48 protein-coding genes, 1 tRNA gene and 1 riboswitch (1 of these 50 cut by a window edge) are annotated in these 57,671 nt (G+C 42.2%); of the genes, 33 read left to right on the top strand and 16 right to left on the bottom strand.

The features are described 5' to 3' along the window. Positions 1-102: 102 nt before the first annotated feature. From HMPREF9010_RS05745 to alaS, 6 genes are all read right to left on the bottom strand, one after another. Complete coding sequence (locus HMPREF9010_RS05745; RefSeq protein ID WP_008650583.1) at positions 103-2,373, bottom strand: GH92 family glycosyl hydrolase; 2,271 nt, start codon at positions 2,371-2,373, stop codon at positions 103-105. A 106-nt stretch (positions 2,374-2,479) separates the two neighbouring features. Then, the gene (locus tag HMPREF9010_RS05740) at positions 2,480-4,786 is read right to left on the bottom strand and encodes a GH92 family glycosyl hydrolase (protein WP_008650584.1); all 2,307 of its coding nucleotides are present in this window, start codon (positions 4,784-4,786) and stop codon (positions 2,480-2,482) included. Between the two features lie 44 nt (positions 4,787-4,830). Further along, positions 4,831-5,838, bottom strand: coding sequence for a FecR family protein (locus tag HMPREF9010_RS05735; protein WP_008650585.1), 1,008 nt, complete (start codon positions 5,836-5,838; stop codon positions 4,831-4,833). 34 nt (positions 5,839-5,872) lie between these two features. Further along, positions 5,873-6,433: an RNA polymerase sigma-70 factor gene (locus tag HMPREF9010_RS05730; protein WP_008650586.1), complete on the bottom strand. Its 561-nt coding sequence runs from the start codon at positions 6,431-6,433 to the stop codon at positions 5,873-5,875. A 29-nt stretch (positions 6,434-6,462) separates the two neighbouring features. Further along, a complete protein-coding gene (locus HMPREF9010_RS05725) occupies positions 6,463-8,700 on the bottom strand; it encodes a GH92 family glycosyl hydrolase (RefSeq protein WP_032852933.1) in 2,238 nt (745 codons plus the stop codon). A gap of 338 nt (positions 8,701-9,038) precedes the next feature. Then, the gene (gene alaS / locus HMPREF9010_RS05720) at positions 9,039-11,657 is read right to left on the bottom strand and encodes an alanine--tRNA ligase (RefSeq protein ID WP_008650588.1); all 2,619 of its coding nucleotides are present in this window, start codon (positions 11,655-11,657) and stop codon (positions 9,039-9,041) included. 255 nt (positions 11,658-11,912) lie between these two features. Between alaS and HMPREF9010_RS05715 the strand changes: the two genes are divergently transcribed. The 13 genes from HMPREF9010_RS05715 to HMPREF9010_RS05655 all read left to right on the top strand — a co-directional run bounded on the left by HMPREF9010_RS05715 (position 11,913) and on the right by HMPREF9010_RS05655 (position 25,083). Then, the gene (locus HMPREF9010_RS05715) at positions 11,913-13,769 is read left to right on the top strand and encodes a tyrosine-type recombinase/integrase (RefSeq protein WP_032852877.1); all 1,857 of its coding nucleotides are present in this window, start codon (positions 11,913-11,915) and stop codon (positions 13,767-13,769) included. Between the two features lie 238 nt (positions 13,770-14,007). Further along, on the top strand, positions 14,008-14,187 hold the full coding sequence (locus tag HMPREF9010_RS05710; protein WP_008650590.1) for a hypothetical protein: 180 nt from the start codon (positions 14,008-14,010) through the stop codon (positions 14,185-14,187). Positions 14,188-14,623: 436 nt separating this feature from the next. Next, complete coding sequence (locus tag HMPREF9010_RS05705) at positions 14,624-15,436, top strand: hypothetical protein (RefSeq protein WP_008650591.1); 813 nt, start codon at positions 14,624-14,626, stop codon at positions 15,434-15,436. Between the two features lie 570 nt (positions 15,437-16,006). Then, entirely contained in the window at positions 16,007-16,672 is a 666-nt protein-coding gene (locus tag HMPREF9010_RS05700) for a hypothetical protein (protein ID WP_008650593.1), read from the top strand. 625 nt (positions 16,673-17,297) lie between these two features. Continuing rightward, positions 17,298-18,314 carry a DUF3871 family protein gene (locus tag HMPREF9010_RS05695; RefSeq protein ID WP_004323047.1) on the top strand — a complete coding sequence of 339 codons (1,017 nt, stop codon included), beginning with the start codon at positions 17,298-17,300 and terminating at the stop codon, positions 18,312-18,314. 288 nt (positions 18,315-18,602) lie between these two features. Next, positions 18,603-18,875, top strand: coding sequence for a hypothetical protein (locus tag HMPREF9010_RS05690; protein WP_008650595.1), 273 nt, complete (start codon positions 18,603-18,605; stop codon positions 18,873-18,875). 154 nt (positions 18,876-19,029) lie between these two features. After that, positions 19,030-19,617: a tyrosine-type recombinase/integrase gene (locus HMPREF9010_RS05685; protein ID WP_008650597.1), complete on the top strand. Its 588-nt coding sequence runs from the start codon at positions 19,030-19,032 to the stop codon at positions 19,615-19,617. 588 nt (positions 19,618-20,205) lie between these two features. Further along, positions 20,206-20,556: a DUF5640 domain-containing protein gene (locus HMPREF9010_RS05680; protein ID WP_008650600.1), complete on the top strand. Its 351-nt coding sequence runs from the start codon at positions 20,206-20,208 to the stop codon at positions 20,554-20,556. A 20-nt stretch (positions 20,557-20,576) separates the two neighbouring features. Beyond that, positions 20,577-21,038: a lipocalin family protein gene (locus tag HMPREF9010_RS05675; protein ID WP_008650602.1), complete on the top strand. Its 462-nt coding sequence runs from the start codon at positions 20,577-20,579 to the stop codon at positions 21,036-21,038. 578 nt (positions 21,039-21,616) lie between these two features. After that, on the top strand, positions 21,617-22,495 hold the full coding sequence (locus HMPREF9010_RS05670; RefSeq protein WP_118036688.1) for a hypothetical protein: 879 nt from the start codon (positions 21,617-21,619) through the stop codon (positions 22,493-22,495). 98 nt (positions 22,496-22,593) lie between these two features. Further along, positions 22,594-23,412 (top strand): hypothetical protein, encoded by an 819-nt coding sequence (locus tag HMPREF9010_RS05665; RefSeq protein ID WP_008650606.1) that lies wholly within the window; start codon positions 22,594-22,596, stop codon positions 23,410-23,412. Positions 23,413-23,749: 337 nt separating this feature from the next. After that, the gene (locus HMPREF9010_RS05660; protein WP_008650607.1) at positions 23,750-24,718 is read left to right on the top strand and encodes a M23 family metallopeptidase; all 969 of its coding nucleotides are present in this window, start codon (positions 23,750-23,752) and stop codon (positions 24,716-24,718) included. 20 nt (positions 24,719-24,738) lie between these two features. Beyond that, positions 24,739-25,083 (top strand): MerR family transcriptional regulator, encoded by a 345-nt coding sequence (locus tag HMPREF9010_RS05655; RefSeq protein ID WP_004301384.1) that lies wholly within the window; start codon positions 24,739-24,741, stop codon positions 25,081-25,083. Between the two features lie 123 nt (positions 25,084-25,206). Here HMPREF9010_RS05655 and HMPREF9010_RS05650 read toward each other — a convergent pair whose 3' ends face one another. The 5 genes from HMPREF9010_RS05650 to HMPREF9010_RS05630 all read right to left on the bottom strand — a co-directional run bounded on the left by HMPREF9010_RS05650 (position 25,207) and on the right by HMPREF9010_RS05630 (position 31,408). Beyond that, positions 25,207-27,447, bottom strand: a complete 2,241-nt coding sequence (locus HMPREF9010_RS05650) for a RelA/SpoT family protein (protein ID WP_008650608.1) — start codon at positions 27,445-27,447, stop codon at positions 25,207-25,209. A gap of 72 nt (positions 27,448-27,519) precedes the next feature. Continuing rightward, the gene (locus HMPREF9010_RS05645; RefSeq protein ID WP_004324792.1) at positions 27,520-28,815 is read right to left on the bottom strand and encodes a lytic transglycosylase domain-containing protein; all 1,296 of its coding nucleotides are present in this window, start codon (positions 28,813-28,815) and stop codon (positions 27,520-27,522) included. A gap of 34 nt (positions 28,816-28,849) precedes the next feature. Then, positions 28,850-29,737: a DUF5683 domain-containing protein gene (locus HMPREF9010_RS05640; protein ID WP_004301390.1), complete on the bottom strand. Its 888-nt coding sequence runs from the start codon at positions 29,735-29,737 to the stop codon at positions 28,850-28,852. After that, on the bottom strand, positions 29,738-30,628 hold the full coding sequence (locus tag HMPREF9010_RS05635) for a ParB/RepB/Spo0J family partition protein (RefSeq protein WP_004301392.1): 891 nt from the start codon (positions 30,626-30,628) through the stop codon (positions 29,738-29,740). 15 nt (positions 30,629-30,643) lie between these two features. Next, positions 30,644-31,408: a ParA family protein gene (locus HMPREF9010_RS05630; protein WP_004301394.1), complete on the bottom strand. Its 765-nt coding sequence runs from the start codon at positions 31,406-31,408 to the stop codon at positions 30,644-30,646. A 356-nt stretch (positions 31,409-31,764) separates the two neighbouring features. Here HMPREF9010_RS05630 and surE point away from each other — a divergent pair, with 356 nt between their 5' ends. The 3 genes from surE (at position 31,765) to HMPREF9010_RS05615 (ending at position 34,556) form a co-directional block, all read left to right on the top strand. Then, complete coding sequence (gene surE / locus HMPREF9010_RS05625) at positions 31,765-32,532, top strand: 5'/3'-nucleotidase SurE (RefSeq protein WP_004305393.1); 768 nt, start codon at positions 31,765-31,767, stop codon at positions 32,530-32,532. Between the two features lie 12 nt (positions 32,533-32,544). After that, the gene (gene lpxB / locus HMPREF9010_RS05620; protein ID WP_008650609.1) at positions 32,545-33,681 is read left to right on the top strand and encodes a lipid-A-disaccharide synthase; all 1,137 of its coding nucleotides are present in this window, start codon (positions 32,545-32,547) and stop codon (positions 33,679-33,681) included. A 92-nt stretch (positions 33,682-33,773) separates the two neighbouring features. Beyond that, positions 33,774-34,556 (top strand): NigD-like protein, encoded by a 783-nt coding sequence (locus HMPREF9010_RS05615; protein WP_004301399.1) that lies wholly within the window; start codon positions 33,774-33,776, stop codon positions 34,554-34,556. Between the two features lie 102 nt (positions 34,557-34,658). Here the strand turns inward: HMPREF9010_RS05615 and HMPREF9010_RS05610 are convergent, their stop codons facing one another. Genes HMPREF9010_RS05610 through rsfS form a run of 3 tightly spaced genes read right to left on the bottom strand, consistent with a single transcriptional unit; the run spans position 34,659 to position 38,037 of the window. Next, entirely contained in the window at positions 34,659-35,507 is an 849-nt protein-coding gene (locus HMPREF9010_RS05610; RefSeq protein WP_008650610.1) for a phosphatidate cytidylyltransferase, read from the bottom strand. 16 nt (positions 35,508-35,523) lie between these two features. After that, positions 35,524-37,668 carry an ATP-dependent zinc metalloprotease FtsH gene (ftsH, locus tag HMPREF9010_RS05605; RefSeq protein WP_008650613.1) on the bottom strand — a complete coding sequence of 715 codons (2,145 nt, stop codon included), beginning with the start codon at positions 37,666-37,668 and terminating at the stop codon, positions 35,524-35,526. A gap of 9 nt (positions 37,669-37,677) precedes the next feature. Then, the gene (gene rsfS / locus HMPREF9010_RS05600; RefSeq protein WP_008650615.1) at positions 37,678-38,037 is read right to left on the bottom strand and encodes a ribosome silencing factor; all 360 of its coding nucleotides are present in this window, start codon (positions 38,035-38,037) and stop codon (positions 37,678-37,680) included. 264 nt (positions 38,038-38,301) lie between these two features. Between rsfS and HMPREF9010_RS05595 the strand changes: the two genes are divergently transcribed. From HMPREF9010_RS05595 to HMPREF9010_RS05535, 13 genes are all read left to right on the top strand, one after another. Next, positions 38,302-38,372: transfer RNA gene (locus HMPREF9010_RS05595), tRNA-Gln, on the top strand. A 174-nt stretch (positions 38,373-38,546) separates the two neighbouring features. After that, positions 38,547-39,623, top strand: a complete 1,077-nt coding sequence (locus HMPREF9010_RS05590) for a site-specific integrase (protein WP_032852934.1) — start codon at positions 38,547-38,549, stop codon at positions 39,621-39,623. A 429-nt stretch (positions 39,624-40,052) separates the two neighbouring features. Next, complete coding sequence (locus tag HMPREF9010_RS05585; protein WP_008650617.1) at positions 40,053-40,946, top strand: phage integrase SAM-like domain-containing protein; 894 nt, start codon at positions 40,053-40,055, stop codon at positions 40,944-40,946. 46 nt (positions 40,947-40,992) lie between these two features. After that, entirely contained in the window at positions 40,993-41,322 is a 330-nt protein-coding gene (locus tag HMPREF9010_RS26795) for a hypothetical protein (RefSeq protein ID WP_004289226.1), read from the top strand. Positions 41,323-41,708: 386 nt separating this feature from the next. Continuing rightward, a riboswitch (cobalamin riboswitch) is annotated at positions 41,709-41,901 on the top strand. A 154-nt stretch (positions 41,902-42,055) separates the two neighbouring features. After that, the gene (locus tag HMPREF9010_RS05575) at positions 42,056-42,973 is read left to right on the top strand and encodes a DUF4465 domain-containing protein (RefSeq protein WP_004289228.1); all 918 of its coding nucleotides are present in this window, start codon (positions 42,056-42,058) and stop codon (positions 42,971-42,973) included. Positions 42,974-43,037: 64 nt separating this feature from the next. Beyond that, the gene (locus HMPREF9010_RS05570) at positions 43,038-44,819 is read left to right on the top strand and encodes a PKD-like domain-containing protein (RefSeq protein WP_008650622.1); all 1,782 of its coding nucleotides are present in this window, start codon (positions 43,038-43,040) and stop codon (positions 44,817-44,819) included. 14 nt (positions 44,820-44,833) lie between these two features. Beyond that, positions 44,834-46,924, top strand: coding sequence for a lipoprotein (locus tag HMPREF9010_RS05565; RefSeq protein WP_004311297.1), 2,091 nt, complete (start codon positions 44,834-44,836; stop codon positions 46,922-46,924). Positions 46,925-46,952: 28 nt separating this feature from the next. After that, entirely contained in the window at positions 46,953-48,053 is a 1,101-nt protein-coding gene (locus HMPREF9010_RS05560; RefSeq protein WP_004293828.1) for a YncE family protein, read from the top strand. Positions 48,054-48,071: 18 nt separating this feature from the next. Next, positions 48,072-50,150 carry a TonB-dependent receptor plug domain-containing protein gene (locus tag HMPREF9010_RS05555; protein WP_004311295.1) on the top strand — a complete coding sequence of 693 codons (2,079 nt, stop codon included), beginning with the start codon at positions 48,072-48,074 and terminating at the stop codon, positions 50,148-50,150. A gap of 11 nt (positions 50,151-50,161) precedes the next feature. Beyond that, positions 50,162-51,301, top strand: a complete 1,140-nt coding sequence (locus HMPREF9010_RS05550) for an ABC transporter substrate-binding protein (protein WP_004289233.1) — start codon at positions 50,162-50,164, stop codon at positions 51,299-51,301. Beyond that, on the top strand, positions 51,302-52,282 hold the full coding sequence (locus HMPREF9010_RS05545) for a FecCD family ABC transporter permease (protein WP_004311292.1): 981 nt from the start codon (positions 51,302-51,304) through the stop codon (positions 52,280-52,282). Next, complete coding sequence (locus HMPREF9010_RS05540; protein ID WP_004289235.1) at positions 52,279-53,037, top strand: ABC transporter ATP-binding protein; 759 nt, start codon at positions 52,279-52,281, stop codon at positions 53,035-53,037. Before HMPREF9010_RS05545 ends, HMPREF9010_RS05540 begins: the two co-directional genes overlap by 4 nt. Continuing rightward, a complete protein-coding gene (locus HMPREF9010_RS05535) occupies positions 53,034-53,600 on the top strand; it encodes a DUF2284 domain-containing protein (RefSeq protein ID WP_004289236.1) in 567 nt (188 codons plus the stop codon). Before HMPREF9010_RS05540 ends, HMPREF9010_RS05535 begins: the two co-directional genes overlap by 4 nt. 583 nt (positions 53,601-54,183) lie before the next feature. Here HMPREF9010_RS05535 and HMPREF9010_RS05530 read toward each other — a convergent pair. After that, positions 54,184-54,393, bottom strand: a complete 210-nt coding sequence (locus HMPREF9010_RS05530; RefSeq protein ID WP_005829337.1) for a hypothetical protein — start codon at positions 54,391-54,393, stop codon at positions 54,184-54,186. Positions 54,394-54,514: 121 nt separating this feature from the next. On the opposite strand from HMPREF9010_RS05530, the gene HMPREF9010_RS05525 reads away from it, so the two are divergent. The 3 genes from HMPREF9010_RS05525 (at position 54,515) to HMPREF9010_RS05515 (ending at position 56,229) form a co-directional block, all read left to right on the top strand. After that, on the top strand, positions 54,515-54,931 hold the full coding sequence (locus tag HMPREF9010_RS05525; protein WP_008650626.1) for a DUF3408 domain-containing protein: 417 nt from the start codon (positions 54,515-54,517) through the stop codon (positions 54,929-54,931). Positions 54,932-54,960: 29 nt separating this feature from the next. Further along, positions 54,961-55,365 carry a DUF3408 domain-containing protein gene (locus HMPREF9010_RS05520; RefSeq protein ID WP_004315818.1) on the top strand — a complete coding sequence of 135 codons (405 nt, stop codon included), beginning with the start codon at positions 54,961-54,963 and terminating at the stop codon, positions 55,363-55,365. 75 nt (positions 55,366-55,440) lie between these two features. Then, complete coding sequence (locus HMPREF9010_RS05515) at positions 55,441-56,229, top strand: ParA family protein (RefSeq protein WP_004311277.1); 789 nt, start codon at positions 55,441-55,443, stop codon at positions 56,227-56,229. A gap of 108 nt (positions 56,230-56,337) precedes the next feature. Here the strand turns inward: HMPREF9010_RS05515 and HMPREF9010_RS26200 are convergent, their stop codons facing one another. Further along, positions 56,338-56,499 carry a hypothetical protein gene (locus HMPREF9010_RS26200; protein ID WP_153862836.1) on the bottom strand — a complete coding sequence of 54 codons (162 nt, stop codon included), beginning with the start codon at positions 56,497-56,499 and terminating at the stop codon, positions 56,338-56,340. 987 nt (positions 56,500-57,486) lie between these two features. Between HMPREF9010_RS26200 and HMPREF9010_RS05510 the strand changes: the two genes are divergently transcribed. After that, positions 57,487-57,671: the 5' portion of a carboxypeptidase-like regulatory domain-containing protein gene (locus HMPREF9010_RS05510; protein WP_032852935.1), read on the top strand. It continues 1,696 nt past the right edge of the window; 185 of the gene's 1,881 nt are visible here — the first part of the coding sequence; the start codon lies at positions 57,487-57,489; its stop codon lies off the right edge, out of view.

A 57,671-nucleotide genomic window follows, 5' to 3' on the forward strand; every position in this document is an offset into this window, starting at 1 on the left:
AAATCTGCGTTAATCTGCGTTTCAATAAATGTTCATTTGGCTCATTTCGGTGCAATACAGAAAGACTCAAACCAAGATTAGGGCTAAATTATCCCGCAAGGATTATTGTTGCTTAGAGAAAGAATAGGGCATATCTTCTTCTTTAGTTCCTCTATTCTGATTAGGTTGATTACTCATTTCAACATTGATCGTACCTCCCTTGAGCAAATTTTCGTGTCGGAGATAATTTTTAGTGTAATCAGCACCATTGACATTCATCGAATTGACATAAAATTTTTTCTTACTATTATTCGGAGCATCAATAACCAAACTATTGCCATTTTCAAAATGGAGTGTAGCTTTCTTGAATAACGGAGCACCTATAATATATTCATCCGTTCCCGGACAAACAGGATAGAAACCTAATGCCGAGAATACATACCAGGCAGAAGTTTGTCCGTTGTCCTCGTCGCCACAATAGCCGTCCGGAGTAGGAGAGTACATACGATCCATTACTTGACGCAACCAGTATTGGGCTTTCCAAGGTTGTCCTGCATAGTCATATAAATAAATCATGTGCTGAATCGGTTGATTGCCATGTGCATAGTTACCCATATTCATCACAGTCATTTCACGGATTTCATGAATCACTTGGCCGTAGTAGCTATCATCAAAAATAGGAGGTACGGCAAAAACAGAATCCATCATGGTGATAAACATCTCTTTTCCACCCATCAAGTCAATCAATCCTTGAGGATCGTGGAATACAGACCAAGTATAGTGCCAGCTATTTCCTTCCGTAAAGGCGTCCCCCCATTTCAGCGGAGAGAAAGGAGATTGGAATGTACCATCTTCGTTGCGTCCACGCATTAACTTAAATTCCTTATCGAAAAGATTCTTGTAGTTCATGGCACGTTTTGCGAAAAGATTAATCTCTTTTTTCGGACGTTTAAGTTCCTTTGCCAGTTGGTAGATACACCAGTCATTGTATGCATATTCCAACGTGCGTGCGGCGTTCTCATTGATTTTTACATCATAAGGCACGTAACCCAGTTTATTGTAATATTCATATCCCAGACGTCCTGTTGATGATACTTGTGGATGTACATTCTCCGTTCCGTGAATCAGCCCTTCATACAATGTTTTTATATCGTCCACTTTCACTCCTTTCATGTAAGCATCCACTAAGACAGAAGCAGAGTTGTTACCAACCATACAGCCTCTGTGCCCCGGACTTGCCCATTCCGGGAAGAAACCGCTCTCTTTATATGTATTGATCAGACCTTCCTGCATTTCCTTGTTGACTGACGGGTACATTAGGTTCAATAACGGGAATAGGCAACGGAAAGTATCCCAAAAGCCTGTGTCGGTATACATATACCCCGGTAATACTTGCCCATTATAAGGACTGTAATGAACCGGTTGGCCGGCAGCATCCAGTTCGTAGAATTTGCGTGGGAAGAGCAATGAACGATATAAACAAGAATAGAATGTGCGATATTGATCGAGATTGCCTCCTTCTACTTCTATCTTGCCTAACACTTGGTTCCACGCTTCTTTTCCTTTTTTGGCTAGCTGTTCGATATTATCTTTGCCCAACTCTTTCATATTCAAAGCTGCCTGTTCAAAACTGATGAAAGAAGAAGCAATCCTTGCATGTACTTGTTCGCCTTTATGTGTTTGGAAACCAATAATGGCTCCGGCATGATCCGTTGTCTGTTCGGTAACATTTTCCTGCAGATTGTCATTGGCTACCGTAGCTTTATAAGTGAAAGGCTTGTCGAATTCAATAATAAAGTAATTTTTAAAGTTTTCGGGAACTCCACCGCTGTTGCGAGTCGTGTAACCGATAATCTTGTTTTCTTCCGGAATAACCTTAATATACGATCCCTTATCAAAGGCATCCACTACAACATACGAATGATCGTTTTCCGGAAAAGTGAAACGGAAAAGAACGGCACGCTCGGTTGGAGCCATTTCTGTCACTACATCATGCTCTGCAAGATATACTTTATAATAATAAGGAGTGGCGGTTTCTCCTTTGTGGGCAAACCAACTGGCACGCTTCTCTTCATTGAATTCCGGTTTGCCTACTACGGGCATAATAGAGAATTGTCCGTAATCATTAATCCACGGACTGGGTTGATGTGTTTGTTTAAATCCACGAATCTTATTAGCCGTATAAGTGTATTGCCAGCCGTCTCCCATCTTTCCTGTCTGTGGAGTCCAGAAATTCATCCCCCATGGACGGGCAATGGCCGGATAAGTATTACCTGTTGATAACTCGAAACTAGATTGAGAACCCATAAGCGGATTGACATACTGCGTCCAGTCTTTAGCTTTTGCAAAGACGATACAACTTAATGCACATACTAATAGGAGATACTTTTTCATGGTCTTATTTATTATTTATGGCTCAATCGAATCAGAAATCAATTGAGCCAATTTCTTTTTCAAGGTTTTGTTTTTTTATTCAATTTGAACAGCCAGTAGTACCAACTCATTCCTCTTTTTTGGAGGAGAGAGCCGGAGAGAGGACTCCCCATTTCGTAGGATGATCGGTCATCTTGATTTCCATCGTTCCTCCATTCGCAATATCCTGATGGTTAAAGAATGGAATGTTTAGAGCCTTACCGTTCAGCGATACACTTTCAATGTATTTATTCTTTTTCCCATTATTCTTTACTACAATACTGAAAGTCTTTCCTTCAGGCAGATTGATAACTGCTTTGTCGAAGGCAGGACGTCCGATGGAATATACCGGCTTGCCGGGACATACCTGATAGAATCCCATAGAGTTGAGTATATACCAGGCAGACATTTGACCACAGTCCTCATTGCCCGAAAGACCATCTATACTGTTGGCATACTGGCTCCGGTAAACACTATCTACCAACTCTTGAGTTCTCCAAGGGTGGTTAACGTAGTTATATAGATGGATCACATGGTGACTTGGTTCGTTTCCATGTGCATATTGCCCGATCAGTCCGCTGATATCTGATGAGGTTGTCTCACCTTCAAGTGATGAATCGGCCGAGAATAAGGAATCGAGTTTTTGGACAAAAGCATCTTCTTCACCCATCAGATTGACTAACCCTTCTACATCATGCGGCACAAACCAAGTCCATTGCCAAGCTGTTCCTTCACAATAATCATCGCTGCGGTGAGTAGATGCGCGTGGATTGAATGGAGTACGCCATTCACCTTTTGAGTCCAGTCCACGCATGAAGCGGATTGATTTGTCGAAATAAAATTCGTACGCCTTGGCGAAGCGTTCATACTTTGCTTTGGATTCAAAATCACTCATCGCTTCTGCAAAGATAGAGATACACCAGTCATCATACACATATTCTAACGCTTTGGCCACTGATTCGTTTTCGCGGTCACAAGGGATATATCCGATGGCATTCTTATAATATTTTGCTTTAGGCATGAGATGAGGCAATACCAAATCCGGACATTTGATGCCGGTAGTGTCATATTCGGCGGCACGCAGGCAGGCTTTATAAGCCTCTTTGGCATCAAAATTGCGATACCCTTTCATGTAGGCATCCACGATGACCGGAACAGCATGATAACCAATCATAGTGCCGGTGTAATTGGAAGCCAAGTCCCACATGGGGTATATCCCACCTTCCTGATGTTTCTTAATTAGCGAATTGATAAAGTGATTATTCAGATCGGGATCAATGATAGTCATTAGCGGATGTAGCGCACGGAAAGTATCCCATAAAGAAAATACAGTGTATATCGGATTAAGGGTGTCTCCTTGATGCACTTCAAGATCCATTCCTAAATAACGTCCGTCTGCATCAGTGAACAGATTTGGACTGATTCCCGTATGATAGAGGGCCGTGTAGAAGATGGCTTTATCTTCTTTATCGAAAGTTGTAATATCAATTTTGGAAAGATATTCATTCCATGCCGTACGTGCGTCTTTACGTACTTTTTCGAAATCCCATCCGGGAATTTCTGATTCAACGTTCTTCCGTGCACCGGCAATATCGACAGCGGACACACCTACTTTAACAAGAACCTGCTCGTCTTTATTGGTGTTGAAATGCAATAATGCTTTGCAGACAGGAAGTCGTTTACCATTATCCATGGTGATAGAGTCCGTAACGAGCGTATAAGAGAATGGTTTGGAAAATTTAGCGTAGAAGTTGATATATTGGTCGAAAGCCCAATAAGTTGTTTTCTTGTGTCCACAGATTTCCGTATCGCTTATTACTTCTATTTCCATCTCGGAGTTAGTCTGTCGTTGCAGGCTGTAATCCAGGTCGATGATAAATCCGGATTCGGTGTTTTCGGGAAAAGTATAGCGATGGATTGCTCCTCGTTTGGTGGATGAAATTTCAGCTTTCACCTGATAAGTATCAAGAAAGACAGAATAATATCCTGGTTCTGCGATTTCATTCTTATGTGAGAAAGAGGAAGCGTATGCCAGTCGTTGGCTTTGGGGATCGGTTGTACGATATTGTTGCTTACCCACAGTTGGCATGAGCAAGACATCTCCATAGTCGCAACAACCTGTACCGCTGACGTGTGTGTGTGAGAAGCCATTGATGGTAGAGTCGGCATAATAATAACCGGAACAGGCATCCCAACCATCGATCCGGGTGTCCGGGCTGGGCTGAATCATTCCGTGGGGAACTACCGCTCCGGGGAAGGTATGACCATGTCCACCGGTACCGATGAAAGGGTTGACGTAAGCACTATAGTCTTTTACATTAGTGGGGGCTGTGCAGGAGCTAAGTGTGAATAAACCTCCTAAACATCCTACTATTAGGAATGTTTTTAATTTCATGGTATTAATAGCTTTTAAGTTTTAGCCGGTTCATCTTTTACTTCTTATTTGGGAGAAATGAAGATATTGTTTCCGACAATTTTATAATCAATAGGTATAGAGTTTTGCAATGATTTTAACACTGACTCGATATTCGATTTCCTTTTCAGTACACCGGAGTAAGTTTTACCCGTCTGAATGTCAGGAGATAGAATGATTTTCACATCATAGAAACGCTCCAGCGCTTTGGTGATGGTGAAGATATCAGCTTTTTGGAATGGAATCAGATTATCGTGCCAAACAGCATCCAATTTGGCATCCACTTGTTTCACGGTCAATCGTCCATTATTTTTGTTCAGTTCCGCACGTTGTCCCGGAGTGAGGATAATCTGCCCCTCTTCCTTATTGCCTTTTACTTCAATCTCACCTTCAATAAGTGTCGCCTCCGCTATCCGGCAACGCTTATCGGATTTTAAATTGAACGTAGTTCCCAGTACGCGTACGCGTATTGCATCACTTTGAACGGTGAATGGCTTATGGCGGTTTTTGGTGACCTCAAAATAAGCTTCTCCTTCCAGGTAGACATTGCGTTCCTTTTCGGAGAACTCACGTGGATATTTCAAGGTTGCTGCATTGTTCAGCCAAACCTTGCTACCATCCGGCAAGACTACCTCCTTAACAATGCCTTCGCTGGCTACTGCGACCATCATTTGTTGATTGTTTCCGCTTTGATAGAACCAATATCCGATTCCACCACCCATGACCAACATTGCAGCAATCACTGCGGCATATTTCATCCAGCGATGCATGCTTAGTATTTTGCTCTGTTTACCTTTCTCTTCGTCCAGCTTTTTATAGAGTTGTTTTTCCGCACGAAGTATCCGTTGTTCATCAGTGTACTGGTCGAATTTACCCAAATGATAAATTTCTTCCATACGAAAGAGCTGGCGGGCGTTTTCTTCCGATTCCTTCATCCAGGCATTGACCTCGATAAGCTCTTCTTCAGAACACTGTCCTGTCAGATATCTGTTTATTATTTCTTCACTCAGATTACTCATTTTCTTTTCCTTCATATTAGTAATACAATTCAAAACGCAAAAACACTTATTATAATCGCCATAAAAATAAGAAAAGAATCGCCCAAAGAGGATCGAGTCGGCCACGCAAGTATTTTAAAGCCTTATACATATGGGCTTCCACCGTGCGGAGTGAAATTCCGAGAATATCGGCTATTTCCTTGTTTTTCATATCATGCAGATAGCTAAGTTTGAAAACCTCTTTGCATTTGTCAGGGAGCTCATTAATTGCATCATGAATTTCCTTGCGGAGTTCCTTGTCTTCGATCCTCCGAATCACTTCGTTGTTGTCCGGTTGATAGAATTCTGCGCGTCTTTGGTTGATTTCTTCCATGGCAACACAATAACCGTCTTCCACACTGCGGTGTTTCAAGACATTAAGGGCACGGGTGTAAACGGCACGATAGAGAAAGGCCTGGATTTGGTCGCCTATCTCTATATGGTCTTTCCGCTTCCATAATTCTACAAATACGTCCTGCACTACATCCTCTGCTTCTTCTTCTTCTCCCACCAAACGGGTTGCATAGAAAATCAGGCTGGGATAGTACCGTCGAAATAGTGCTTTATAGGTTACATCAAAGTTTTCATTCATTCTCTCGATGGACTAAGTTCATGTTTCGTTTATGGGTTTTTATCTTCGAATATGACTCCAATTGCTTTAGGGGTGTTACTCATTTCGAATTCGACAGTCGCTCCACTCATGATTTGCTCGTGAGTAAGATATGTTTTGTCATACGGTTTTCCATCTATTTTGATGGATTGGATATAGATATTTTCTTTGTTTACTTTGGGGGCCAATACGGTGAAAGTCTTTCCATTTGCCAGATGTAATTGCATTTCCGGGAATAGGGGAGTACCTATCTCATATTTTCCACTGACGGGATTGACGGGGTAGAATCCCATCGCACTGAATACATACCATGCTGACATCTGTCCGCAATCTTCGTTGCCACAAAGACCGGCTGGTTCGTTCTTGTAGAGCTCGTTCATCACTTTGGCCACATATTCTTGTGTGCGATTTTCGTGTCCTATAGCATTGAACAGATAAATAACGTGATGGCTTGGCTCATTGCCATGCGCATATTGTCCTATCATGCCCGTGCTGAAGATCGGAAGTTCGTCATCTGCTGCCGGATGATAGGTGAACATACTGTCCAGTTTTTCGGCAAATCGGTTTTTACCTCCTACAAGGTCGATCAGTCCGTTAATGTCATGCTGAACAGACCAAAAGTATTGCCATCCGTTGCTTTCGCAAATGTGTGGTGTATAGTCATCGGCCTTGAAGTCCTTGATAAAGATGCCTTTGTCGTCACGTGGCTGCATGAAAGAAGTAGCGGGGTTATAAACATTCTTGTAGTTTTGAGAACGTTTGTAAAATTCGTCCGCAATGTCTTGTTTGCCCATCTTCTTCGCCATTTCGGCAATGCAATAGTCATCGAAAGCGTATTCCAGTGTTTTGGATAACGACCAGTTTTCTGCGTTGTAGTGGTCTGTTACGTTGTAAGGTATGTATCCTAATTCTCTGTAGAGTCCGATGCCGCGGTAATTATCCAGATTAGCCGTTGCTATGCAAGCATCCAAGGCTTTCTTTGCGTCGAAGTCGCCGATTCCTTTCAGATAGGCGTCTACAATAACAGGAACAGCATGATAACCGATCATCATGTCTGTTTCACTTCCGTAGAAGTTCCACACCGGTAGGCGGCCATTCTGTTCGTAGAAGGCGATGAAGGATTTCACCATGTCGTTTACACGCTCGGGTTCGGTATAAGTAAAGAGCGGGTGGGCGGCACGGTATGTATCCCATAGGGAGAAAGTGCTATAATTAACCCAGCCGTTGGCCTGGTGTACTTTCTTATCGGGGCCGTAGTAAGCTCCGTCTACATCACTGTAAATAGTTGGAGCAATCATTGAGTGATAGAGAGCGGTGTAGAAGTTCACTTTATCGTTCTCATTATCACCTTTTATTTCAATCTTTCCGAGCTGGCGATTCCAGTTTGCTTTTGTTTCCGCCAAGTATTTGTCGAAGTCATTTTCGGGGACTTCAGCTTGTAGGTTTTTGGCTGCTCCTTCCATACTGACACCGGAAATGGCAGTGTTTACCAATATCTGTTCATCCTTTTGGGTATTGAAATCGAAGCGGGCGATAACAGCTGTGCCGATACGTTTATTGTCTTTGATGATGGCAGTTGTGTCCAGTTCCATTTTCTCAAAAGGCCTGGAGAATCGGGTGCGGAAATAGATGTGTTGATCGCGTGCCCAGCCGTTGGAGAAACGGTAACCTTGAATGGTGACGGAGTCTACGACTTCGATATGAGAATCGTTGGTAAAATCCCAGTTCATGGCTTTCTTCAGATTTAAGAAGATAGTAGATTGGGCTTCCGGAAACGTATAACGTTGGATACCACAACGCTCGGTGGCAGTCAGTTCGACGTTGATGTTATAATCAGTCAGGCGTACTTGATAATAACCGGCATGAGCACTTTCATCCTTGTGGGAGAATTTAGAATGGATGCCAAGTGGTGCTTCCGCTTCTTTGTAGGGAAGAGTGACAGGCATGAAAGAGATGTCATACAAATCTCCCGCTCCAGTGCCGGAAAGATGTGTGTGGCTGAAACCGGCAATCGTACTGTCCGGATAGAAATAACCGGAGATACGGTCCCATCCGGGGAGTCCGTTGTCCGGGCTAAGTTGCACCATGCCGAAAGGAGCTTGGGCACCAGGATAAGTGTTTCCAGTGAAGTCTGTTCCGATAAATGGATTTACATAAGATGTGTAATCTATTTCGTGTTTTTCTTGCGTAGGGGTACAAGAAATGAGCATGCAGGTTAACAGCAGGCATAGATAAGCAGGTGTTCTCATCATTCTTTAGGTATTAGTGATTACTTATTTTATTTATTTGAAGGATAAGAAAAATAATTAATCTGGTCACAAAGGTAGAAAAAAACTGTGACAAGCCTAAATTATAGGCTTAATATTTTTTAAGAGAGACAAATAGACTTCTACATCCGGTCGATATTCCTCGGTGCCGGACAGTGCTTATCGGTGCCTCGATTAGTGTAATATTTAGGCGCGGATTTCGTAGATTACACGGTTTTAAGAATAAAAAATCCGTGTAATTCGCGTAATCTGCGCCTAATTTTAAATCTTTATGTAAAACGAGCCTATTATCTTTTTATTAGACTCCTTTTCATTTACTTTTAGATTCCTGCTAGCTCCAGTACTTTTTCAACAGCTGCCGGTAGTCCGTCAGTGTTTTTACCTCCTGCGGTTGCAAAGTGAGGCTGACCACCGCCACCGCCTTGAATTAGTTTGGCAGCTTCTTTCACTAAATTGCCAGCTTTCAGACCACTCGCAACCAGATTGTCGCTAAGCATGACTGTCAGCATCGGTTTTCCGTTATCTATATTTCCGGCAACGAAGAACAAGTTTTCTGTAATCTCACCACGAAGTTGGAAAGCGATATTCTTCACTACTTCTGCCGGTAGCGGAGCACAGAACTTAACCACTTTGATGCCGTGAATTTCTTGTATATTCTTCAACAGTCTTTCCTTCAGTGCTGCTTCTTTTTCTTTCATGAAGTCTTCCACCTGCTTCTTCAATCCTGCATTTTCATCCAGATATTTGCGGATTGCAATACCCAAATCAGGAGCATTGTTGAAGAGAGCCTTCAAGTCGCTAAGTGTATCTTGTATTGTATCCAGCATTTCTTCCACGCGTGCTCCAGTATAAGCTTCAATACGGCGAACGCCGGCAGCAACAGAACTTTCGGAGATGATTTTTACCATACCGATATTTCCGGTTGCAGCTACGTGTGTACCACCGCAGAACTCGATAGAAGTGCCGAACTGGATCACACGAACTCTGTCGCCATACTTTTCACCAAAAAGAGCGATAGCCCCCAACTCCTTAGCTTCCTCGATAGGAATATTGCGATATTCTTTCAATGGGATATTAGCGCGGATTCTTGCATTGACGATATGTTCAACTTTACGGATTTCTTCATCGGTCACTTTCTGGAAGTGAGAGAAGTCGAAACGTAATGAATCCGGTGTAACCAATGAACCTTTCTGTTCGATGTGTTCACCCAATACTTCACGTAAAGCAGCATCCAGCAAGTGGGTCGCCGAGTGATTAGCTGCGCAGGCAGCACGTTTGTCGGTATCTACACAAGCCATCATCGGAGCTTCCGGATGATCGGGTAACTTTTTGGTAATATGTATCGGAAGATTATTCTCTTTCTTTGTATCGACCACTTCAATCGTTTCGAACTCGCTTACCAATACACCGGTATCACCGACCTGACCACCACTTTCTGCATAGAATGGAGTATAGTCGAGTACAATCTGATACAATGTCTGGTTCTTTTGTTTGATCTGACGGTAACGAAGGATAGAAGCCTCGTATTCAGTGTAATCGTAACCAACGAATTCAGTAGTCCCTTCTTTCAGTACAATCCAGTCACCTGTTTCGATGGCGGCGGCATTACGTGCACGCTGTTTCTGTTGCTGCATTTCTTCATTGAACTCTTCAATGTTGACAGTCATTCCGTTTTCACGGAGAATCAGCTCTGTCAAGTCGAGCGGGAAACCGAATGTATCATATAAAGTAAAGGCGTCTTTACCGCTGATTTCAGTTTTTCCATTGGCTTTGGTATCTTCCATTGTCTTATCCAATAGACGGATACCAGTTTCCAAAGTGCGGAGGAATGATTCTTCTTCTTCCTTGATTACTTTTTCAATCAGTGTCTTTTGTGCAACCAGCTCAGGATAAGCTTCTCCCATGTTATCAATCAATACAGGAAGCAACTTATACATAAATGCCTGTTTCTGTCCGAGGAAAGTATATCCGTAACGAACAGCACGGCGAAGGATACGGCGGATCACATAACCAGCTTTCGCGTTAGAAGGCAACTGACCGTCTGTGATAGAGAATGCAATAGTACGGATATGGTCGGCAATTACACGCATGGCGATGTCCTGCTGCTTATCTTTTCCGTATTCTGTACCCGACATAGCTGCAATAGCTTTCAGCATTGGCTGGAATACGTCTGTATCGTAGTTGGATGTTTTTCCTTGTAAAGCCATACAAAGGCGTTCGAATCCCATACCGGTGTCAATAACCTTTGCAGGAAGCGGCTCAAGGCTGCCATCTGCTTTGCGGTTGTATTGCATGAATACGAGATTCCAGATTTCAATTACCTGCGGATGATCGTGGTTCACGAGGTCGCGACCGGAGATCTTGGCGCGTTCTTCAGCAGGACGGAGGTCGATATGGATTTCGGAACAAGGTCCGCAAGGTCCTGTATCACCCATTTCCCAGAAGTTGTCGTGTTTGTTACCGTTGATGATGTGATCCTTTGGCAAGAACTGTTCCCAATAAGAAGCAGCTTCGTCGTCACGGCTCAATCCTTCTTCGGGACTTCCTTCAAATACGGTTGCATAGAGATGTTCCGGATTCAGTTTCAAGACTTCTACCAGATATTCCCACGCCCAGCTGATCGCTTCTTTCTTGAAGTAATCGCCGAACGACCAGTTACCAAGCATTTCAAACATGGTGTGGTGGTACGTATCGTGTCCTACTTCTTCCAGGTCATTATGCTTTCCGCTTACACGCAAACATTTTTGCGAGTCCGCGACTCTTTGGTATTTCGCCGGATGGTTACCCAAAATAATATCTTTAAACTGGTTCATACCCGCGTTCGTAAACATCAGGGTAGGGTCATCTTTAATCACCATCGGAGCCGAGGGAACGATGTGGTGTCCTTTCGACTCAAAGAAATTCTTGAATGAATCTCTGATCTCTTTTGCAGTCAACATATAATGAAGAATTATGATTTATGAATTATGAATTATGGGCTGTGGGATATGAGAGAGGGGAGGAATCCCCAATAAATCATAAATCACAACTCATAAATTCGTAAAAACTGTGCAAAGATAGCTTGTTTTTACGACATAGCAAAAGTTTGTTTCAATATATTGTGCAAGGGGTTACAATACGGACATACCTTCTAAAATATCTCATTAATAACCAAATGTAATAACCGATTTTAATAACACTTGGTAATAACAAAGATGAGTGAACAGGTATTTTTAGATTTCAGTTTAAATTTCAATTTGCGGCAGACAAAGAAGAATATGCCAACCATTATTTACGCTCTGTTTACCTTTAGAGGGAGGCAATACAAGGTCAATATTGGCGCCAAGGTTTATCCAACGCAATGGAATAAGCGGAAGCAGATAGCCACTATCAGCAACGGGCAAACAAGGCTGGATAATCGCAATAATGAGATAGTCAATAAAAAAATAAGGTCGCTTCTTGCTATCTTTGAAGAGAAGAAGAATTATCTTTGTGAGAACTTGGAAAGGATAGATTTTCTTTTTGAGGAAATGAGACAAGCTATTAATCCTAAATTGAAATGTCGTAATTATATGGAGAAAGAAATGCATTTATCAGCAACTCTGGTATTTAGAAAAATGGTGGATAAGTATGTGAAGGAAGATAGTAGTAAGAAAATATATCTAGGTTATATTAGTGCTTTTGAAGCTTTCTTGAAAGTTAAAAGTATTCCTAATCGCTTATCCGCTATTAATGGAGATACTTTAACTGATTATCAACAATATTTATTAGATTTGAATCCTCGTCGTATAGCAACGCATCTAAACAAGATAAAAGGAATCAGAACATTAATCAATCATGCTAATAGAGACAAAGAGATAAAAGCTAACATAAATATAAATTCTTTTGTTGCTATCAGAGATGAACGTTCTAAAGAACAGAAGAAAAGTAAACAAGTTCCATTGACAGAAAAGCAATTACTCGCTATATATAACTATACAAACTTAAAACCTAGGGAAGTAGAAGCCAGAGATTTATTTATTTGTCAATGTTTGTTGGGACAGCGTATTTCAGATTTACCTAAAATATTTAAAGGAGAATATGCTATAACTCTGTTGGACGATGAAAATGAAGTGATTTCATTTACTGTTCAGAAGACTAGAGAAGAAGCTACATTGTATCTCTTTCCTGTAGTGAAAGAAATATTAGAGAGGTATAAGCAAACAGGTTTCAAACATATAGATTTACTTATAGAAGATGAGAAGATAGTTAGGAGAAATGAGGCTAAACTAAATAGAACTATAAAACAGGTCTGTAAAAAAGTTGGATTAGATAGCGATGTTATTTATGTTGAACAGATTGGCGAAGATGTAGTTGAAAAGAAAAAGAAACTATTTGAAATGATTCATACTCATATTGCAAGACATACTTTTATCACTTTGATGTGTCGTTTGGGTGTATCAAAAGAAGATGTTATAATAGCAACTGCGCATACAGATACCACAATGATAGACGATGTTTATTTGCACGAAACTGTAAATGACAAAGGGACAAGGCTCATTAATTCTTTAAAGAAAATCAAAGGTAGTACATTATTCAAGATTGAAGAGGCAAACAACATGGTAGATACTACTATGAATGAAGAAGAAACGGTTAAGAAACCAATTTCAACTGCAAGCGTAACTAATAATATCACCTTCGATACTCTGTTAGACACTCAATTTTTTGCATCTAAAATCAATAGGGCTGTTGAACTACAATCACAGGTAGGTCATTTGAAAAATGGGAAACTGTGTAGCTATGACAATGAAATCACGTCCCTTGTAAGCGAGATAGAAAAATTCTCCCAATCTTCCACTCCTGATTCTGATGTGGCAAAACAATATGTGAAACAGTTATCTGTTGGGAAGCAGTCAGACTTGCATGACAGTTTTAGAGAAATGATTATCAAGTGTGTTAAGATTGGTATCAGTAAGGATGCAATTATGCAGTTTATCAATAAGGCTTTGGAAATAGGCTTGTTGGATAATGAAAGATTCACCAATATAAAAGAAATCACTACAGCCTTATTGGATAAAAGAAACAAGGGCTGACGAGCTTTTTAGGAAATCAAGGCTTCTGGTAAGCCTGAACATCATATTCTCCCCGAACAGCTACGGTTATGGGGAGAATTTTTGCTTTATCGCATCCTCAACTCAAATATTCCACAATTTCGACTTGTTGTTTGGTGATGCGGTCGGGACTTTATACCTTTGCAACGTGATTGAAAGTCAGAAATGACCGAGTTTCTCGTCACCCAGATTCACCACTACAAACCTAAATCTACTTCAAATGAAAGAACTGACCTACGCAGACATTCGTAAAATGGCACTAGAGCACGGTATTAAGGACACAAGGCTTCACATCGGGCTTTGGGCTACTGACCGATACATCAAAAAGCGCAAAATGGTTCAAGGCAAGACTTACACAATCTATCTGCCATATCATAAGCCGGAGCAGAAACAGTTTTAAGTCCTAGACCTACTTTCAACTATTAAACAGAGTACACCATTGTCAACTAATCATCTAATTAGTAGCACTATCTACTAATGTGCTTACTAATACAGCAAAGTTATGTGCTGAAGTATTGATATTACCAGATTATAAAGGTGTGCTTATTTCCCCCTTTAGCGGTGTGCTTAATCCCCTTTTGGAGCGTGCTTATTCACCCCCTGTCTACACTCCTAGATACTACACTCCATACAGCCATACTGTAAAGTTCTGACGAACTTTCAGTAGGTGGGATAAGTAGGATATATAAATCAATAATATATGTGGCATTATAATAATAATTTATATGAGAAACTAAGCGAACTAAGGAAAGTGAACAGACTAAGTTCCACTAAGATGAGATTCTTGTTAAAGACCAATCAGATTATCTTGATTAACCATATTGAGCGTTTGCCTTATGAAAGACACGAAACTTCCATTCAAGGAGTACACAGTAATGAGTAATAATCTGATTCAGAATCTAAACTGTTCAGATGTGTACAGGACTTATACCTTGCTATTAACAGCAGATAAAGATTCTTTGGAAACCAATACTACATTAGAACAGCTTGCAGGATTTGTTGGGGATAAACCGGACAATTACAAGAAGAGTAAAGGTACATTATCTTTCAATGACAAATTAAGGGCTACAGGCGAGGTTATTATACGTGATATAGATTCCAAACGGAAGGACAGGCATTGGACTATGTACAGATTCAACCAAGTAGAGCCAGGCAATTATAGAAGAATTGGCAGAGAGTTCTACGATACTTACAATACTTTAGATTTGAAGCTAAGAGGATTCATATTAAAGCTATTCAGTGTAACAGAGCCGCATAGTTATGTTATCAAATTATCATCCATAAGGAAATTGAAGGAGCTTATTCACATGGGACATAATACTATTGGTAGGTACATAGAGCAGTTAAAGGATTTGGATTTATTGGATGAAATTGGTGACTGTCTGATTCTAAAGGTCAAAGGCTTAATAATAGACCAGCCTAAAGATAAGCAAGTAAAGAAACTAATTGCCATGTTCGACCACATGATAGACTTCAACGAAGGCAATAACAAACCATTATCCAGAGAATGTATGATTTATAAGAAGTATAAGGAGAATGGATTTAAAGATGTCAAGAATATCCACGCTTTTATGAAGTCAATACAAGCAGGTACAGTAGGTAGAAAGCGACCTGTTAAGGAAGATATACCTTATGAGATTATTCTGTAGTTAGTTTGTAAGCAATAAAGCTCCAGACCATTAAACGGGTTTGGGGCTTATGAATCTGAAATAATTTGGGACAAAATACATATTCCTTTAAAGAGATATTGATTATTTAGTTTTCTATACAATTCAATTGTATAAAATATCAATTTGCAAGAATATACAAGTGATAAATTAAGACCAGTCTAATGTTTTAAGTTGGTTATATTATAAAAAGAAACAAGATAAATTTTATTGTTATAAAGACAAGACATATTAAATGAAGAATCCTCCTAGAATAAATAATTGGTGATATTTATTTACTCTGATATATGTTTCTTATTAGCACATTAGCAGTTTTTAGTTATTATATACAATACCATATCACACACCATGACAAAGTTTAGAACTAATGGCAATTTTTCAGTATTTCTACAGTATATTCGTTTTATAAAATCATGAATTTACGTAGCTATATTTCAATATTTATTATTATTTATAAGATAATTGTTCAACAGTAGTAAAATAATGTACTTTGACTTTTGATAATTTATTATTTTGTGTAATTTTGATAGCAAATAACTAAAATGTAATATTATGTTAGCGAATGAGGTAATTTATATTGATATTGATGATTTTGTAAGTAATGTTGAAACACTAATAAATCAGGGTATAGCTGATATAAGAGAAAGTGGAAATCTATTTAAGGTTTATGGAACTTGGTATAGAATTTATTCAGATTATGTAAAATATCAAGGTATGAGAGTCAATCTTAAAAAGGGCATTGATGGGAATAATATAGATATTTCTCTTTATAGTGCTTGGACTGTTGGTGGTAAACTAAGTGAATCGAGAATTATGGTTGGTAAACTGTATGATAAACTGCATGAAATATACATATTTCATCAATTATTTAATAATACAAATGTTGTAAAATCACTGAAAAAATATACCAGTATAATCAAAAGATGCACATCGTTAGAGAAATTCTCTGATAACATATTTATACTGTGTTTTAATAATAATAAATATTGCTTTACTAAAAAGGAAAGATATAATTCTCTATGCAATAATATAGAGCAGTATGTTGAGGTAGATAAGTATGATAAACACACACCATCATTAGTTTATAAAAGTGACAATATAGATTCAATCCAATCATTGTATTCTATTCTTAATACGGTTTACTATATTAATAAAACAAAACAAGGTTATGGCATTGATTATACATTAGCCTGTGCTTTAGGTATAGCTGATAATTAGTCCCTCAATATACAATAAATAATAACGGATTCGAGGATGTAAGTTATTAATATTGAAGCTCCAGACCATAACAGGTTTTGGGGCTTTTTATGTATATCCCCAACTCAAAAATATAGGTACTTGAAATTCATACCCCCGACCCTTTTATTGAGGAAGTGTTTTTTATTTGGAGTTTATGCAGTGATAGAGTGAAATATTTGATTTGTCAGTGAGCGTATCAGATGTATATCGTGCATAAGCCCCTTCTATTACCCTATAGTCCCCTCACCAATCATTAGGAAAAATGAAAGGATAACATGAATTGCCATTCAGCCCACAAACCTTTTGAACTTCTGAAATGTGCGGACTTATCAACGATTTGTATATGTCTACATATAAAGATGCACAAAGGAAAGTGAATGAATAGTACTTCATGTCAAACCCTCATTTTGTCCTTAAATACACTATTTACTAATCTATTATTATGCGTATGGAGAATTTAAAGATTTTATTGACGTTTGGAATAATTCTAATTGTGCCAGTAGTCTTAATGCCACAGTTCTTTATTGGATTATTAATACTGATTGTGGCTTGCTTGGCTTTCAGACAGAGGAATTTCTAATATTAACTTAATAAATTACAGATTATGGAATCAACATTACAGATTATGCCAGTACAAAGAACTAGTAGAAACTTTGGTGAATATGCAGAAGAAGCGGTAATAATTGAAGAGCCAATTATTAAGCAGAAACGACCTCTATTTATTGAAGCTAATACGATTGAAGCCAGTTTGGAGCATCTAAGGAATGATTGTATTATCCCTGTATTCGCAAAGGACAACGAAGCTACATTATCTCATGTGGCTTTTATCGAAGCAGTACAGGATGCAACCAATACATTCTTTAGCGGTGAACAAATTGAATCGCCAGATATTCGTGTTTCTCATGTAATCAAAGGCAGGATTCCCGAAGCAATTCATAAGCCCGCCAATCAGTTATTAGAGAGTGACAAGACTATCTACTACGAGAGGTGTGCTTTTGTTATTGAAGTTCCTACTATCTATGAGACAGTACACGGTAACAGGCTAACACTTACTATTGGTGGTGTCAGAGCTTATAACCATACCAATCTTTATTCAAAGAAAGGTGCAGAGCGGTTTAAAGTGTTTATTGGCTTTACTTGTAAGGTTTGCACAAATCTATGTGTATCTACGGACGGTTATCTTAGTTGCTTGGAAGTTACCAATACAAGGGATTTATATCAAGCGGTATTGGAAATGTTCCACAAATACGATGCAGCCAAACACATACATTTGATGCAGTCTTTAGGCAATACCAGTATGACGGAGCATCAGTTCTGCCAACTACTTGGAAGAATGAGACTTTATCAATCATTACCGCAAGGCTATCAGAAAGATATACCTAAAATGTTGCTTACTGATACACAGGTTAACAATGTGGCTAAAGCGTATATCAATGATGAGAACTTTGGCAGCTTGGGGAATGATTTGTCTATGTGGAAGTTCTACAACTTGCTCACAGGTGCAAATAAGAGCAGCTATATAGATTCATTCTTGGATAGAGCCTATAATGCAACAGAACTTGCAACGGGTATATGTTCCGCTTTACATGGTGATGACAAATACCAATGGTTTCTTAGTTAGTGGTATTACAGAGTACTTAAAAGGGGCATCCATATAATAAGGGTGTCCCTTGATTATTCATTACCTATTAATACTCAAAAGATTATGTTACAAGCGTTACTAGTCGTTATATCTTGGATTATCTTGTTACTTGTTATGTGTGCAATTTCACCTATTGTATTCTTCTTGATGATTATTTGGACTATATACAAGATTATTACAATGAAGTAGTACATTAAAATACAGAAAAAACAAAGAGCATCCATACAGGTGCTCTTTTTATTTATAAACCTCTTAAATATTTGGAATATGGTAATAGAAGGCAGTCGCGAATACAAGGCAGCGCAAGAACTTGAAAGAGCCTTGAACGATTATAGTTGGAATCCTAAAAGGTTTGCTGAAAGTACAAAGTGTTACCACCGTACACTACAGCAGGAATTAATGAAAACCATAGTGGAGATTATTCGCATGGTTGGTAATAAAAACTATGGCACAGACCTTAGAAATCAGGCATCGCACGAACTTTGCAAACGGATAGTTGACAGTGGCGTGTTGGATGAAGCCCACCTACCTTTTATATAGGTTGAATGAAGTAAGGACATTATTTGCTTAGTGTCCTTGCTTTATAATATTCACTTCTGTTATTAGTGAATGTTTAGCTAGTAATCAGTAAGTTAGATATTCCAACTCAAAATTAATATTCACTTTTATTAGTTTCACTATAAAACCGAACATTATGTCACTTAAATATTCAAGTACAACAGCAGATTATTTGCAATGGAGCGAAGCGATGAACTTAATAAGAAAGTTGGCAAGGGATAGTAATTATAAGATGTCACTTCTTATTGCTTTGGGTTGCTTCACAGGTCTAAGAATTTCTGATATTCTTGCTTTGAGGTGGAATCAGATATTAGATGCAGAAGAATTTACCATTACAGAGATTAAAACAGGGAAGCAAAGGACAATTAGGATTAATATGCAGCTACAGCAACATATCAGAGATTGTTATGAGCATATAAATCCAGTTGGCATAAATGCTCCTGTATTGATAAGTCAGAAGGGGACAGTGTACACAGTTCAGAGAATCAATGTCATGTTGAAAGAGATTAAGAAGAAGTACAAGTTGCATATAGGCAATTTCAGTTGTCATTCTCTTAGAAAGACCTTTGGCAGACAGGTCTACAACATGAATAACGATAATTCAGAGCTTGCACTTGTTAAGCTCATGGAGCTATTCAATCATTCCAGTGTATCAATTACTAAAAGATACTTGGGATTGAGACAGGAAGAGCTACTAAATACCTATGACTGTCTTAGCTTCTGATAATTGGGTTGGTATGAAAGTTCAGAATTTCTACTTATATAGGGATTTGGCAAGTTTCATACCAACCTTGAATTATTGAGTAGAGACAGCTCTCAACTTTTAATAAACAATAGTTCTTGCAAATTAAACAGCTTTTAGTAACTTTGTAGCAATTTCAGACTTCTATGGAGATAGTTCTGAAAGGACATAGTTAACGAAGAGCGTTTGATATTATCTTGCATTGGAATCTGGACAATTCTATTACCCAAGATAATAGGCAAGAACGCTCACGTCAGTATTATATATTCATCTTAAGGGATGAACTATATATTCTTCTGGCGTGGGCTATTGTTTATTATTGGGTAAGGGCAAGTCCAGAGCCTCAATGCAGTAATATTCAATAGTTCCCACGCTTCTTGCATGTAGTAGCTAACCATAGGGAACAGGTTGGCATAAATATAGGTATATAAGAAACAGACAGTCTATTTTACTACTCAACAGTTCTTTATTTAAGAAGTGTGCAACTCCGTGTTGTGTTCCTCACACTTATATCTCAATTATTAACGCTCTCTATTAGGAACGTAGAAGCACAAACAGATTATATAACAAATGAAGACATTAAGATTTATTGGTATGGCTATAATAGCCATTATTATGAGTGTGAACTTTGCAGCTTGCTCTGATGACGATGACGACAACCCCATTGTTGGTACATGGCGAAGTGAAGTGGATAACTATGGTTATAGTGATTCATATACATTCAATGCAGACGGAAGTGGTATATGGCAAGAGTTTAAAGATAACAAACAAACTGATTCTGAATCATTTAAATATTCTGTAGACGGTGATAAGATTACATTTACATGGACAGATGAGGTATATACATCTACCTTCTCTATTTCTGGCAATCGTTTAACGATTAAAGATAATGAAGATTCTGAAACTTATACCAAGCAGTAAATAATAAAATCCAACGATATATGAGGACTTTACGATTAATAGGTTCAGTAATCATGGTTATAATGATGAGTCTGAATTTTATTGCTTGTAGTGATGACGATGAAAACGATAACAGACCTCTTGCGGAGAAGCTTATAGGGCACTGGGTACTTACTTATGAGGAAGGGTTTGAGAAGGACTTTGAACACCCTGAATATGATGAAGCATGGAGCCATGCGCCTAAAGATGAATGTGAATATTTCGGTAACTTCACCTTTAGGGAAGACGGTACTTATAGTGAATATGATTTGGACGGTACAAGTAACCCGCAGAGTATTGAGAAATGGGAAGTGAATGGTGATGTTATAACTCTTATTGAAGATGAATATGAACAGTATGATTTAAAGGTTCTTGAAATCAGTTCCAATAAGCTAGTACTTGAATTTCATGATAAAGATGAAGCATCTGAACACTATGCTAAAATGACCTATAAGAGAGGTTGACCTCTTAGTCCAACAAATAAAGGCAGCATTTGAAGTAACATTCACTTGCTGCCTTATTAATTACCTCCTTCTCTTCTTAACTAATTTATGCTTATCCTTCTTAGCTGAATTTGAGAATAGCTGTTCTAACATTTCCCTTGTGATAGGTAAATATGTGACTTCTGTTAATCTAGTTTCTCTAATCTCTTGTGGTAAATAATGAATTGTGTTATTCTTCTTTGGTGTTACTTGCATATTTGTGTAAAAATAAATAAGTTGGTAATTGATTTATCTATAACAAAGGTACTGATAAGAATCAGGTAAATCTAATACAAGATATACATTCTGGATTATTGGAATATATGTGCGTATATCTTCAAAAGGATGCGATTTGAGGTAGCAAGTAAAGCAATTCTTGTCACTGATTCATGACAGATATTTATGATTTTATTTTTTGTACCTGTGAGATATGATGAAACTAAGTCATTGATAAGGTGGTAAGTGAAATTTCATTTACTGCCTTATTTTTTATAATACAGTGGACTGGAATATTGGATAAATTTGTTTCTTTGCAGTCATTGATTTTAAAAGATAATACCATGAATGAATATGTAGATTTTTATATGCAGAGATGCTTGCAGGTAGCCACAAGCATAGATGACAAAAGCAAACATATTATATTGAACAATATCAAGGCTATAAATTATGAGGAAGCTGTAAAACTCGCTGAAACCATAATCATAGATGATAACAAACGAAAATTATTGCTAAGTGAAGAAGTCTTTGTTAACGATAGTACTTTAGCTCAATATTTAGAAAGAGAGGAACTGGATGCGTTAAAATTATGGAGATTATCCGTATTGCTGTACGCTATGATAATGGGATGTAATGTTGCTGAACTATCCATATCTGTAGCAGACCAATATTTAGACTTGTTCAACCACCTAAACGATGGAATGAATGTTGCAAGTATTGAAGTAGTGGGTAGGTTGCCAACAGAAACGAAGAAAGGTAAATCGTCAACTAAAACCAAAAAGTTTACTATCTCTAGTCAACTACTGATTAATAAAATGAAACAAGCTTATTTAGAACTGCAAGATGATATTGTAACAGTAGATAACTTGAAGCATTATACAATTGAGAGGATTACCACTATGAATGAAATAGCAAACAAAAGAATCTTGAATTATTATTTTGCACAAGAATTGAAAGCCTTCTTGAGCAAATACAAAGGTGGAAAAATGTCCTCAAACAGAAAGAAGCTTGTTTTATACATCCTATACTTGTTTGGTCGTTTCAAGAACAATGTTCCAATAAATACAGATAATTATAGAGCATTAATACGCGACTATAATAAATCCCCAATAAAACTTTCTCTATTCACAGTAAACGGGCAGTCGTTCCCCTTAATCTTACTGCCTAATCCAGAAATTGAAAAAATAAGGTCTAAATATAGAAGGTTCATAGAGGAAATGTGAAATTTCGAGATAATCTGATTTTTCACGAAAAGTAATTTATGGTTTCTTACCTTCGCAGCGTTGGTAATATTGCCAATTATCTTAAATTTTTATAGATAATGAATAAAAATATTATTTCAGTAAAAGACCTCTATATTGGAGGCAAAATGATTGCTTTTATTAAAGGCAATCGTAGTGTTAATTCAAAGAACATTTCAAGAAAGAAAAAGTCCTTTGAGAAATTTGGAATGAATCTTGTCCCTTTAATGTATGTAGACGGACAAAAAGCGGTAAATGACGGCTGTACTTTGGTGCATCCTATTACGAAAGAGGATATACCGGATGAAGAAGCAAGTAAGTATGTTGCCATTGTTGAGGGACAACATAGATATACGGCAGCCGAAGAAACAGGTTTAGATGAAGAAAAGCTGTTCTTGTATGAATGTTACAGCAATGAGAACACTAAAGAGATTCTCTCTGAAACAAACACAATTACTGACCCGTGGAGTGGTGCAGATTATGCTAATGGCGCGGCACTATTTAATCCCCAAAATGAGTTGGCAAAATTTACAAAAGAACTTGCCGATTTAGGTTATCCAACCACTACGATAGGTTATATTGCTTGTTTTGCTCCTGGTAAGTTGGGAAAGACAGCATACTGTAATTTGATTGCAGGTAAAGAAATAAAAACAGATTATAATCTGGAGCGTGCTAAATACTTTTTGGATGCAGCACGAACTAAATTTGACAATTCCTTTATCGCTAAAAGATACTTGATTACTGTAGTTGCCGACCTGTCTACAGAACATGGGTATAAACTTGTTTGTGACGCTTTAAAACAAATGCCAGATGCTATAGTAAAAAGAGTCCTAGAAGCTAAAAGTGAAGAGAAACAAAGTATATTGAAAATGACCTTAGAAAGTCTACTCAATAAATAATTAGAATATAGCCAGTTGTCAGTGATGATAGCTGGCTTTTTTATCTCTATTACAAGTGATGCCAAGAAATTATAATAGTGAATTACCTAGTCACTGTTGTGTTGGAAAAATGTCGTATAGAATATTCTGATAGGATAAATGTTTTATTTTAATTGCTTTCTTTTCTTAAATAATTGGTTGTTATGGCTAGAAGATGTATTTTTGTAGTGGTTGAAATGAGATGTTGTCACAGAATTTAATAACCGATTATGTAATTGCTTGATAATCAATATAGGTAATAAAGATAGCTTGTTTTTATTACTTTTGCCGTATTAACAAGCGAAATATTTCCAAAAAGATGCGCAAAGTATACTACATCTATAATCCACAGACCCAGACTTATGATCGAATTTACCCTACCGTACGGCAGCGTGCGCTTAGTATCCTGCGTCGGCTTTTCTATGGAATGGGGTTGGGAGCAGGTTGCTTTATTGTATTGCTTTTGATTTTTGGTTCTCCGTCGGAGAAGGAATTAAGAATTGAAAACAGCCGTCTTTTGGCGCAGTACAATGTGCTTTCCCGGCGTTTGGACGACGCTATGGGGGTGCTTCAGGATATTCAGCAACGTGACGATAATCTGTATCGAGTGATTTTACAGGCAGATCCTGTTTCTCCGGCTATTCGTCAGGCAGGTTATGGCGGGACGAACCGTTACGAAGAACTGATGGATTTGGCGAATGCCAAGCTGGTGGTGAACACGACTCAAAAATTGGACGTGCTTTCCAAAAGGCTTTATATCCAGTCGAAATCTTTCGATGATGTGATTGATATGTGTAAGAACCATGATGAGATGCTGAAATGTATTCCGGCCATACAGCCTATTTCGAATAAGGATCTTCGTCAGACAGCATCCGGTTATGGTACACGTATCGATCCTATTTATGGTACGACAAAGTTCCATGCAGGCATGGACTTCTCTGCTCATCCGGGAACGGATGTATATGCTACCGGAAACGGAACAGTGGTGAAAGTGGGATGGGAAACCGGATATGGTAATACCATTGAGATAGATCATGGCTTCGGGTATCTCACTCGGTATGCTCACTTGCAGGGATTTAATACGAAAGTCGGAAAGAAAGTGGTACGTGGTGAGATTATCGGAAAAGTGGGTAGTACAGGAAAAAGTACCGGTCCGCATCTGCATTATGAAGTGCACGTGAAAGGGCAGGTAGTGAATCCGGTCAATTATTATTTCATGGATTTGAGTGCCGAAGATTATGAAAAGATGATTCAGTTGGCAGCCAATCATGGTAAAATATTCGATTAAAATCTTAAAACAGGAGTGTTATGCTTAATACAGACAAAGAATTGAAGCTATATTATTCAATAGGGGAGGTTGCCGACATGTTCGGAGTCAATCCGTCATTGCTCCGTTTTTGGGAAAAGGAATTTCCGCAAATCTCTCCTAAGACAGCGGGAAGAGGAATACGTCAGTACCGCAAAGAAGACGTAGAAACGATCGGTCTTATCTATCATTTGGTAAAAGAAAAGGGCATGACACTTCCCGGTGCCCGGCAACGTTTGAAGGATAATAAAGAAGCTACGGTCCGTAATTATGAGATTGTAAATAAGCTGAAAGCGATAAAAGAAGAGCTTTTGGCTATTAAACGCGAATTGGATGGACGGGAATAAATAAATGCTAATCGATCATGGATTCGATAGGCAAGAAACCTCATAACAAAATGAACGGTGAACAATTTGCATGATACTGCAACTTATTCCCCGTTCATCGTTTTCTTATTTACCGTTTGAAAGCTATTCTTCTACACGGCTCACCTGTTTGATATTCTGTATTTTCTTCAGATTGTTGCAGATGGTTTTTACATCATCTACATCATGTACCCACAACTGAATTTTTCCTTCAAAGATGCCATCTTCGGTTTCGATGGTCAGCTTACGGATATTTACATTGAGCTGTCTGGAGATAACTTGAGTGACTTCATTCAAAAGTCCCATATTATCTATACCTTTTATATATATATATACCAGGAAAGACAGTTCTTTGTGTGTATCCCATTCGGTCGCTAATATGCGGTTGCCATAGCTACTCTTCAATTTGGCAGCAACAGGGCATTGGCGCTTGTGAATAATGATCCGGTCGTTTTCATCCACATATCCCAATACATCGTCACCGGGAATAGGATGGCAACATTCGGCCATGATATATTTCTTCTGCAAACTTTCTTCCGTCAGTTTGAGCACCTCTTTCGGGTTGATTTTTTCTTTTTCCTGCGGTTCTTTCTCTTCCTGCTTCTCTTTGCTATTGCCGAAAGAGAAAGTCAGATATTTCTTCCAGTTACTGGTTTGCTTTTCTTTCAGTTCATTCTTGTCCGCTTCTCCCAAAACGATTGCTTTACTGCCAATGGCAGCCAGCAGTTCTTCCTCATTCTTGGCATTATGCAGTTTGCGTAGCTTTTCGATAACAGCTTCTTCCGGACGGACTTCCTCCTTTTTCAGAAACTCACTAAGGATTTCTTCTCCTATCTTCTGGTTTGCTTTACGCTCTTTGCGGAGAATGGCTGCTATCTTGGCGCGGGCACGGGCAGTGGTTGCAAAAACTTCCCATTGCGGTTGTACGCGTTGCGATTTTGAAGTAAGGATTTCAACTTGGTCACCACTTTGCAATTTGTGGCTCAACGGCACTAATTTATGATTGACTTTGGCGCCAATACAATGGCTACCAATATCCGTGTGCAGGGAAAATGCAAAGTCGAGAGCCGTAGAGTTCTGCGGCATAGTCTTCAGTTCGCCTTTAGGAGTGAACACGAATATTTCAGAAGCAAATAAATTTAGCTTAATGGTATCCAGAAAGTCAATGGCATCCGGTTGCGGATCATCTAATATCTCCTTAATCGTTCTTAACCATTTTTCCAATTCACCTTCATCCTCGCTGCCTCCTCCTTCTTTGTATTTCCAGTGGGCTGCGAAACCTTGTTCGGCAACGTCATTCATCCGTTCACTACGAATCTGGACTTCAATCCATTGTCCGTTGTTACCCATCAGAGTGACGTGCAATGCCTGATAACCATTAGCTTTAGGATGGCTGACCCAATCGCGCAAACGGTCCGGGTGGGGTTTGTATATCTTGGAGATAGAAACGTAGATATCGAAACAGTCATTGAGCTCTTCTTCTTCATTACGTGGTTCGAAGATGATTCGAACAGCCAGTAAATCGTATATTTCTTCGAAAGGAACATGTTTGGTCTGCATCTTGTTCCAGATGGAATAGATTGATTTTACACGGGCAAGTATTCGGTATTTCAATCCCATCTTATCCAGTTGGGTACGAATCGGGGCCGTGAAGTCGTTGAAAACCTTGTCACGTTCAGCGGCAGTAGCATTCAACTTCTCTTCTATTTCCGCATATTCTTCTGGATGTTCATATTTGAAGCTTAGATTCTCAAGCTCCGTTTTTATCTTATAAAGCCCCAAGCGGTTGGCAAGTGGAGCATAGATGTAAAGCGTTTCGCCTGCAATCTTATATTGCTTGTTGGGTAACATGGAACCAAGGGTACGCATGTTGTGCAAGCGGTCTGCTATCTTGATAAGAATGACCCGGATGTCGTTCGACATGGTGAGCAGCAACTTCTTGAAGTTCTCTGCCTGTGCCGAAGCGCGGTCACCGAAGATTCCACCGGATATTTTAGTCAGTCCGTCCACAATCTGGGCGATCTTCGGACCAAAGATATTCTCGATGTCTTCCACTGTGTAATCAGTGTCCTCTACCACATCATGCAGCAAGGCTGCACATATAGAAGTGGAACCGAGACCTATTTCATTGCATACAATGCTGGCAACGGCAATCGGGTGCATAATATATGGTTCGCCCGAACGACGTTTGATACCTTTATGCGCCTGATTGGCGAAGTTGAAAGCCTTCGTAATGATTTCAACCTTTTTGCGATGTTTAGTGTTGAGATAATCATTCAGTAGTTCGTGGAACGCCTGATTGATCATCTCTTCATCACTTATTTCTTTAGGGGGCAGATTATCCATAATTGTTATCCTTTCACTTGCTTAGTTCTGCAAAAATAAGCAAATTTCCGAACGATGCAAGCAGGAAGCTGTTTATTTGTATATTTTCAATCGTTTTCCTGCAGCAATTTTGGTGTTGGACATTCCATTCCACCTTTGTATATCCTTAATTGTGACGCCATACTTTCCGGCGATGGTTGACAAAGTGTCTCCACTTTTTATTGTGTAGTAGGTCAGTTTGCCTTTACCGGCAACGGCTGTTGTCGTTTTGCGGGTTGAGGGGGTGATTTCCTTAATAGCAACGGTTTTCCGGTTGCGGAACAATTCGTCGGCGCGATGTGCATAGATTGTGTCTTGCTTATCTATAAAGGTACTGATAGCATCGATAGGAAGTCTTAAAGTATAAGGCTTGCTGTCACCCGGAATCATTTGCTTCTTATATTGCGGATTCAAACTCTTGATTTGATCCAAAGGTACGTTGCAAAGATCAGCAATCTGTTCGAAGTGCAGATTCTTGTTCACTTGTACTGTGTCGGTACTTGCCGGGATATTTGTTTCCATCGGACAAATATTATGGTCACAATAGTAAGTCATCACATAATTAGCGGCGATAAAGGCAGGTACGTAACCACGTGTCTCTTTAGGCAGGTAATTATAAATTTTCCAGTAATCCGTTTCGCCATTGGCACGGCGGATTGCCTTGTTGATAGTACCGGGCCCACAGTTATAAGCAGCAATCACAAGATTCCAGTCTCCATAGATATCGTACATTTCTTTGAGGTAACGTGCGGCAGCCCAAGTCGCTTTAATCGGGTCACGGCGTTCATCTACCAGGCTGTTTGATTCCAAACCATAGATCTTACCTGTACCAATCATAAATTGCCACAGACCGGAAGCACCTGCACGTGATACGGCTGATGGGTTCAACGCAGATTCGATAATCGGCAGATATCTTAGTTCCAGTGGAAGTCCGTATGCATCCAGTGCTTCTTCAAAGATCGGCATATAGAAGTTGCAGGCACTTAGCATGAAAGAAACCTGATTGCGCAAGCGTCCTGCATACATATCGATGAATTTGCGGATAATATCATTATAAGGCATTTCCATGATGGCCGGGATGCGTGACAAGCGGTCGATATAGACAGAGTCACTGAATAAAGGATTGATTTCAGCCGTACTGCAATCCTTGCCTAAATCAATATAATTTTTAGCTTTCCAGTCATTCAATAGACTGTCAAGTGGATAAGTCATACTTTTAGGCAGGTCGATGCTTTCTTTGCGTTCAGTTCCATTTTCACGAATCACTACATCTACACTTTGCGCTTTTACCTGCGACGTGGCCACTAGTAAAAGAAAAATAATCGAACAATAGTTAACTAATTTCTTCATGCTTCAATAATAAGATCAATCTAAATTGTGTTTTTTAAAATCGTAATACGCATTGCAGACCAACCGACTTGTTTTTAAAACTGTTGGAGCGGAACTGGTTGTTATTATCAATAACGGCCGGCTCTACTTTCATACTCAAGTCGGGGGTTATATCGAAGTTGGATAACTCCGCATCTACATAAGCGTCGATGATAGAGATCAGGTAAACTCCGATAAATGCAAATATACTAAGGTCCCGATAACGACGGAACATATCTTTTCTTCTTTTTAGTGTGTTTTTTAGCTGCTCCTCATTATAAGTGGAGTTCGGGGGCAACAAATCTTCGTAACTTTTCGTATTCGGATTGCTGTCCATAATGTCCAGATAGGCTTGCGAATAGTCTTTGTACATCTTACCGTTCCAACTTAAGGCGTAAGCACAACCAGCAAATCCTCCATATATAATAGGTAATTTCCAGTATTTACGGTTGTAAATCTGTCCTCCACCGGGGAATACGACTGCCAGCCACGTTGCTTTGGTCGGATTCGGGATAAATATTTTCTTGTTAATATCTTGAGCAGGTGGCGGCACAGTGTCGGTCTTTACAACAATGGAGGCAGGTTGCTCTATCTTTTTCAGCTCTTTCTTGTTGGCTGCATCCAAGCTATCCGCTATCTGTATTTTAGCAGCTGACAAACTGTCGATGGCCGGAAGTTCTTTGGATGGTATGATTTGGATAGAATCCTTCTTCACCGAGTCCTGTATGATCGGATCACGATGCCTTCGTGCACGGGCTTTCGGCGCTTCGCGCTGTATGATTGTTGTATCTTTCCGTGCCGGAGTAACAGTGGATTGTGCATACACATCAATCCCTGCCACCTGTAAAAAACAGAGAAGCAGGGCGCTGACTAGTAACTGATATTTCTTACTTTTTCTTGTCATTTACTTCTTTAGCGTATCGAAGATTTCCATGATACGTTCCAGTTCCTCCTCGTTCCCGAAAGGAATACTGATCTTGCCTTTTCCCTTTTCAGAGCAGGTGAGTTGTACCTTGGTGTTGAAAAAGCCGGAGAGTTGTTGCTTCAATAAGTTGAATTCTTCAGGAAGTTTGCCACGTTTGGGTGTTATTTTCCGTGTGCCGCTTTTCACAGCTTCTCCTTCGCTTAATGATTTAACAATTTCTTCTACTTTGCGGACTGAATATCCGTGTTCTTGTATTTCTTCGAATATTTTAACTTGTAGTTTAGGGTCGCCTAATGAAATCAGCGCACGGGCATGTCCCATGTCCAGCTGCTTGTTTTGCAGGGCCATCTGTATTGGAGCCGGCAATTTCAGTAAGCGCAGGTAGTTGGCGATCGTCGTTCGTTTCTTTCCGATACGTTCGCTAAGACGTTCCTGTGTCAGTTCGTACTGATCGAGCAGATGCTGGTAGGCAAGTGCGATTTCTACGGCATTCAGGTCTTCACGCTGGATATTTTCAATCAGCGCCATTTCCATCATGTTTTCGTCGTCGGCAGTGCGTATATAAGCAGGGATTGTTTTCAGTCCTGCTCTTTGTGATGCACGATAACGACGCTCTCCCGCGATGATCTGATACTCATCGTCCGAGAGTTTGCGTAAAGTGATAGGTTGGATGATACCGATTTCCGCAATGGAATCAGCCAGTTCCTGCAATGCTGTTTCGTCAAACTCACGGCGGGGCTGGTTGGGATTGACAGTAATCTTTGCCAGCTCTATTTCATTAATGGAAGAAGACCCTTCGGTTTTCACATCATCCATTGAGAGCAAGGCGTCGAGACCACGTCCTAATGCATTTCTTTTTTGTGTTGCCATATCTTCTTCTTTCTTTTATTTATTTCGGTTGATAATCTCTTTAGCAAGGGCCAGGTGATTTTTGGCGCCGGTAGATTCCGCATCGTAAAGGATGGTCGGGACACCGTAGCTGGGAGCCTCGCTCAATTTCACATTTCGTTGAATAACGGTGTTGAATACCAGTTCCTGGAAATGACGTTTCACTTCATCGTAAATCTGATTAGCCTGACGCAGACGAGAGTCATACATTGTCAGTAAGAAACCTTCGATTTCTAAAGCCGGATTCAGTTTCGACTTGATGATTTTGATGGTATTCAACAATTTGCTAATACCTTCAAGAGCAAAATATTCAGCTTGAACGGGGATAATCACGGAGTCGGCTGCCGTTAGGGCGTTGATCGTGATTAGTCCTAATGAAGGAGAACAGTCTATCAGAATATAGTCATATTCTTTCTTCAAAGGCGTGAGTACTTCTTTTAGTATCTTTTCTCGGTTTGGGAGGTTCAGCATTTCAATCTCTGCTCCTACGAGATTGATGTGCGAAGAGATTACTTTCAAAGAATCAATCTCCGTATCAAGGATAGCGTCCTGTACGTTGGCTCTGTCAATAATACATTCATAGATAGTGCATTCCGACTGCTTGATGTCTACTCCCAAGCCGGAAGAGGCATTAGCTTGCGGGTCGGCATCTACTACGAGTACCTTTTTTTCCAGTGTAGCAAGTGAAGCTGCGAGATTAATCGTAGTCGTTGTCTTTCCTACACCGCCTTTTTGATTGGCCAAAGCAATAATTTTTCCCATATTCTCTAAATTTATTGGCAGCGAAATAAGTGATAAATCCTTAGAGCGCCTACGAAAAAAGAGAAACTTTGCAATTTCTGTTGATAAGTCGCCTGTTTTGTTAATAACTGTCGGACGAAACGGTTACAAAACTTCAACAGGTTCATCATCTTCTTTTCTCTTTAACGAGCTTGCAAATATACATATTTATATTGGATATCTATTTCTTTTTTTGCTCGCTTGCAGAAGATTAAGATTTGTAAACGGGTAGGAGTGGGGCGGAAAGAGACTTTTCGATCTGATGTAGGGAGGTGTTTGGCGGTACGGCTTCTTTTTGTTACTTTTGTGCGAATATAAAAAAGGAAAGGATTGAAGATATGGAAAATGAAAAGCCGTTGATACTTGTTTCAAATGACGATGGCGTGATGGCTAAAGGGATTAATGAACTGGTGAAGTTTCTTCGCCCTTTGGGAGATATTGTGGTAATGGCACCTGATGCTCCGCGCTCGGGCAGTGGTTGTGCGCTGACGGTGACGCAGCCTGTTCATTACCAGTTAGTAAAGAAAGAAGTAGGTTTAACTGTTTATAAATGTTCGGGAACACCGACCGATTGTATCAAATTGGCACGGAACACAGTGCTCGACCGGACACCGGACTTGGTAGTCGGCGGTATCAATCATGGAGACAACTCTGCCACTAACGTGCATTATTCCGGCACAATGGGAGTGGTATTCGAAGGCTGTTTGAATGGAATCCCTTCTATAGGCTTCTCTTTGTGCAATCATGCACCCGATGCCGATTTTGAAGCTACCGGACCTTATATTCGCAGTATTGCCGCCATGGTACTGGAAAAAGGACTTCCTCCTTTAACCTGTCTGAACGTAAACTTCCCGGATACGACCGATATCAAAGGAATCAAAATCTGTGAACAGGCAAAAGGTCGTTGGACGAACGAATGGGCTGCCTGTCCCCGTCTGAACGATCCGAATTATTTCTGGTTGACCGGTGAATTTACCGATCACGAACTTGAAAATGAGAGGAACGATCATTGGGCTTTGGCAAATGGCTATGTTGCTATCACTCCGACCACGGTTGATGTGACAGCTTATCACTTTATGGATGAACTTAACAAATGGTTTAGTTAACTATCAACTATCATGAAGTATTATCTGATTGTCGGCGAAGCTTCCGGCGACTTGCACGCTTCTCATCTGATGGCTGCCTTAAAGGCAGAAGATCCGCAGGCTGATTTCCGGTTTTTCGGAGGTGATTTGATGGCTGCCGTCGGAGGAACGATGGTGAAGCATTATAAAGAACTGGCATACATGGGTTTTATTTCCGTGTTGCTCCATCTGCGCACTATCTTTGCAAATATGAAGCGTTGTAAAGGAGATATTGTTTCCTGGCAACCGGATGTTGTTATTCTGGTGGACTATCCGGGATTCAATCTGGATATAGCCAAGTTTGTTCATGCAAAGACACAGATTCCGGTTTATTATTATATTTCTCCGAAGATATGGGCGTGGAAGGAGTATCGTATCAAGAATATAAAACGAGATGTAGACGAACTTTTCTCCATTCTTCCTTTTGAAGTAGAGTTCTTCGAAGGAAAGCATCAATACCCCATCCACTATGTTGGTAATCCTACCGTGGATGAGGTGGTGGCTTATCAGAAAGCTCATCCGAAAAATAAGGATCAGTTTATTGCGGAGAATCAACTGGAAGATAAACCGGTAATAGCTCTTCTTGCAGGTAGCCGGAAACAGGAAATCAAAGATAATCTGCCGGATATGTTGAAGGCTGCTTCTGCTTTTTCCGATTATCAGCTTGTTCTGGCGGGTGCTCCTGCCATTGCTCCCGACTATTATAAAAAATATGTAGGAGAAGCGAAAGTGAAAATCATTTTCGATCAAACCTATCGTTTGTTGCAGCACGCAGATGTGGCTTTGGTCACTTCAGGCACGGCTACTCTTGAGACGGCATTGTTCCGTGTTCCCCAAGTCGTTTGTTATTACACTCCGATAGGGAAAGTGGTTTCCTTCTTGCGGCGTCATATCTTGACCGTGAAATTTATTTCGTTGGTTAATCTGATTGCCGACCGTGAAGTGGTAAAAGAGTTGGTGGCGGATACGATGACCGTGAAGAATATGCAAAATGAATTGAAAAATATCATTGAAAATGAAGCATATAGAAATGAAATGCTTTTGGGATATGAATATGTGGCGGAACGGTTGGGACCTGCCGGTGCTCCCCGTCATGCAGCTCGTGAAATGCTGCGCTTGTTGAAAAAATAACTTTCTTTTTCTGAATAAACGTAAAGCCGATGCAGTAATTGCACGGCTTTTTTATTTATTAAGCAGAAGACTAAAAAAGAAAGGAAAAAGATATGAAAAAATTTAAGTGGCTTTTAGGAATGTTGTTATTGGCATTAGTGCCAATGTTGCAATCATGTGATGATGATGGTTATTCTATCGGAGATTTCAGTTGGGATTGGGCGACCGTTCGGGCAACCGGTGGAGGAGGTTATTATTTGGAAGGTGATCGTTGGGGATTGATTGATCCGGTTGCTACTTCCATACCTTGGTTTAAACCGGTAGACGGTGAACGTGTAGTGGCCTTTTTCAATCCTTTGTATGACATGGAAGGAGGAAAAGGAGTTCAGGTGAAAATGGAAGGTGTACAGGAATTGTTGACAAAGGAAGTGGAAGATATGACCACAGAGGAAGAAGCGGTGGAATTCGGCAATGATCCTATCCTGATTTATCAGGGTGACATGTGGTTGGGAGGAAAATTCCTGAATGTTATTTTCCGTCAGGAGCTGCCTCGCTCGGAGAAACATCGTATCAGCCTTGTGCAAAATAAGATAGAAACGGGAGAACCATCAGAACCGGGAACATTGAATGTAGCTGAAGATGGTTACGTACATTTGGAACTGCGTTATAATACGTATGAGGATGTGACTGACTATTGGGGATGGGGACGAGTTTCTTATAATCTGGAAAAGTTCTTCCCAACGGAAAAAGATGCCGAATCAACAATGAAAGGTTTTAAAGTGACTATAAATTCAAGAGAACATGGAGAAGGAAGAGTGATCGTTCTTGATCTGGAACATCCGGTAGGTGTGCCGGAAGCTGCGAAGGATGTACACTCCACTTCTTCGATCCGATAACCTAACTATGATTTACTGTGTGTGAAAAAGGTCGGGATACTTCTATCGAAGTTCCCGACCTTTTGTATTGTGTGCAATTCTAATCGATGAGAAAAACTCCTGTTAGGACCACGTTAATGCATATAGGTAAACGACTGCTGCCGGTATGGCCATCAAAGAACTATCAAACCGATCGAGCATCCCTCCATGTCCCGGAAGAATATTTCCCGAATCCTTTACGTGCAATTGGCGTTTTAGCAATGACTCCGTCAGGTCGCCCCATGTACCGAATATAACCACAGCTAATGCCAGTCCTGCCCATTCCATCATTGACATAAATGGGAAGTAGTGAGCAAGTATAAAAGACACTCCGATTGCTACAACTCCGCCGCCGATAGAACCTTCCCATGATTTCTTGGGAGAGATGCGTTCAAAGAGTCGGTGTTTGCCTATCAGTGACCCGATGCAATAAGCACCCGTATCATTCAGCCAAAGGAAAATAAAGATGGATAACGGTAGAATCGGATTATAGCTTATGCTACTGAATTCCGATGCCGGATCATTATGGAAAGCCAATACATTCAGCAAAGCAAAAGGCAGACCGATATAAAGTTGGCTAAGCATCGAATAAGCCCAGTTAAGTACCGGGTTCTCCTTTTTCAGATACAACTCGCTAATCATCATGTAAAGCAATAAAAGCACATACGGGATGAATATTTTCGAATCGGCTGCATCAATGCAGAATCCCATGATTGCGAGGAATAAATAAGCCCCGCCGAGCATATTAATGGTCTTGTTTATCTTGACTCCTTCTGCGCGCATATTTACCAACTGTGCAAACTCATAAATAGTCAGTGCACTGATAACGGTGAACAGAATGCCAAAACTGAATGCGTCATAAAGGATGCACCCTACCAAGATGGCAACGAAGAGTACACCCGTAATAGCTCGTTTTATGAAATTGTTAATCAAAATCTATTCGTTTTAATTAGTTGGACCCGTTAGCTTGTTCTTCTCCATTGGACTTACCCTCTACGGTAACTTTGCCTTCCACTGTAACCTTGTTACCTGCTGCGGCAACTTTGGTGTCAATGGGGGCTTGCTCCTCTGCAGTATTTTCAGCTTCTTCTTTGATTTCTTTTTCTTCTTTTAACTTTTGGGCAAGTTCCCTTTCAGCTCTTGCGGCATCCAGGCTTTCTTTAGCAGCCATGATTTCTTCCGAACGCGAAGCCCAGGGGCGTTTGCCGAAGATACGTTCAACGTCTTCCGCAAAGATTACCTCTTTGTCAATCAGTAATTGCGTCAGTTCGTTGTGACCTTCTTTGTGCTCTGACAGAATTCTCTTGGCGCGGTCATACTGCTCGTTCACCATTCTCTTGACTTCTTCGTCAATTAGTTCGGCTGTCTTTTCGCTGTATGGACGGTTGAAAGAATATTCATCGTTGTTGTAATAACATAAATTCGGCAGCTTGTCGCTCATACCTAAATAAGCAATCATACCGTATGCCTGTTTAGTCACTCTTTCCAAGTCGTTCATGGCACCAGTTGAAATGCGGCCGAGGAATAAATCTTCAGCGGCGCGTCCTCCTAAAGTAGCACACATTTCATCCAACATTTGCTCCTTAGTAGTAATCTGACGTTCTTCCGGCAGATACCAGGCAGCTCCTAATGCACGTCCGCGGGGAACGATAGTTACCTTAATCAACGGATTGGCATATTCCAATAACCAGGAGATAGAGGCGTGTCCTGCTTCATGCAAAGCGATGGAACGTCTTTCAGCTTCCGTAGTAATCTTGGTTTTCTTTTCCAGACCACCGATGATGCGGTCTACCGCATCCAGAAAGTCTTGCTTGCCTACAAATTTCTTTCCGTGGCGGGCAGCGATCAATGCAGCTTCATTGCAGACATTGGCGATATCCGCACCCGAGAATCCCGGAGTTTGGCGAGCCAGCAAGTCTACATCAACACTATCGTCTATTTTGATCGGGCGCAAATGCACACCAAATACTTCTTTACGTTCATTCAAGTCGGGCAGATCCACATGTATCTGACGGTCAAAACGTCCTGCACGGAGCAATGCTTTATCAAGTACGTCTACACGGTTAGTAGCAGCAAGGATAATTACACCGCTGTTGGAACCGAAACCGTCCATCTCTGTCAATAACTGGTTCAAGGTGTTTTCGCGTTCGTCATTTCCTCCCATTGCAGGATTTTTGCCACGAGCACGTCCTACGGCATCAATCTCATCAATAAAGACGATACAAGGAGCTTTCTCTTTGGCCTGTTTAAACAAGTCGCGAACACGGGATGCACCTACACCCACAAACATTTCCACGAAGTCAGAACCTGCCAGTGAGAAGAAAGGAACATTAGCTTCACCCGCCACAGCTTTGGCAAGCAAAGTTTTACCGGTTCCCGGAGGGCCTACCAGCAATGCTCCTTTGGGTATCTTACCTCCCAAATCCGTATATTTCTGCGGTTCCTTCAAGAACTCTACAATTTCCTCTACCTCTTGTTTCGCTTCTGCCAAACCCGCTACATCCTTAAATGTAATCTTGATGGCTCCACCTTTTTCAAAAAGCTGGGCTTTTGATTTTCCTACGTTAAATACACCGCCGGGGCCACCACTGCCACCTCCGCTCATACGGCGCATGAAGAAGATCCATAACGCTACAAGCAAGACAAGCGGGAGTATCTGGATCAGGATTGCGGGAAAAATATCCGATTTGGGCGGATAGTCGGAAGAACCGTCAAAATGACCGGCTTCCTTTTCTGCCTGCAAAAACTCTTCCAGTTTATCGGTAGATGGCGTTCTACTTGTAATGATAGGGTTACGTCCCACTTTGGTAGAGTCCGCTCCAAAAACAGCCCCTACAGCAGTCGGTTTAAGAAAAGCTTCTATTGACTTATCTTCATAACCCAATACTTTGCTTACATAGCCCTTTTTTACGTAGTCCTGAAACTCACTGTAAGTTACAGCTTTGCTTCCAGCTCCCTTTGAATCACTGCCCCACCAGAGGCCGAGAAGCATAAGGGCAATAATCATATACATCCAGTTCAGGTTGAACTTAGGCATATTAACCTTATTGTTAGGTTTATTGCTATTGTTATTATTGCTATTATTATTGTCCATAATCATTAATTAGTCTAAATCGGGGATTTGAGTAAGTTTGGCATCTGCCCAAAGGTGTTCAAGATTATAAAAATCTCTTGTCTCCGGTAAAAAGATGTGTACCAGTACATCGGCATAGTCCATTGCCACCCATTCAGCATTCCGGAGTCCATCGATTGCATAAGGTTTGCTATCCGCACCTTTGCGTGTAAATTCCTTGATTGAATCTACAATGGCACTCACTTGACTGGGAGAATTTCCCTGACAGATAACGAAATATTTACAGATGGTATCTTCTATGCTGGTTAAATCGGCAACGATTATCTTTTTACCTTTTTTCTCTTGAATTCCTTCTTTTATTTTTTCAATTAATACTTTAGTATCGTTCATTCCTGTAATTGGGATTAATAATTCATGTTCTCTATTTGTTTATAACAAAAAAAGGTGACCCTTTGTTTCTGATAATAAACGTGATATTTTTGACAAATATACGCTGATTTATTGGATACAAGAAAGTTATCCCTCAATTTTTGTGTTTTTTAGTGGAGATACTTTTGTTTGGAAAGCTTATTTGGACATTTTTGCAAAAAAAATATCGGATTTGTTTTGAATTCCCAAAATATTTGTATCTTTGCACCCGCAAACGAAAATCATTGGGCTATGGTGTAATGGTAACACTACAGATTCTGGTCCTGTCATTCCTGGTTCGAATCCAGGTAGCCCAACAAAACACCAGCTTTTTACTGACAAAAACCCGCTAAAAATGCAATTTTAGCGGGTTTTTTTGTGCTTTGACAAATACCATCCGAAAAAAGTTGACGCTAATTCGGTGGCTAATTCGGTGACACGAATGCTCTTTTTTGATATTTTTTTGAGCGGTTCTCAAAAAAAAAGCAATGATGAGCCAAAAAAAGCAAACTTTCAATGTTCTTTTCTGGATAAGGAAAGGAAGAACGAATGAAAAACTGTCACCTCTTTCATGTCGGGTTACGATTTCGGGACAAAGATACGAAATTCCCACGAAACTATACCTACGGTCTGAATCATGGTCGGCAGTTGCGCAAAAGTCACTTGGTAAGACCGCCAATGACAAAGAAGCCAACCGGTATATCGAAGATTTGAAAATCACGATCGAAGATACCGTTACCAAAATCAGACAGAAAAACTACCCTCTCAACATTGAGAACTTCAAACTCATGTTTCAGACACAGGATAATGAGTTCTCTACCATCAGCACACTGTTTGATTACCATGAAATCATGGAGAAGAAAAATCTCCGTGCCAGTACATTTGTCGGCTATCACGTAACGAAGAAACACCTGCTCAACTTTATACGTATCAAATACCATGTCTCTGACTATGATTTGACCGCCATTGACAAAGCTTTCGTTTATGAGTTTTACGCCTATCTGCAAGGCTATAAGAGGGAAGGGGAGACCGTATGCGCTGTCAATGGTGCATTGAAGCATATCCAGCGTTTCAAAAAGGTGATGAATGTCGCCCTGCAAAACGAATGGATAAGCCGGAACCCTGTCTGCCTGCTCAACGCCAAGAAAACGAAAGTAGAAAGAGGATTCCTGTCCGAAAAGGAACTGAAGAGCATCGAGGAAGTCCCTTTGCCCGTCAACCTCTCCATCGTGAGGGACGTGTTTGTATTTGCTGTCTACACCGGACTGTCATTTGTCGACATCAGTAACCTGACGAATGAAAATATAAATGTCGGTATCGACAAAAGCTTGTGGCTGAACTACTATCGTCAGAAAACGGACATACACGCCATGCTGCCTTTATTGCAACCTGCTGTCTGTATATTAAAGAGGTATGAAGCATACCACAAAGGAAAACGGACTAATCATGTATTCCCGGTACCGCCCAACCAGGTGGCAAACCGATACCTGAAAAAAGTGGCCAAGGAAGCGGGAGTAGAGAAAAATATTACCTTCCACCTCGCGAAACATCATACAATCTCTATCTAATTGAAAATTAAACAGTTATTTCTGTTTAATTAATATCAGGTAACGATTTAGAAACGAGCGAATTACAATATTCTGTTTTCTTTTGCCTCTGTCAAAGAACGATTCTTTCAATGCAAATATACACTTTACTTGTGACAAAAGCAATCTTTTTCTACATTTAATCGACTTACAGTCAGCCTTAAAGAGGGTATCTGGTCTCATTCCATCTTCTTCCTCAAAAATAACATAGCAGTCTAAATTGGTTTATGTATGGGATAGGTCTTGTTCATTCGATCCGGTAGACTACTATACATAAAAGTATAAAGGCGAGATACGACAAGGAGATGCCATGCTTTTGTGTAAGGGGAATCTCTCTTAGCTTATCGCAGACCATGTATAGCTAAGTGTTTTGAGAATAAACAGTCTGTAAAAAACGGAAAGACACCGATTATGGGCCGTATCACCATCAATGGAACCCAAGCCGGTTTCAGTTGTAAGAAAGAAGTGTCCCTCGCTTTGTGGGACGTCAAAACCAACCGGGCCAAAGGCAAGTCCGAGGAGGCCCGTACACTCAATCAGGAGCTTGACAATATCAAGGCGCAAATCACCAGGCACTACCAGTACATCTGCGACCACGACAGTTTTGTTACAGCCAAGAAAGTCTATAACCGCTATGTCGGCTTCTCAGAGGAATGCCACACCCTTATGAACCTTTTCAGGGAACAGCTGGAACCGTATAAAAAGAAAATCGGCATAGAGAAAGCCGAAAGCACCTACTGCGGTCTGGTTGCCGATTACAAGAGTCTCCTGCTTTTCATGAAAAGCAAGAAGAATGCAGAGGATATTGTCATCGAAGAACTTGAGAAATCATTCATCGAGGATTACTACAACTGGATGCTCGGTACATGCGCTTTGGCAAACTCCACTGTCTTCGGGCGTGTCAATACCTTGAAGTGGCTGATGTATATCGCGCAGGAAAAAGGCTGGATACGGGTTCATCCGTTCGCATCATTCGAGTGTATGCCCGAATACAAGAGGCGTTCTTTCCTTTCCGAAGAGGAACTGCAAAGGATAATCCATATAGAACCGAGATACAAACGCCAGCGTGCCATGCGCGACATGTTCCTGTTCATGTGCTTCACCGGTCTTTTCTATGTGGACTTGAAAGCCATAACATACGATAATATCCATACCGACTCCGACGGCGGTACATGGCTGATGGGCAACCGTATAAAAACGGGAGTGGCGTATGTCGTAAAATTATTGCCCATTGCTATCGAACTGATTGAAAAATATAGGGGTACGGATGAAAAGAAAGACTCCCCGAATGTGTCTTTCCGGTAGGTGAATACAATGCCATGCGGCTCAGTCTTGGAATCATAGGCAGGAAATGCAACTCCGGGGCGAGGTCACCCCGCACATCGGACGCCACGCATTTGCCGTTCTGGCCATACTCAAGGGGATGCTGCTGGAAACTCTTCAGAAAGTGTTTGGGCATAAGTCCATCACATACGTCCTGCGCATCCATTCACTTGTCCGGCGCAGGCGGGGCAATCTTTTTCTGGAAGTCGCCCATCTGTACGACCAGCGTGCTGACCAGCTTTCTCAACTCCTAATACGCGCTTGTTTCAATAATTGTCAGTTCCATACTAAAATTCTTTTTAAGATTCTGAATATGCGACAAAGTAACGCACATCCTATATCCTTTCCAAACAGATAATATCAGAGTCTTCCGTTGGCGTGCATTGGCGTATCCAACGTTAAAAGAGAAGGTCCTTCACCTGCATCCATGCGGCAACGGAACTTCCATTCCCTTACTTGTTTTCCATAAATTTATAGGATTAATTTCTGGTGCATGATATTAATAGTCATTATTCTGTCTGCTTTTTTTGCTTGCATAATTGCAGCTAACAGTTATCTATTCCAGAACGCATTGTTATGGAAAATGGCAAGCTGTTTTGTTGGTTTATGGATATTGTGTATGATAATTACCGTCTTCGTTTGTCGTAAACTTGAATGCTCTAATTAAAACAGTACGGTTGTCATGCTTTGTGTGTTTTATTATAAATATTATGAATTATTTGGAATTGATATGTAATATAGATAATTTTGCAGTCGGGAAATGGTTTCGGGAGGTTTACGCCTTCCGAATGAAAAGGGAACCCGGTGAAAATCCGGGACAGTACCCGCTGCTGTGAGTCCACAAAAACGGACATCGAACTTTTGCCACTGGTGTAATACCGGGAAGGCACGATGACCGGGACGAGTCAGAAGACCTGCCATGACCGGAATGAGATTTACACCTGCGGGATATACGGGTCGTAATCAAATAAGGAATAGCTCATCGGCCATTCAATATTTGAAGACAGACATATTCCCGTTCGTGTAAGTCCGCACGAACGGGAATTTTTTGTGTTTGTTAATAATATGTTTTACATTAAAATGAGTGACCTATGAAAAGAAAATTACGCTTTCTGGCAGGTGCCTGTCTATTTACCGCAACCGCCTTGTTCTCTGGCTGTAGCTCGGACGATGACTTTTTGATGGACCCGGTTGATTCCGGAACTTCGCAAACCCGTGCTGTGACAAATTCGGACGGTACTTTAACTATCACTTTCGATGATTTCGATCCCGGCATGTTAGCAGGACCTACCTCGGCCGGAGAAAATCTTTATTCGTACCAAGGGTATCCTCAAGTAACCACCATTTACGACAATACTCCGGAAGAATATCTCTTCCTTTCAATGTTTAATACTGTAGGTGGAAGCACAGAGTATTCCAGCGGCGGCATCGCACTTTCCAACTGGAACATCCGCTCCAATCAGTCGGGAAATACCGGAGACTGGTGGTATTCTTATCTAAACCAATGTTCTGTCTATAACACTGCGGTGGAAGCGGAAGGACAGAATAAGGAAGCCGGGCACAGCGGTTCCAATTTCGGTGTCGTTTACGGATATGTGGATGCTTACAATCAGGCATGGATGGCTAAACCAGAATTTTATTTCAATGTTCCCCGGAAATTGGTCGGCCTGTGGATCTGCAACACCTCATACACTTATGGTGTCATTACTTATGGTAATCAGTTCGGTTCTACGGGGGTAGCGACTCCTCTGAAAGAGATGAAAGGGTATTTCCAAGTGAATCTGGAATGTTATGATGCGAATGGCGGTCTGATCCGCACTTACAAACGTCTTTTAGCCGATTATCGTAACGGCCAACAACAGGTTGATCCTATCACGACATGGGATTATTGGGAAATCAATGCCGAAGGGGTGCAAAGTGTGAAATTCAACTTCGAGGGTTCGGATTCGGGAGCATACGGTTTGAATACTCCGGCTTATATCTGTATTGATGATATCACCATACAATAAAAAGAATACAAGGATATCCCTTCTGTCGGGGGTATCCCTGTTATTTTTCTAAAATCCACACATCATGCATCGTTTTCACTATTTTATTATTTCTGCCTGTATGCTGTTCACCTCCTGCAACAAGGATGAAGTCATTACCGAAGAAGTAGGAGGACAACCTATAATAGAACTTGACAGCGAGACCGGTATTTACACGGTCAAGGTCGATCACGAATTGACTATCGCCCCGACATACCAGAATGTTGAAGATGCTCTTTTTGCTTGGACGATAGACGGTACGCTGGTTTCTTCGGGTCCGTCTCTTCAACGTACATGGAATGAATGCGGGGATTTTTATGTCAAACTAAGAGTAGACAATGCGGAAGGCTATGCCGAAGAGGAACTGAAAGTAGAAGTGAAAGAACTCACCCCTCCGGTCATCTCACTGGCACTACCTTCGCAGGGGCTAAAAGTCGTCCGGAATACCGATTACACATTTACTCCCGATATTCAGCATTCGGATGTCGAAGGGTTCAAAATCGAATGGGTACGGGAAGGAAAAATCGTTTCCACCGAGAATACTTATACTTTCAATGAAAAAGAACTCGGTGTTTATACGGTGACAATCAACGCTTCCAATATAGATGGGACAACAACGAAAGACGTAAGCGTAGAGGTCGTGGAAACGATGCCCTACGTTGTCAAATTCCCGACCCCGTCTTACCTGCAAACATCCACGGACAGGTACACTTTTGCCGACCGTCCTGTTTTCCTGCGTCCGTTGTTGGAGTATTTCGACAATCCCCGTTTTGAGTGGAGTGTGGACGGTCAGGTCATGGAAGGAGAAGTGGAACGCATGTTCAAGTTCACGCCGTCCGCACCCGGAGAATACACCGTCTCCTGTACTGTGTCGGAAGACACACCGACGGAAAAAATAAGCAAGAATATCGACAAAGGGAAAACGGCTGTCACTGCCACCGTAAAAGTCGTTTGTGTGGACAAAAAGGAACAAGACGGCTTCCGGGCTTCGGGAAGTTCCAAGCTCTGGAATAAAGTCTATGAATATACCCCAGCTCCCGGCCAATTTATCAACGAGACGAGCACGATAGGCGGTATGACCGGCAACGAAACATCCCCTGAAGCGGCTGTCGCATGGGCAACACAGCGTTTGAAAGACAAACTGCACGTCTCTTTAGGTTCTTTCGGGGGTTATATCATCGTCGGCTTCGACCACAGTATTCCCAATTCGGGTAACCAATATGATTTCTGTGTTCAGGGGAACGCCTTTGACGGCAGTTCCGAACCGGGTATCGTATGGGTCATGCAAGATATAAACGGAAACGGATTGCCGGATGACGAGTGGTACGAACTGAAAGGATCTGAAGCAGGCAAGGAAGAAACAATACAGAATTTTGAAGTGACCTATTACCGTCCGGAAGGCAAAAAAATGGATGTCCAATGGATCAGTTCCGACGGTAGAAACGGCTGGGTAGACTATCTGTCCGCTTATCATACACAAGACTATTATTATCCGGCTTGGATTTCGGAAAACAGTTATACCCTGACAGGCACTTGTCTGGCCGCCCGCAACACCCAAGATTCTCAAACCGGTTATTGGGATAATCAGAGTTATGACTGGGGGTACGTGGATAATTTCGGAAACGACCAGATAGAAGGCGGCAGTACGGTGGATGGAAGCGGACAAAGGAACGGTTTCAAAATTTCCAATGCCATCCATGCCGATGGAACGGAAGCCAATCTGCAATATATTGACTTTATCAAAATACAATGCGGTGTTCTGGCCAAAAGCGGCTGGCTGGGCGAAGTTTCTACGGAGGTATTTTCTTTTGAGGATCTAACCAAATAATAAAAATTACAAGTATGAAAATTTATTTTCTTCCCATGCTCCTATCCTTGTTCTTTTTGGGAGCGTGTGACAAAAACGATGAAATTATACCTGAAGATGCAGATGAAAATTTCATCACATCGGTCGTGATGACCGTGGACGGGAAATCGTACACGGCCGACATTACGGACAATACAGTAACAATAACCGTTCCCTATACGGTATCGCTGAACAACGCCGAAGTGGAATTCAAGTACACAACTTCTGCAACAATCATACCTGATCCTGAAACGGTAACGGACTGGGATAACGAACGAACCTTCCGGGTGACATCCTATAACGGAGATGCCCGCGAATATACCTATAAGGTCGTGAAAAGCGAGATAGAATCTGACGGAGATGTGGAGTTGAAGACCACCGAGGAGGTAGCTTCTTTTGCCGCAACCAAAACAACCGTTGTCAAAGGGAACCTGATTATCGGCTCTGATGCGGAAGAGGCAGAAAAAATCACTGACATATCTGCATTGGCATCTTTGAAAGAGGTTACTGGCAACATTGTCATTCGTAACAGTTACAACGGTGCAGACTTGACAGGGTTGGATAATATCGTTTCTGCCGGAGGTTTACAGGTAGGTTCGACCGATGTCGCCTCGAAAGCTACGGAACTTCACATGATTTCCATGAAAGCATTGGAAACGCTCTCCGGAGACATATCGGTATATAACGACCAAGTGACGTATGTCCTATTCGAGAAACTGGCAACTATTGAAGGAAGCGTGATGTTCAATGCGTCGTCGTTACAGAGTTTTGAGTTTCCGGTTCTGACTACTGTAGGTCAGGATCTGAATCTTCAAGGACTCAATGAAGAGAACACAGCAGCCGGTTCGATTGCGTCTTTGGAAATACCGGAACTGACAAGTGTCGGAGGGGTCTTGTCCGTAAACAATCTTGCCAAGCTGACTTCCATGAGCTTCCTTAAGCTGAAAGAGACCGGTGGCCTTGATTTCCATACCGTCCCCGTGATGTTGGAAACCATCAACCTTCCGGAAATCGAAACAGTAAACGGAAGTATTATTATGGAAGCCAATATGGAAGCTCCTCCTACCGGTAGTTTTGTTCCCCAACGAAATGACGTGCTTCAGGCTTTCGGTGGAATGGACAAACTGACAACGATAAAGGGACAGATAAAGATAAAGAATTTCACGGCACTCAAACAACTTCCCGACTGGAGCAAGATCACCACACTTGGAAGCATCACGCTGGATTATCTTGAAGATGTGAGCGGAACACTGCTGTTGCCGAACGCCCGATTTGAAACCTTCGGAGAAACAGCGCCCCAGATTGAAATTATAAACAAGGTGCAGCTCTCCAAAATTGAAACAGCCGAAGATTTGTCAAATGTAAATTTTGTCATCACCAGTCTCACGAATAATAAGTTCCCTGAAATCACGTTCAAGAATATCAAAGACTTCACTTGTAAGCCAACCACCAACAATACCGATTATACCATATCGACAATTCAACATGTATATGGAAATCTAAATGTGACAGGCCAAATGCGAAGCAATGCCAAATTTCCCGACTTGGAAATCATAGATGGATATGGATATATCCAAATACCCATGTTTGCTTCAATCACAATGCCAGTCTTGAAAGAAGTGGGAGGACAGTTCTATTTATCTGGAAATTTTACCAGTTGTAACTTGCCCTTACTATCCAAAGTTTGTTGTTCAGCTTCTCCTGTATATTATAAAGAGGGAGAGGGTTCGTTAGCAATATCTTTACAAAGTAAATCGCTGGATATTCCGGAATTGCTTCACGTAGGAGGTGAAGGGTTGTTCGTTAATAAAGCAACAGGCATTACTTGTGATAAATTACAGACTATAGATGGTACGCTACAGATAAAAAGTGCGACTTCTCTTTCTCAGGAAACACTTTCCATGGAGAAGTTGGAGACCTTGCATGGGGTTGTTTTTGACGGTTTGACGAAATTTACCGACTACACTTTCTTCGGCAAGTTTATAGAAAACGGAATGATTACGGGGGAAAGTTGGAGCGTGACGAAATGTGGGTATAACCCAACCTTCCAAAATATGAAGGACAAACAATATACGCAGCAGGATTAAACCTTATACCTTAACCAGAGTACCCGTAATGATTCGGGTACTCTTTTTTATCCGAATGACAATGAGCAGAACAATACAACGGATTTGCCTTTTTCTTTTCTGCCTGCCAGTTTTCGGCAGTTGCATGAAATGGGATTACGGAGAGATGGAAGATTTCTCTGTATCGGCCTCTGGTCTTTTCATTACCAACGAGGGGAATTTCCAGTACAGCAATGCCACGCTTTCCTACTACGATCCCGCCACGTGCGAAGTGGAGAATGAAGTGTTTTACCGTGCCAACGGGTTCAAGTTGGGCGATGTGGCCCAGTCTATGGTTATCCGGGACGGTATAGGCTGGATCGTGGTGAACAACTCGCATGTGATTTTCGCCATCGACATCAATACTTTCAAGGAAGTGGGCCGTATCACAGGTTTCACCTCACCCCGGTATATCCATTTTCTGTCGGATGAGAAAGCCTATGTGACGCAGATATGGGACTACCGTATCTTCATCATCAACCCCAAGACATACGAGATTACCGGCTATATCGAATGTCCAGACATGGACATGGAATCGGGTTCCACCGAACAAATGGTACAATACGGCAAGTACGTCTATGTGAACTGCTGGTCGTACCAGAACCGCATCCTGAAAATCGACACGGAGACGGACAAGGTCGTGGACGAACTGACCATCGGCATACAACCTACTTCGCTGGTCATGGACAAATACAACAAGATGTGGACCATCACGGATGGCGGTTACGAGGGCAGCCCATACGGTTACGAGGCACCGTCTCTCTATCGTATAGACGCCGAGACTTTCACCGTAGAGAAACAGTTCAAGTTTAAGCTGGGCGACTGGCCTTCGGAAGTCCAGCTCAACGGTACACGGGATACACTTTACTGGATCAACAACGATATTTGGCGAATGCCGGTGGAAGCCGACCGTGTTCCCGTCCGGCCTTTTCTGGAGTTTCGGGACACCAAATACTACGGCCTTACGGTCAATCCCAACAACGGGGAGGTATATGTGGCCGACGCTATTGATTACCAGCAACAAGGTATCGTGTATCGCTATTCGCCGCAAGGCAAGCTGATCGATGAATTTTACGTGGGAATCATTCCGGGAGCTTTCTGCTGGAAATAACGAGGAAGGAGGACAAAAATGAAAAGACATCTTATTCTATTGTTCGTGGGGGTAAGCCTGCCCTTTCTGCTTGCCGCCCAGCAGAAAAATTCCGTCAGCATTACCAAAAGGGTACTACGTATTCCGGAGGTTACGGTGGTGGGCAAACGACCTATGAAGGATATAGGCGTGCAACGAACCCGTTTCGATTCCATCGCCATGAAAGAGAACATCGCCTTGTCTATGGCCGATGTGCTGACATTCAACTCATCCGTTTTTGTCAAGAACTACGGACGCGCCACGTTATCCACCGTGGCTTTCCGGGGTACCTCTCCCTCGCATACCCAAGTGACGTGGAATGGTATGCGCATTAACAACCCGATGCTGGGCATGACGGATTTTTCCACCATCCCTTCTTACTTTATCGATGATGCCTCGCTGCTGCACGGAACGTCATCGGTAAACGAAACGGGCGGCGGCTTGGGTGGTCTGGTCAGGCTCTCCACTTCTCCGGCCAACCATGAAGGGTTCGGGTTGCAGTACGTGCAGGGAGTGGGGTCGTTCAGCACGTTCGACGAGTTTCTCCGCCTGACCTACGGTGACAAACACTGGCAGTCCTCCACCCGTGTGGTGTATTCCTCTTCCCCCAACGACTACAAATACCGAAACCGGGACAAGAAGGAAAACATCTATGACGAGGACAAGAACATCATCGGTTCCTATTACCCGACGGAACGCAACCGCAGCGGGGCTTATAAGGATCTGCACGTCTTGCAGGAAATTTATTATAACACGGGCGAAGGCGACAAGTTCGGGCTAAACGCCTGGTATATCAATTCCAACCGGGAACTGGCGATGCTCAGCACGGATTACGGGAACGACATGGACTTCGAGAACCGCCAAAGGGAGCAGACGTTTCGCGGCGTCCTCTCGTGGGATCGCGTGCGGGAGAAATGGAAGGTCGGTGTAAAAGGCGGCTATATACACACATGGATGGCCTATGATTACAAGCGGGACAAGGGAAACGGCGAAATGGCTTCGATGACCCGCTCACGCAGTAAGATTAACACGTTCTACGGAAGTGCGGACGGGGATTATGCTCCTTCAGAGAAATGGCTGTTCACGGCCGGTGTTTCCGTACACCAGCATTTGGTGGAAAGCGCGGACAAAAATATCATCTCGCAGGAAGGTAACAAGGCTGTTGTCGGGTATGACAAGGGACGTGTCGAGTTTTCCGGTTCCGTTTCTGCGAAATGGCGGCCTGTCGATCGTTTTGCCGCCTCGCTTGTCCTTCGCGAGGATATGTTCGGTACGGAATGGGCCCCGGTTATCCCGGCTTTCTTCATCGACGGGGTACTGTCGAAAAAAGGCAATATCGTGGCGAAAGCATCCATCTCCCGGAACTACCGTTTTCCCACGCTGAACGACCTCTATTTTCTGCCGGGCGGTAATCCCGACCTGAAAAGCGAGCACGGCTTCACATACGACGTGGGGTTGTCGTTCTCGGTGGGGAAAGAAAATGTATATGCTTTGAGCGGTGGTATCAACTGGTTCGATTCGCACATCGACGACTGGATCATCTGGCTACCCACAACCAAGGGATTCTTCTCCCCCAGAAACCTCAAAAAGGTACATGCTTACGGGGCAGAGACCAACGCCCACCTTGATATAATGCTCGGAAAGGACTGGAAACTGGATATGAACGGAACTTTCTCGTGGACTCCCTCGATCAACGAGAGCGAACCGATGAGTCCGGCAGACCAATCCGTCGGCAAACAGTTGCCATACGTGCCGGAGTTTTCCGCAACGGTGACCGGACGTCTGTCATGGCGGACATGGAGCCTGCTTTACAAATGGTGTTATTACAGCCAGCGTTATACCATGTCGAGTAATGACTATACCCTGACGGGCTATCTGCCCCCTTACTTCATGAATAACGTGACACTGGAAAAACAGCTCTCTTTCCGATGGGCCGATCTGTCGCTAAAGGGCAGCATCAACAACCTGTTCGATGAAGAATACCTTTCCGTATTGTCCCGTCCCATGCCGGGCATCAATTTCGAGATATTCATCGGCATAACACCCAAGTTCGGAAAAAACAAAAATAGTAAACGATAATCTGCATCAATATGAACGCATTAAAGAATTTAAGCCTGATTTTGTTGCTTTCTCTGGCATTTACAGGCTGCCACAACAAAAGCTCAAAAATCAATGATTTCAACCTGCTGCTTTATGCTCCCGAATATGCCTCCGGCTTCGACATCAAAGGGGCGGGCGGGAAGGAAAGCGTACTGATAACCGTCAGGAATCCCTGGCAGGGAGCGGACAGTGTAACCACATGGCTGTTTATCGTCCGCAACGGTGAAGAGGTTCCCGAAGGGTTTGCAGGACAGGTACTCAAAGGAGACGCCAAACGTATCGTGGCGATGTCTTCCACTCATATCGCCATGCTTGACGCAATCGGTGAAGTCCGGTGTATAACCGGCGTTTCGGGAATCGACTACATTTCCAACCCAGACATCCAAGCCCGCCGCGACAGTATTGGCGATGTCGGCTATGAAGGGAACATCAACTACGAGTTGCTGCTCTCGCTCGATCCCGACCTCGTTCTGCTCTATGGGGTGAACGGCGCAAGCGCAATGGAAAGCAAACTCGAAGAACTCGACATACCGTTCATGTATGTCGGCGATTATCTTGAAGAGTCGCCTCTCGGCAAGGCCGAATGGATGGTAGTGCTTTCAGAAGTCACAGGAAAACGTGAGAAGGGTGAAAAAGCCTTTGCCGCAATCCCGGTCAGATACAACGCCTTGAAAAAGAAAGTGGCCGACAGTACCCTCGGCACTCCTTCGGTTATGCTTAATGTTCCCTATGGCGACTCGTGGTTCATGCCTTCAACCCAAAGTTATGTAGCCCGCTTGATTACTGATGCGGGAGGCCGCTATATCTACCAGAAGAACACGGGAAACGCTTCTATCCCCATTGACTTAGAAGAAGCATATCTGCTCGCGTCGGATGCGGACATGTGGTTGAACGTGGGAATGGCGAACTCCCTTGACGACTTGAAGGCATCATGTCCGAAATTCACCGATACCCGATGTTTCAAAAATGGAGAGGTGTATAACAACAACGCCCGTACCAACACAGCCGGGGGTAACGACTATTACGAGTCTGCCGTCGTGAATCCTGACATCGTGCTCCGCGACCTCGTGAAGATATTCCATCCTGAACTGGTGCAGGAAGAGTGTGTGTATTACAAGCAACTGAAATAGATGCGTTCCCGTTCGACTATATTATTCTCCATATTGATTACGCTCACGGTCGGTCTTTTTTTACTGGACTTGGCCGTGGGAGCTGTCAACATTCCGATCCGCGATGTATGGGCAGCACTGACCGGGGGAAATTGTTCCCGTGCCACGGAAAAAATCGTACTCAACATACGCCTCATAAAAGCTATAGTGGCACTGTTGGCCGGGGCTGCCTTATCGGTCAGCGGTCTTCAGATGCAGACCCTCTTCCGTAATCCTCTTGCCGGTCCCTATGTCCTTGGCATCAGTTCCGGTGCAAGTCTCGGTGTGGCACTTGTGGTACTTGCCGGGATCGGTTCATCAATAGGCATTGCCGGAGCAGCGTGGGTGGGTGCGGCTGTCGTGTTGCTCGTGATAACTGCCGTCGGACAGCGAATAAAAGACATCATGGTAATCCTGATTCTGGGCATGATGTTCTCATCGGGCGTAGGTGCTGTCGTGCAGATATTGCAGTACCTCAGCAAAGAGGAATCGCTGAAAGCCTTTGTCATTTGGACGATGGGGGCTTTGGGTGACGTCACCTCCGGACAACTTCTGATTCTTGTTCCATCGGTGTTTGCCGGACTGCTGTTGGCTGTACTGACCATCAAACCGCTTAACCTCCTGCTGTTCGGAGAGGAATATGCCGTAACAATGGGACTGAATATTCGGCGTTCACGCAGCCTGTTGTTTCTCTCGACAACGCTGCTCGCCGGAACGATAACCGCTTTTTGCGGTCCGATAGGTTTCATAGGTCTCGCTATGCCTCATGTCACAAGAATGCTTTTCCAAAATAGCGATCATCATGTCCTTCTGCCCGGAACAATTCTTTCGGGAGCATCGATATTGCTTCTTTGCGACATCATTTCTAAAATATTCACCTTGCCGATCAACGCCATTACAGCTCTATTGGGAATCCCAATCGTCGTATGGGTGGTTTTACGCAACAAATCCATCACCGCATGATAGAATTACAGCATTTTTCCATAGGTTACAAAGAAAACTCGTTGCTCCACGAGGTAAATGCCACGATAAAAAAAGGTCAACTGACAGCCCTTATCGGAAGAAACGGGACAGGAAAATCGACGTTGCTCCGCGCCATAGCCGGTCTGAACCGGTGTTATTCCGGAAAAATCATTCTCGACGGGCACGACATCGCCTGCATGAAAACCGAAGATATGGCAAAAACGCTGGCTGTCGTCACGACCGAGCGCACGCGCATCGCCAACCTGCGGTGCAAGGATGTCGTAGCCATAGGCCGTGCTCCTTATACCAACTGGATAGGTAGGATGCAAGAAACAGATAAGGAGATAGTCATGCAATCGCTCATTTCGGTGGGAATGGAGGCTTATGCAAACCGCACGATGGATAAAATGTCGGATGGCGAATGCCAGCGTGTGATGATTGCTCGTGCATTGGCACAGGATACTCCTATCATTCTCCTTGATGAACCGACTTCCTTTCTTGACATGCCTAATCGCTACGAACTTGTGGCGTTGCTTCGTAGGCTTGTTCACGACGAGAAAAAATGTATCATGTTCTCGACACATGAACTTGACATCGCGTTGTCCATGTGCGATTCGATAGCATTGTTAGATACCCCGAATTTAAGTTGCTTGACCGCGTCTGAAATGCAGAAAAGCGGATACATTGACAGACTTTTCCAAAATGAAAACATCCGTTTCGACTCCTTATGCGGTACAATGATTTTGAAACAATGAGTATATACACTGTAGAAAATTTTACTTCAGACATCACTGTTGAAGGATACATCGCCGAATTCCGTGACGAACCACATTTTCTTGAACTTTGCAAACAATGTACCAATTACGGTAAAAGTTGGGGGTGTCCTCCATTTGATTTTGATACGGAATCGTTTCTCCGACAATACAAGTATGCACATCTTATGGCAACGAAGATAATCCCTGAAGACAAAGATATTCCGATTGAATATACACAAAAACTCATTTTACCGGAACGGATACGAATCGAGAGCGAATTATTGGATATGGAACGGAAATATGGAGGGCGTTCATTTGCCTATATAGGTAAATGTCTTCACTGCTCAGATAACGAGTGTACGCGTAACTGCGGCACACCATGCCGACACCCGGAAAAAGTGCGTCCGTCACTCGAAGCCTTCGGATTTGACATAGCCAAAACGCTTTCTGAACTTTTTAACATCGAACTTCTTTGGGGAAAGGATGGCAAATTACCTGAATATCTTGTTCTCGTAAGCGGATTTTTTCATAATGAATACGAACTTTGCAACATAGCATACTAATGATTCGGACATGAAATAAACAGACAAACTAACCACATTCGGTTCAATCTGTTTTGTGATTTCAAATGAATTATAATTAGATATGTAAAAAGCGACGCTGGAGCTTGAAATAAGTAACGGTTTATCGGTGTATTCTCCGTTAAACCGTCCTGTTTTCGTTAAACGAAAACACAACTTGCTGTCCGCAGGAGCGGACCACATTTATCCAATAATTATTGTGTATTAGCCCATTGTATGGCTATTCTCCTGTGATTTACGAGGCATTTCCATCAGGTGTTTGCCGGCTGCTCTCCCCATAAAAGGGTGGATATCTCTCCATAATCATATGACTTACGTCCATAATTCGGGAATAAGGAGGCGAATATACGGGAAATCTGCCCTTTACATGCCCTATTGTCCATTAATGGATTGTTACTTCTACACATCTACAAATGGAGAGCGGCAGTGAGCCGTATATGGTTTATGGTTTTTCTGCATTATCTTCATTAATGGATTACTACTTCTACACTTCTGCAAATGGAGAATGTAGCCGTGTACACCTTATGGTCTTCCTTCATAATTCTCCATTAACGGATTAATACTTTTACACTCCCATAGACCGATAATTTAAGAATCCGTATCCGGACGGATGCGCGCTCTCACGCCTGCCCATAAGGATTAAAAAGGAACGGTGGACAAGGAAACGGAATCCCGCTCGCTTTTCCACACCACTACGGGCCTCTGATGTCGCCTCCGCATAGGAAGAACCGTCCGAACGGAACGGCATCTCCGTCCCCCCCGTCATGTGTATCATGACAATAACTGACTTTGGATGACTATAAGTGACAGGTGGTTTCATCCTGTTCTCTTCTTCCTTTATTTTGTATTCCGAGACAATACCAGTTGTGTAATTTAATAATTTAAGATTTTAAAATATGGATTCAGAAAAGGAAAAGAACCGGCTTTCCGATATCGTTCTCGAGAGGGTCGGACTCACGGGGAACCTTCTGTCAGCTCCCGTTTCCCCATCCCTGGAACCAGTGGTGGAGATACCAAGTCATGGAAGTCAGGTCCGGGCAGGGAAAGTGACAGGTCCGGAGGAATACAAGAGGAGGTTTCTGGTTCCCGCTCCCAGAGCCGCTGAGTGGAAGACCGCCTACATTGATGGGAGACTGCACCGCCGGATCGCCATGCTGGTCAGGGTCGCCGGCTGCGGCAGCATCTCCGGTTTTATCATCCGGTTGTTGGAACTCCATATGGAGGAACACAGGGAGGACATCGCCTCCCTGCTCGGTGAGGTCTACCGTCCCTGGGATGAGGACGGACAGCCGGGAGGAACACCTCGCCGATAAAACGTTGTCATTGTCCAAGAAGGCATATCATGACAGGAAAGAACGTAAAAGAGCGGATTGGTCTTGGCGGGATGGACGCGGACCGCATCCGTGAGATCATGGGGGAAGCGCCTGCCTGTCCCCGGAAGAGACGTGGAACGTCCGGTAACGACATTATACGTCCCGCAAGGAAAAATGGCCCCATGCAACCGTCCGTCTACGGGGAGGAATACCTGCATGGCATTGCGGGCGTGCAGCGTCGGTCGCTGCATATTCCCGCCGCCCTGCACCGGAAACTGTCCATCCTGGCGGGAGCCTCGAGAAACGGAAAGGTCACTCTGGAGGGGTTCATCAACCACCTTGTCTCGCGGCATCTGGAAGAATACAGGGAAACGACGGACATGATTCTGGAGGAGTCCCTGCCCGGCCCGGTCATAAAGGCTCGTCCCCCATGACAGGGGATCTCCCCCGATGGGAGCATTATTTTTGTTTCTGAAACAATAGTGTTTAACTTTTAATGAAAAAGAAGTATGATGAAAAAAGAAAAAGAGTTGTTGGTTGCCATCGCCAGCCAGAAGGGTGGCGTGGGAAAATCCGTCTTTACGGTACTGCTGGCCAGTGTCCTGCATTACCGCAAAGACGTGCGTGTGGCGGTTGTGGACTGTGACTCCCCGCAGCACAGCATCGCCCTGATGCGTGAGAGGGACATGGAGAATGTCATGAAAAATGACGACCTGAAGGTGAACCTGTACCGGCAGTACGAAAGAATCCGTAAGCCTGCCTATCCGGTCATCAAAAGCGACCCGGAAAAGGGGGTGGAAGACCTGCGGCGTTATATGGACGAAAAAGGGGAGACTTTCGATATCGTGCTCTTCGACCTTCCCGGAACGCTCCGCAGCGAGGGGGTGGTTCATACCGTTGCCGCGATGGACTATATCTTTGTCCCGCTCAAGGCGGACAATATCGTCATGCAGAGTTCCCTGCAGTTTACCAAGGTGCTGGAAGAGGAGCTGATCGCCAAGGGGAACTGCAACTTGAAAGGAATCCGGCTGTTCTGGAACATGGTGGATAGAAGGGGACGGAAGAATTTGTATGATGCCTGGAACCGGGTCATCCACAGGATGGGGCTGCGGCTGCTGTCCTCACACATTCCGAACACCCTCCGCTACAACAAGGAGGCGGACCCTGTCTGTAAGGGTGTCTTTCGTTCCACGCTGTTTCCACCCGATCCCCGTCAGGAGAAAGACTCCGGCCTTCCTGAACTGGTGGAGGAGATATGCCATGCCATCGGTCTGGAGGAATCCGATACCGAGCGGTAGCGGATGATAGGATACAGACACCTTGAATAAGGGCTTTTAGCCTAAGATAAAGTAAGATAATTGCATGATAATAAGTTTTTTACAGATGTGACTTCTCCTATAAAAGCATTACCTTAGTAGTGTAATGTGCGCCAAGAGGTCACACAAGTAATTGTTCAGCATCGTGTCTGAACCTATTGTTCCATCAATAGTAGCCTGAAGAGGCGTACGTGACTGGCAACGGTCGGGTGCGAAGCCCTCTTGACAACGACGTTCCAACCTAAGCATCATAGGCGAAGAATGTCAAAGCTGACTGATATGAGTAACCTAAGTGAATCGCCGTACCATCGTGACTATGAATTAGCTCACGGATATTTATGGGCCATTCCAAAAGGCAAGCAGTCAGGATAGTACGCTGTTACATCGTGCTACACGGATGTCGCACTGCTGGTGGATAGGCGGAGTCTAAGTCGGTCGTCAGTTATTTGTGCGAAACTTGGTAAGCCCGTATCTCTCCCGTCAGCCAATAACCGATGGGTGGCCAATTGTAAGAGCGGCCGAATGAGGTGCGGGTAAAGGATTGTGGAGAAAGCGAATGCCATGGTGTAATGCCCTGGATAAAGGTTTCAACGTCACCCTACGCGAAAGCGGGCAGACTTCCACAGGGTAATTCTTTGTGAAACGAATTGTAGAACTTCAAGTATAAAGAAACAGCAAAGGAACAAGGCGCAAGCCGAGTGTGCATCTTCAGCCGGACGCAAAACCGTGTGGAAAGGAATAGACTTCGCACGATGCGAACGTAAGGTATCAATCGTTCACTGACTGCTATGTTCGGTATTAATGCAGACTGAATCCTTAATCATTTATCCAAACTCTTGAAATATCAAAGCCTGATTTAAGTGCAGATAACTGATAGAGTTTGGATAAATGGAAAGTTTGAATAAAATACATTATTATCAATTTCTACAGATATTTTTCCTTGCGCTCACACCCCACTGCATATTTGAGAAAACAGAATGATTTAACATACTATTTTTCATATCCAATCTTTTTTAATACTCCCCATGATAATACTCACTATAAAAAGTCCAATCGAATAATTTTACGCGGTGATAAATGAAATTAATAGAAAGCGATTACCTTTGAAGAAAAAGTCTGTAATTTGGTCAAGAGAAAAGTACAATAGGTCAAAACATGGATATTATAATTCGCTTTATTTGCACTACCATTTTAAATCTAATTGTATTAATCCTTATTATAAACTTTAATATCTGCACTATGAAGAGAAAAGTACTATTAAGCATATTGTTTCTAATACTACATTTCACTGTAGCATTAGCACAGCAAGTAACTATTTCAGGGCAAGTGTTGGATGAGAAGAGTGAACCTCTTATCGGTGCCACGATAAATATCGAAGGTACCACCAATGCAGTAATCACCGATTTAGAAGGAAAGTTCACGAT

Origin of the sequence: Bacteroides sp. 3_1_23 (genome assembly GCF_000162555.1) — a bacterium.
In the GTDB taxonomy this organism is placed as follows: domain Bacteria; phylum Bacteroidota; class Bacteroidia; order Bacteroidales; family Bacteroidaceae; genus Bacteroides; species Bacteroides ovatus.

Bases quoted from the DNA above. Each gene is read 5' to 3' on its own strand.
- HMPREF9010_RS05640 (WP_004301390.1), bottom strand. From the start codon at position 29,737: ATGACAAGAAAAAGTAAGAAATATCAGTTACTAGTCAGCGCCCTGCTT.
- HMPREF9010_RS05575 (WP_004289228.1), top strand. From the start codon at position 42,056: ATGAAAAGAAAATTACGCTTTCTGGCAGGTGCCTGTCTATTTACCGCA.
- HMPREF9010_RS05535 (WP_004289236.1), top strand. From the start codon at position 53,034: ATGAGTATATACACTGTAGAAAATTTTACTTCAGACATCACTGTTGAA.
- HMPREF9010_RS05520 (WP_004315818.1), top strand. From the start codon at position 54,961: ATGACAGGAAAGAACGTAAAAGAGCGGATTGGTCTTGGCGGGATGGAC.
- HMPREF9010_RS05650 (WP_008650608.1), bottom strand. From the start codon at position 27,447: ATGGATAATCTGCCCCCTAAAGAAATAAGTGATGAAGAGATGATCAAT.
- HMPREF9010_RS05565 (WP_004311297.1), top strand. From the start codon at position 44,834: ATGAAAATTTATTTTCTTCCCATGCTCCTATCCTTGTTCTTTTTGGGA.
- HMPREF9010_RS05550 (WP_004289233.1), top strand. From the start codon at position 50,162: ATGAACGCATTAAAGAATTTAAGCCTGATTTTGTTGCTTTCTCTGGCA.
- HMPREF9010_RS26795 (WP_004289226.1), top strand. From the start codon at position 40,993: ATGCAACTCCGGGGCGAGGTCACCCCGCACATCGGACGCCACGCATTT.
- HMPREF9010_RS05690 (WP_008650595.1), top strand. From the start codon at position 18,603: ATGGTAATAGAAGGCAGTCGCGAATACAAGGCAGCGCAAGAACTTGAA.
- HMPREF9010_RS05675 (WP_008650602.1), top strand. From the start codon at position 20,577: ATGAGGACTTTACGATTAATAGGTTCAGTAATCATGGTTATAATGATG.
- HMPREF9010_RS05515 (WP_004311277.1), top strand. From the start codon at position 55,441: ATGATGAAAAAAGAAAAAGAGTTGTTGGTTGCCATCGCCAGCCAGAAG.
- lpxB (WP_008650609.1), top strand. From the start codon at position 32,545: ATGAAGTATTATCTGATTGTCGGCGAAGCTTCCGGCGACTTGCACGCT.
- HMPREF9010_RS05745 (WP_008650583.1), bottom strand. From the start codon at position 2,373: ATGAAAAAGTATCTCCTATTAGTATGTGCATTAAGTTGTATCGTCTTT.
- HMPREF9010_RS05700 (WP_008650593.1), top strand. From the start codon at position 16,007: ATGTTAGCGAATGAGGTAATTTATATTGATATTGATGATTTTGTAAGT.
- HMPREF9010_RS05725 (WP_032852933.1), bottom strand. From the start codon at position 8,700: ATGAGAACACCTGCTTATCTATGCCTGCTGTTAACCTGCATGCTCATT.
- HMPREF9010_RS05570 (WP_008650622.1), top strand. From the start codon at position 43,038: ATGCATCGTTTTCACTATTTTATTATTTCTGCCTGTATGCTGTTCACC.
- HMPREF9010_RS05660 (WP_008650607.1), top strand. From the start codon at position 23,750: ATGCGCAAAGTATACTACATCTATAATCCACAGACCCAGACTTATGAT.
- ftsH (WP_008650613.1), bottom strand. From the start codon at position 37,668: ATGGACAATAATAATAGCAATAATAACAATAGCAATAAACCTAACAAT.
- HMPREF9010_RS05630 (WP_004301394.1), bottom strand. From the start codon at position 31,408: ATGGGAAAAATTATTGCTTTGGCCAATCAAAAAGGCGGTGTAGGAAAG.
- HMPREF9010_RS05635 (WP_004301392.1), bottom strand. From the start codon at position 30,628: ATGGCAACACAAAAAAGAAATGCATTAGGACGTGGTCTCGACGCCTTG.
- HMPREF9010_RS05735 (WP_008650585.1), bottom strand. From the start codon at position 5,838: ATGAAGGAAAAGAAAATGAGTAATCTGAGTGAAGAAATAATAAACAGA.
- rsfS (WP_008650615.1), bottom strand. From the start codon at position 38,037: ATGAACGATACTAAAGTATTAATTGAAAAAATAAAAGAAGGAATTCAA.
- HMPREF9010_RS05525 (WP_008650626.1), top strand. From the start codon at position 54,515: ATGGATTCAGAAAAGGAAAAGAACCGGCTTTCCGATATCGTTCTCGAG.
- HMPREF9010_RS05590 (WP_032852934.1), top strand. From the start codon at position 38,547: ATGAGCCAAAAAAAGCAAACTTTCAATGTTCTTTTCTGGATAAGGAAA.
- HMPREF9010_RS05730 (WP_008650586.1), bottom strand. From the start codon at position 6,433: ATGAATGAAAACTTTGATGTAACCTATAAAGCACTATTTCGACGGTAC.
- HMPREF9010_RS05555 (WP_004311295.1), top strand. From the start codon at position 48,072: ATGAAAAGACATCTTATTCTATTGTTCGTGGGGGTAAGCCTGCCCTTT.
- HMPREF9010_RS05685 (WP_008650597.1), top strand. From the start codon at position 19,030: ATGTCACTTAAATATTCAAGTACAACAGCAGATTATTTGCAATGGAGC.
- alaS (WP_008650588.1), bottom strand. From the start codon at position 11,657: ATGTTGACTGCAAAAGAGATCAGAGATTCATTCAAGAATTTCTTTGAG.
- HMPREF9010_RS05655 (WP_004301384.1), top strand. From the start codon at position 24,739: ATGCTTAATACAGACAAAGAATTGAAGCTATATTATTCAATAGGGGAG.
- HMPREF9010_RS26200 (WP_153862836.1), bottom strand. From the start codon at position 56,499: ATGATGCTTAGGTTGGAACGTCGTTGTCAAGAGGGCTTCGCACCCGAC.
- surE (WP_004305393.1), top strand. From the start codon at position 31,765: ATGGAAAATGAAAAGCCGTTGATACTTGTTTCAAATGACGATGGCGTG.
- HMPREF9010_RS05715 (WP_032852877.1), top strand. From the start codon at position 11,913: ATGAGTGAACAGGTATTTTTAGATTTCAGTTTAAATTTCAATTTGCGG.
- HMPREF9010_RS05615 (WP_004301399.1), top strand. From the start codon at position 33,774: ATGAAAAAATTTAAGTGGCTTTTAGGAATGTTGTTATTGGCATTAGTG.
- HMPREF9010_RS05585 (WP_008650617.1), top strand. From the start codon at position 40,053: ATGGGCCGTATCACCATCAATGGAACCCAAGCCGGTTTCAGTTGTAAG.
- HMPREF9010_RS05695 (WP_004323047.1), top strand. From the start codon at position 17,298: ATGGAATCAACATTACAGATTATGCCAGTACAAAGAACTAGTAGAAAC.
- HMPREF9010_RS05705 (WP_008650591.1), top strand. From the start codon at position 14,624: ATGAAAGACACGAAACTTCCATTCAAGGAGTACACAGTAATGAGTAAT.
- HMPREF9010_RS05670 (WP_118036688.1), top strand. From the start codon at position 21,617: ATGAATGAATATGTAGATTTTTATATGCAGAGATGCTTGCAGGTAGCC.
- HMPREF9010_RS05665 (WP_008650606.1), top strand. From the start codon at position 22,594: ATGAATAAAAATATTATTTCAGTAAAAGACCTCTATATTGGAGGCAAA.
- HMPREF9010_RS05540 (WP_004289235.1), top strand. From the start codon at position 52,279: ATGATAGAATTACAGCATTTTTCCATAGGTTACAAAGAAAACTCGTTG.
- HMPREF9010_RS05710 (WP_008650590.1), top strand. From the start codon at position 14,008: ATGAAAGAACTGACCTACGCAGACATTCGTAAAATGGCACTAGAGCAC.
- HMPREF9010_RS05560 (WP_004293828.1), top strand. From the start codon at position 46,953: ATGATTCGGGTACTCTTTTTTATCCGAATGACAATGAGCAGAACAATA.
- HMPREF9010_RS05740 (WP_008650584.1), bottom strand. From the start codon at position 4,786: ATGAAATTAAAAACATTCCTAATAGTAGGATGTTTAGGAGGTTTATTC.
- HMPREF9010_RS05645 (WP_004324792.1), bottom strand. From the start codon at position 28,815: ATGAAGAAATTAGTTAACTATTGTTCGATTATTTTTCTTTTACTAGTG.
- HMPREF9010_RS05530 (WP_005829337.1), bottom strand. From the start codon at position 54,393: ATGATACACATGACGGGGGGGACGGAGATGCCGTTCCGTTCGGACGGT.
- HMPREF9010_RS05680 (WP_008650600.1), top strand. From the start codon at position 20,206: ATGAAGACATTAAGATTTATTGGTATGGCTATAATAGCCATTATTATG.
- HMPREF9010_RS05545 (WP_004311292.1), top strand. From the start codon at position 51,302: ATGCGTTCCCGTTCGACTATATTATTCTCCATATTGATTACGCTCACG.